This is a genomic window from Emticicia sp. C21, assembly GCF_003418935.1.
Classification (GTDB): Bacteria; Bacteroidota; Bacteroidia; order Cytophagales; family Spirosomataceae; genus Emticicia.
In genome coordinates this window covers 634,387-686,010 of sequence record NZ_QVMT01000002.1, presented here as the reverse complement: position 1 = coordinate 686,010, position 51,624 = coordinate 634,387, and the positions used below count along the sequence as shown (strand labels likewise).

The following is a 51,624-nucleotide window of genomic DNA, read 5'->3' as shown; positions in this document are numbered from 1 at the left end:
TATTCAGTATTATAACAAAGAAAGAATTAAACTTAATCTAAAAGGAATGAGCCCCATACAATACCGAGCGCATCATTCTAAAACTTAATAATAATTTTGTCCAAAATTTGGGGTGCAGTCCATATGGTGGGAATCTTTTTGAATGAGGACAAAAATAATTTCCAGGTACCAGCCACTAAAGTGGAGTCAGGAAAGGTTACCAATACGGTAGGAACCTTTTTGAATGAGGACAAGGATGGTTTCCGTGTACCAGCCACTAAAACGGATTCAGAAAAGGTTACCAATATGGTAGGAACCTTTTTGAACAGTGACGGCCGCAACAATATTATAAAAATGAATCCGGTTAACGCCATTCGTTTTAGATCATCTTTATTTATCAATCTGTAGATAATTTATTATATTTGAGTATTGACAAGCTATAACAAAAATGACCCCTAAGCTAAACTTCACCCTACTACTATTGCTTATTGCTTCTGTTTGTCTGGCGCAAAAAAATTTCACTAAAGCTAAAGTTATAACTATTGATAAAGATACCATCAGTGGATATGTTGATTATAAAGAATGGATAAAAAGCCCTAATCAGATTTCGTTTAAGAAAGACCTTAACCAATCTACAATCACCTATAACCCTGGTGAAATAGGGGGATTTATCATTGAATCCAATCAGGAAACCTACCATGCCCTGAACTTTGAGGTGGAGAATCTGCCCAGAAGCAGCAATAAGATTATTTATTTTAATATGAAAGAATATACCCATCGCAATAAGCGAATGGAATCTGTCAATGCTTTTGTAAGAATAGCATCTGCCGGAAAAGTTACTCTTTATCATTATGTAAATAAAGACTCTGAACCACACTTTCTTCTGAAAAAAGATAATGAACTTACCGTGCTTGTTTATCATATTGTTGAGACCAAACTGCATTCTGCCAAATTCAGAGAATATCGGAGCCAACTATCCAGCTTGTTGACCGAAGCGTGTAAGCCTCTTTCTATTTATAATACTGAATATTATGTAAGCAGTATGAGAAAACTCATAGACAATTATAATGAGTGTTTTGGCGGTGCAGTAAAAACAATATCACCACAGAAAGATAAGGGCAGATTTGAATACGGTATAATGGCCGGAGCAGGATACACAAAAATGACCCATGCGATGGCTAATCCATTCAAATATACAGAAGTAAAAGGTAATGCCAATGTTACTCCGGTTGGTGGACTGTTTCTGAATTATGTTTTTGCCAGAGGTAGAGGTAAATATGCACTTCTCAATGAATTTCACACTTATCAGACCAAAAGTTCGGCTTTTTATGATAATGAGTATTTTAATTATGATATGCGATATTTAGGTCTGCAACATTTGTTTCGCTATACTTTTTTCGTTGGGAAGCCCTCTATATATGCGTTGATAGGTTTCTCGTATGCCACTATTATTAAACAAAATAGTACCATTACCCGTAGAGATGGTTCAGTTGAAAAGCTCGTTTATTTACCTTGGGCTATCAGAAATGACGAACAAAGAGCCATTGTTGGCCTGGGTATAGGTCAGAAAAGGCTTATGTTAGAAGCCCGATATTATAGAGGGAACGGCTTTACAACAGGTGCCAATGCCACTCCGCCTAACAATAGATTAGACTTGATGCTGAAATATAATTTTGGCAGAACAGCCCCAAAATAGCCTTAGGTAAAGTATTATTTTATGCTTGATTCTATTGAAAAGTTGCTTGTATTTTTCCACTTTTCACGTTTATCAGAAATCGCTGGTCTCCCTGTAATGCATATAGTATAGTTATAAATACCTAACTCTATAAGAATCAGGCATTTAGTTGCTTAAATGTAAAATTTTACGTTTATTCGCTACTAAATAATTTTTATTCAGATTTTTAGTTATAAAAGCATTATTTCAATAATTTTGAATAAGAGAATGCTGGATTTATGAAGACTAAACTGACAATCACACTCTTGTTAATTTTTATTGTCAAATTTTGCTTTGCTCAAAGAAACTTCATCAAAGGGAAATTAATAACTGCCAATAAAGATACCCTGAGTGGCTACATTGATTATAAAGAATGGATTAAAAGCCCTCTTGAGATTTTTTTTAAGAGAGAAATGAGCCAACCCAGTTTTGTTTACAGCAGCACTGAGTTAAGTGGCTTTATTATAGATTTTAATCAGGAAACCTATACTTCATTAAGTTTTGACATCGAAAAACTATCCCGAAACGGAAGTAAGATCTTCTTCCCGAGTTTAGGCGCATACTTTAACCGGACAAAAAGACTTACTCAAAAGAATGCTTTTGTGCGGGTACTAGCCACAGGAAAAGCCACGCTCTATCATTTTGTAGACAAAGATTCTGAAGAACATTTTTTAATTAAGCAGGGCAATATGATTGAGCCTTTGGTTTATCATATTATTGAAACCGGAAACCAGACAGCTAAAATCAAACAGTATGAGGTGCAATTGTCAGAAATACTAGCCGACGCTTGTAAAAAGTTGCCGATTCAAGGTACTGCTTATTATACTAAAGACATGAAAAAGCTGGTAGACAACTATAATGATTGCTTCAAGATTATACTAAGACCTGAAATTGCCCAGAACAGCCGCGGCAAATGGGAATATGGTGTAGCAGTCGGAGTAGGATATTCCAGCATCAAACATATCATCTCTACTTCTGTTCCGCCCAATTATGTGTATGTGCAAGGGAATGGAAATATTACACCTGCCGGAGGGGTATTTTTAAATTATGTTTTTGCCAGAGGAAGAGGAAAGTTTGCTATCCAGAATGAGATACATACTTATGCACTCAAAAGTACGGCTACCGATGTCGAAAACCGTTTCCGCTACGATATTCGCTATTTAGGCATACAAAATCTATTCAGATATACCTTTTATATTGGCAAGCCCTCTATTTATTTGCTAGGGGGTATATCTAATGCCTTTATTGTAAATGATAGAAGTGTGGTTGAGAATATAGATGGAGGGCAATCTGAACTGGTATCAGCCTTTGACAGAAAAAGCGAACAGGGCTTAATTGCCGGGCTTGGTGTGAGAAACAAAAGATTAATGCTGGAGGGTAGGGCCTGCTTTGGCAATGGTTTCTCGGCAGATATTTTAAGTGTTGCTCCTACTAATCGTTATGAATTGCTCGCCAAATGGAACTTCGGACAGGTACCACAATAAGGCTTATTCTACACATAACTCATTAATCCGTCTTCTGGCAAAATCTGCACCAATCCATCTTACATCTCTCTCACTACTAAAAAAGAAATATTTCAAATCAGGCGCCAGATAAGCGCAATACTCATAGGTATTGGTATTAAACGGTTTGCCCATATTAACTCCCTTTAGCCATTTCTTATTCTTATCTAATTTAGTGCCGTATAAATCTGCCTCTCCATAACCATCGGGTGTGTTTTCTGATTTGAATATCATAAAATCTTCATCAGGCCAGATACAGGGGTCATGTTCTGAATAAGCAGAATTTATCGCCGGACCAAGATTTTCGGGCTTTGTATATTGTCCGTTTACATATCTGCTTATATAAATATCTTCCATGCCGAAGCCTCCGACCCTAGCGGAACCTAAATACATATTACCATTTTTGGCAAAGGACATATAGTATTCTACGCTATCAGAATTAACGATGGTAAGATTTTCGGGGGCAGACCATTGATCATCAGGCAGAGGAATAACATACCATATATCAAAGTCAGATAGCGTGTCTTTAGCTGTTTTAGGTCTGTTCGAGATAAAATAAAGTTTGCCATCAGGCGCAAAAGCAGGATCTGCTACCGAGTATTTATCCTTACTAAAAGGAGCAACTATGGGTTCTGACCACTTCTTCCCATCGTAGGTAATCATATAAATAGTCCAACGCCCATTTTCTGATCTTGTAAAATAATAAGATTTACCATCAGGTGAAAACGCCGAATTAAAATCAATTCCCTCTTTAGAGACAATTCCTGGCAGAAAAGTAAGTGCCGTAGAGTCAGGTAAAGGTTGGGGATAGGCAATCTGAATATTGTTCTACTGCTTAAAAGTGCATTGAATACTAATATAGCCAACAATGGCTATTATAAGAATAAAGTAAGTAGTTTTCATTAGTGAGTCTCTGATTATGCACGGAGACTCAAAACAAAATAAAAATATCAGGATTCCAATAGTTGTGTTACTTTTTTCTGACGACGCTTAGGCTAATAAACCATCTGTAAAGCTTTTCCATTGAATCTTGCTGGAACCTAAAATACCACCAAAGGCTACAAAGGTATTTCTGATTTTATCCATCAGGCTTACATCATCCAGATTAGGCTTTTCATTTCTGCCATGTACTTCAGCACTTATTTTATTACTTTCTCTTTTTACCACAAACGTATTAGTAGCAGAATCGTCATAAAAGTGTGCTATTTCATCTTTTGGTTTTTCAGGATTTGATGAAGGTCTTATCCGTATGGAAATAAATTCCTCATGTAGCTCCTCATCTTCAAAAATATCCTCAATTTTTACCCAATCATACCCATCGCCCGAATGATTCATTGGCCCGGGAATATCAATTCTGATAAAGTCTCCAATAGCAGGCATACGCTCTACCTTTTCACCTCTTCCATCAATTAAATCAAATGTGGCCTTTTCTTCGCCAGCCACTTCATGCCAGTGATTAATGGCAAGAAGCCTTTTTCTTACTACCTGAAAGTGAGATTTAGCAAGCTTTTCAGTAGAAAAAACTCTATCAGATGTAGTATCATAGGCAGTGCCTTCTCTTTGTGCCGGAACAATAGTTTTCATGATTTGTTTTAATTTGTGTATTCAAAAATTTACAGCATAAAATGGTATATTTAGCAAGTATATACGCATACTTAATCATATAAAAAATTATGCCAGACATTATGAAGCCTGTTTGGGTTTTTCAGAAAATCAGCTCATTTTCTGTTCAACAAATAGAAGAGGTTGTATTTGCTATTGATGAGGGCTCGTTTTCAGGCAATGATATGCCTTTTCTCTATGCTAATCAGACGAGTTGCCATATTAAAGAAGAAAATGGCAGATACGTTGTACATTTTCATGATGGGCACAAAGAATTTGTGACTACTGATACAAGCAGACACCAGTTAATTATGCAGGGCGAGTGGTGGTATAGAGGTGTATACACATTTACACAAGAAGAAGACTACACAAAAATTACTTATGAGATATTTAACATCGCCCAAACAGCCCGGTGGATCGCTTCTCTGATGATACTACCCGAAAAAACTACGCACGAAAAAAGATTCCATGATTTTGTCAGAAGAATTGAAGCAGTTATTAAATAAATCATTCATTGATAATATTGCTTCAGCATTCACAGAAAGTTGAAACTCCTCATTCTGTTAAAATATATTAAATCGACTCTCCTTTTTTTGATAATCAACTATTAAAAGAGATTTTTATGTCATCAATTACTCCAAAGAGCTTATTATGAATGATAGGCTATAATAAAAGGGTACCTATGACATATAAGAATGAGGATAAAACTACAAGCACTTTGGGTATATTACAAAAGTATTTGCCCGTTTACACTACTGGCAAGTTTTGGGCTTTTATACATTTATCATCAATTTAATGATGGTAAAGCCCTGTTCATTTTTTCTAAAACTATGACTCTGGTTTTAACGACTATTTTTCTGAAATTCTTTTATAGGATAGATGAATTTCCATTTTATGAGAATTTAGGCATCAAGCAAAACCACTTAATTCTGATAATAATCGGATTTGACTTATCACTCTTTGGTATACTCTTAAAACTAATCGACCTGTTATGACAAAAGATATATTAGAAGCTGATAGTGTTTATCTCGAATACAATGCCCGTACTATTCTTTCGGATGTATATGTAAGAGCTGAAACAGGTAAAGTAACAGGATTTCTAGGAAGAAATGGTTCTGGCAAAAGTAGCCTGATGCGTATCATTTTTGGTTCATTAAAAGGTAATTTTCAATCTGTGAGGCTCAATAAGCAGTATCATGAATCTTTATTAAAGGTCCCCGATGCCATTAGGTATTTACCACAAAAAAACTTTATACCAAAACAACTAAGCATTGAACAAATATGCTATTTGTTTCAGGTTCCATTCCATGTTATTACCAACGAGTTTCCGATTTTTGAAAAGTATAAACAGCAAAAATTAGGGGCATTATCAGGTGGAGAAATTCGTTTGTTTGAAGCAGTCGTTGTACTACTTTCAGATGTTAAATTTATTATATTAGATGAGCCATTCTCACATATTATGCCCTTGCATGTAGAGCAATTAAAAGAAATAATCAACAGAGAGAAATATAAAAAGGGCATTATCATTACCGACCATCTCTACAAGCACATCATGGAAATAAGTGAAGATTTGTATTTAATCAGAGAGGGTAAAACATTTAAAATACATACACATGATGATTTGGTAAGATATGGGTATCTATTAGAGTAGCAAAAATATAGTAGGCTTTTTGTGCAAATCAGGCTTTTGTTTCTTCCATTCCCTAACAGGCAATGTTCTAATTAATTCGTCTTCAGCTGTGATATTGGCAGCTATACATAGCAAAGTTTCAGGGTGTAGATTTTGTAGTGCATCCTCCAACAATTGATTGTTGCGGTAAGGAGTTTCCATAAAAATCTGTGTCTGCTGCTTGGTTTTGGCTGTTTGTTCCAGATTTTTAATGGCTTTGATTTTTGCAGGTTTATCAATAGGCAAATAGCCATGAAAAGTAAAACTCTGTCCATTAAAACCAGACCCCATTAAGGCTAATAAAATAGAACTGGGCCCAACTAAAGGTCGTACTCTATAACCCAACTGATGTGCAAACCCAATAGCTACTGCACCGGGGTCAGCAATACCCGGGCAACCTGCCTCACTGATAATCCCAGCATCACCTTTTAGTTTCTTCAATTGTGCCAAGGTTTGCTCCTGCGGTGTGTCTTTATTTAATTCAAAGAAAGTCAGTTCATCTATTACTTTACCCAATTTCAGGCTACTGATAAATCGTCTGGCAGTACGCAGGTCTTCTACAAAAAAGGTATTCAGGTGTGTTACTACTTCGATAATCTGAGGAGCTAATACACTGTTTTGTGTGTCAGGGGCTAGTATAGTGGGTATTAAGAAAATGTTCATATTGTATCACGATTTTTCAAATCGTGTGAAAGTAACTGATAAAAGAAACAATTTTATGTATCACGATTTTTCAAATCGTATAAAACAAACGATTTGAAAAATCGTGATACAAATTAAAAAGGGAAGTATTTATCGTTAACAAAAGTCCAGGGATATTCTTCCCAATTTTTTACTATTCCTGCCTTTACAGGATTCATCAGAATATAATGCATAATTCTTTTTAATTCTTCATCATTTCTTACTACACGGTCATAACTTTCACGTGCCCAGAATACGCCTTCTCGATCTAATAATTGATTAGCTTTATTAGCAATATACCTTTTTAACGAGTGCATAACTCCATACAAAGCTTTGTCTTGATTCAACCAAAATAATAAATGTACATGATTTGACATAATAGTGAAGCATATCATTTCATAACGTTTTTCATGAAAATATAAAAAGCTATCGTAGGCCAACTGAGCAATAGCAGAAGTTCTAAACCAGTGAGAGCCTGTATTCTGAGCATCAAGCAATTGATCAAATTTCCCGAAATATCTTCTGTTTTGCTCATCTGCTAGTAGTGCTTTCTTTTCATTTGGTAATTTCAGAGAATTTATACTTGCAATTGCTTTTTCATGCTCTTGATGAATTTCTTCAATTATTATTTTTGGGAGACTACCTGCTAATCGAGTTGTAACAAAATAAGCCAGTTCATTCGTTGGCTGAAAGTGAGGCAAATATCTTCGATATTCTTCCTTGATTTTGTACATCTTAGTTTTCTTTTTTACGATTTAAAAAATCGTGATACACTTTTAAATTCCACATAGAAAGCAAAATCAAAAGTATGTACACAACTGAGACAGCATAAGATAGATAGATGAAAAACTCATGATAATTGATAGTTTTCTGAAAGAAGTTTTTGTAAAAAAGTACCAGAATACTTCCCAGATAAGCATAATAATCGGCAAAGGTAATCATAAAACCAACAGTACCCGATTGTTTAAAGGCGGCAATCATCCGTTCAAAATAAAGACTGTTGCACATGGCATAAGCCATATATAATCCTAAACCCAAGAGCGTCAGCCAGCTAACCGGAGATAACACTTCTTGCTGATAAAGCAAAGTGCTAATACCAATTAAAGCCCCACCTAAAAGCATCAGACATTCGATAATCACAAAAGCCTTATAGTTATTTTGTACCCAACGCATGGCAGCCATAATCAACAAAACCGTGATGGCAATAGGTATCTCAGTCTTAGTAAAAATGGCTGAATTATTTCCATAGCCTAAGGTCTTCCATATTTCAGGAGCAAAATTATCTCTGAATTCGCGGAAAGTTGTCAGCAATATATAGGAAATAACAAAAATGGTAAGGCTCATTGTAAACTCTTTAATAAAGGCTCGTCTATCTTCTTTTTGCATAGGCTTTCTTTCTGAACGGCTAGCTTTATCTGCCGGGCTTGGTGGTGGTATCTGTGCCATTAGCCACACACAAAAGCCAAAAGGGACAAGCATAATGGCACAAGCTACAAAAGGCATCCAGAATTCACTGACTTCCAGCGTTGTCATTACCCATTTACCAATACTCTTGGCAAAGCCAGAGCCCATAATAAAAGACGCCGTTAATACAGCCACTAATAAATCGGTTACTCTCCTACCCTCCAGGAATCCAAGCATAATGCCATAGACCATACCTAATGGTAAACTTGCCAGAAATATGAAAAAGAGGTTATAAGGGGCAGGCACTAGTGCAAAAAACAGATAGCATAGCCATGATAAAAGAATAATCACAATCAGGTTTCTTGCCCGATTAGCAGGTTGCATTTCGGAGACATATTTGATTCCCAAACCCTTTGAAACTGCAAAACCTAAGACCTGTGCAGTGATAATGAGTATTTTATAATTAACCCCAAAGAAAAAGAGTTCGTCATAAGTAGCGGCGGTATAGGCACGTCTGAATGGGTAAAAAAGGAGGTAGGTAAAAAAAGCAGCAAGCGAGGTAAAAAGTATAAATGCCCATGAATGAGTGGCTAAATAGGCCTTTAGTTTTTGCATAGTGTATGAAGTGTAGGGTGATTCAAAGTTGCTCTGAGACAAAATCAGAGAAGATTAATGAAATTTTCATCGATGTATATTCCTGCAAATTTGAGAATTCCATCGGAATTACCTAATTTTACCCAAAAAATTAGCTTTTATTCTAAGCCAAAATACATGAGAGAGATACAATTTAGAGAAGCCCTGCGCGAAGCCCTTTCAGAAGAGATGAGACGTGACGAAAACGTTTTTCTGATGGGTGAAGAAGTAGCCGAATACAACGGTGCCTATAAAGTGAGCCAAGGAATGCTTGATGAGTTTGGCCCTAAACGTGTCATTGATACTCCTATCGCCGAGCTTGGTTTTGCAGGTATAGGTGTAGGTGCAGCAGCCAATGGCTTACGCCCGATTATCGAGTTCATGACTTTTAACTTCTCGTTAGTAGCCATCGACCAGATTATTAACTCTGCCGCAAAAATGATGGCCATGTCAGCCGGTCAATATACTTGTCCGATTGTATTCCGTGGGCCAACCGGTAATGCCGGACAATTAGGTGCGCAACACTCTCAAAACTTTGAAAACTGGTTTGCTAACACTCCAGGTTTGAAAGTAGTAGTGCCACATAGCCCTTATGATGCCAAAGGTTTATTGAAATCTTCAATCAGAGACAATGACCCGGTTATCTTCATGGAATCAGAGGTAATGTATGGTGATAAAGGTGGCGTTCCGGAAGAAGAATATTTAATTCCATTGGGTCAGGCCAATGTAATGAAAGAGGGTTCTGATGTAACCATCGTTTCATTCGGTAAAATGATTCCAAGAGTGGTATTACCTGCCATTGCAGAATTAGAGAAGGAGGGTATTAAAGCTGAATTGATTGACTTGCGAACCGTAAGACCTATTGACTACGCTACTGTCATTAACTCTGTAAAGAAAACCAACCGTTGTGTGGTAGTAGAAGAAGCATGGCCGTTGGCAGCGATTTCTTCTGAAATCACTTACCACTTACAACGCTACGCTTTCGATTATCTGGATGCTCCGGTTATTCGTGTCAATAATATGGATATACCTTTACACTATGCCCCAACATTGATTGAAGCGACTTTACCAAACGTAAAGCGTACCATTGATGCAGTAAAAAGCGTATTGTACAAAAAATAAGATAGAAAATCTTTACCAGAACTAAATAATCCCCGGAGCGATTCGGGGATTATTGTTATCGGCCTATTCTGATACCGAATGTCGTCAGATTCTGCGACCACCTATCTGATGCTTCGTAAGGAAGGAATCCGTTGCGGGAATCACGACGTTGGAAGAAATTGTTCACATCGCCCTCCAGAAACAAACTGAATGCCTTATAACCCACATTTAACAGTAGTCCATATCGATAAGGATTATCACTACTCCTGATTGGTATCTTAGTATCCCTTTGATTGATTGCTTTAATTTCTGAAAGAATCTGGCTCCCACCTATCAAACGACCTAGATAGGCACCGAACCCAAAATGAAATGTTTTCTGGTTATCTGACCCATAAAAATTAATGGTTGGATTAATCTTAAAATCGGCGTAGAATAATGATTGATTATAGGTATTTTCTGGGTTTCGCTTGATATTATCTGAACTCACATAATTTTCAACAGTATAATAATTGCCATTAGCTGCCGGCCGATAAATAGCTACTGTATCATATACGCTGGTATTGGTATTATTTACCCGTAGCAGATAAGAAGTTGTTTTGGTACTTACACTGCTCAGATAATACCAACTAATGTCAATTCCATAACGCAATATCACTTCTTTCCGGCCTGTGCGGATGAAACTTTCCTGCCGGGTAAGGCCAATAGTTAAATTAGGTGAAGCTATGGTTTTGTATCTGAAAAGTGCATCACTGTTTTTAAAAGCCGAACTCCCTCTCTGCAGATATTTAACCGAAGTAAAACCCAATGAAAAGTTAAGATAAGTATTACGTGTGAGCCTTTGCCACGGGGTAAGTCCCTCCAGTTCACGTTGGCGGGTGGCCTCTTTCGTATAATTATTCCCTTCGTAGTCCTGCCTGATGCTTCTTCTCACATTAGATGGCATTTCCTCCAGATCCTGATTCATTTGTCTGACGATTCTATTCAAATCGTATTTTTCTAAGGCTTTCAGGTCTTCTTTGCTTTCGCCCCACAAAACAATTCTTTTTCGTTTGCCAATGTTCACGACGATCGAATCCATGTCGGTTTTGTCGATATACATTGAAGCATAAGTATCGGCACTTATGGCAAAGAGCAGCAACAAAAGAATCTTTTTCATGTGGAAACCAGTCAGCATTCTTAAAAATACGTTCATAGGCATATAACTACGCAAACACAGATTAGTTTCGCAGATATATTTACAATCAATACACAAAGTTTTTACTTAATTGTAGAATCGGCAGGCATTGTTTCGTTTTTAAAACTTTGCTTCACAAATGCCCATATTTTATTAGGCTTATCAGGGTCTGTAGCCTCAGGGGTTTTCTCTACTTGCTTAGCTAAACGTTCATGGCGTTTTTTCTTCTTTTCTTTCGGAGCTATCACATAATCTTCATGATCTTCCGGAATCTCCAGAATAGCTACACGTTCACGTTTAACAGGAGCAGTAGCAGGTTTATCTGCCACTTTATTAGGCCTAAAAATAATAGGTGCATCAAAAATAACCGGACGTACAAAAGCAGGCTCATTTCTTGAAGTTACATTGTCATAACTAAATTCCTGCTCACCACCCTCTGTGGTCACCATATTATCAAACTCTTCATTAGGTACTTCGTTCTCAGCAATTTGTTGCGGCTCAACCTCATATACAGGTCGAATAACTCTTTTTTGAACCGGACGATTTGATGAGGTAGTGGTAATGTTTTCAGGTGTTTCAGCTAAAGGTGTAGCAGTAGTCGTTTCAGGTAAAACCGGTCGTGCAGACTTAGTAGCATCTTGATTTTTCACATTAGGGTTACTGGTAATAGTATTTCTATCTTCAAGTAAGAGATACCCACCAAATAAACTTACCAGAACAATGCTCGCAGCCACTGCTCCCCACCAGAAAGATAACTTTTTCTTTTCATCTTTCTGCTCAATACGTTGCCAAACCTCACTTTTATTCCAATCAGGAGTAAAGTCAGAATTGTCGAGATTTTCTCTGATTTTATTATAGAATTCCTCTGCTTGCATGACTTTTGTCGGTCATTAATATTTTCTTTTGTAATAATTTTCGGGCATGATTCAACTGCGACTTTGAGGTACCCTCACTGATATGCAGTTGTTCAGCAATTTCCTTATGCGTGTAGCCTTCTATGGCGTATAGGTTAAAAACTGTACGGTAACCATCAGGCAACTCGGCTATCAGCCGATAAATCTCCTCGGTCGAAATCTTATCTAAAACATTGTCATCAATCGGTATTTCGATTGCTTCACTCTCAGGCATCAGATGAAAACTGGCTTGTCTGCGCAACAGCATCAACGCTTCATTTACTACAATTTTCTTCATCCAGGCTTCAAAGGATCTTAAATTATCAAATCTGAAATTGACAATCCCCTCAAAAATCTTCAAAAAAGACTCCACCATCAAATCCTCGGCCAACATACGTTCTCGCACATACCGGTATGCTATACGATACAAAAAGCTACCATATTGCTCAAAAATTTCTTTCTGAGCAGCAGCGTCTTTGTGTCGCAGACGTTCGATTGTAGAGGTTAGAACCAAGTTTAAACGGGGCTTTTAGACTAAATGCAGAAAAGGTACAAAAAGTTGTATGGGTTAGTAAAAAAAATCGTAGCAGATGTATTTTTCTGCATAATAAAGATGCGAATTGTAATGTTCAGGCAATCAATCTATTATATCTTTTCTATACCCATAGTTTTCATTATTAATCGGATAGTATCGGTAATGAGAACCGCATGATACAATATAAGTAGTGTAACCAGATTAAAAAAGTAGCCGGCCAATGCTGTCAATGGCGTAATAAGTGCTTGTTTCGCCTTAAAAAATATCATAAGGATAAAGGGCATGATCAAGGCTAAATATCTTCCATGAAAGTAAGGAACTCTTGACGCAGCTAAAAGACATAAACATACGAATAGAATCAGAGGAATGTTTTTTCTATCCGATAAAATCTCAATGCAACACCTAAAAAAGAAAGTTACTCCTGCAAGAGCAGATAATACCATAGCAATGCTCCACGCATATTTGATAATGATCATAAACGAAAACCCGGAGAGTTGTACTGAGTAAGACCTAAGAAATGGAAAAGGTACGACTAAACCAAAAAGTAGATGAACAACAATAGCAATGAGTAATTGCATTCTTAGATTTTTAACAATAAACTCTTTTATATAAGCGAAAAAGAACATCAATGACAAGGCAAATAAGAAGACAAACACATAGATAAAATCTACATTTACAAGCTTAACATGGTGGTATGAAGAACTTTTAGGTACAAATCCACCCCAGATCCAATAGAAGTAAGCTGGCAAGGCACAGGAGCTTATCAATAATATGGCCTTTTTCCAGTAATTATCTTTAATGGTTGCAATATAATATACCGGAAAAATTAATAAGAAAATAAAGGTTTGTTTGCCTGCAATGGCAAGCGAACCACACAGACCCGTTATCAGATACCAGTACCACTCCCGATCTTCTTTTTCAAGCTTGTTTACTAAAATATAAAAGGCAAATCCAAAAAAGAAAGTCGGGTAATCTCCCATTACCCTGGCAGTCATTTGGAAAACATAGGGAGTTAATACAAGGTTATAGCCTAAGAATTTATCTGTATTTTGGGATTCTTCTTTAAGACTCTCGTTAAATAGCAAAGCCGTGAGGAATAGCCAGAAAAGATTAGCAATTCTCATTCTGACAATGTCTCCCTGGGTAATATCCATTATCAGCAGATTAAACCATGTAGTAATTATCCCTGCTGTACCCTGATAGTCACGGATGAATTCTATAGAAAATGGCGAGGACTTTGACTGTAAATTTGCATAATAAATCGACTCTGCATCTATTAACCTGTTGGGAGAGAAAATAACGAGAAACACCAGAGAAACCCAGGCTAGTATGGCGATACTTATAACTGAATTATTTTTTTGAATCATACCAGAAATACATCATAGACTTTAGGACACTCATCACACTTTTCCATTTTACACCACTTGCCTCGCCAAACTGGCGGGGATAATGCGTAATAGGCACTTCTGTGATTGTATAGTTAACCCGCATCGATTTAATAATCACCTCAGCATCATAAAATCCGTCATACGATTGCAATGGTAATACTTTATCAAAAATTTCTCTCCCGTAAATCTTTAATGCAGAATTGGTGTCCTTTAATTTTATATCAAAGAGCAACCTCAATAATTGATTATATACTTTAGATATAAACCATCGTTTGATACCATCTGCTCTTACTTGTCTTTTCCCTGATACAATGTCAAATTTTTTTTTGTAGTTATATAAACTTACTAAATCGTTCAGATTAAATTGTGCATCTCCGTCTGTATAGGCAATTGAATTATACTTCGCTAACTTTACGCCTTTCTGAAACGTATAGCCTACCCCTCTGTTTGTGCAGTTTCTATTGTAGACTAAATTTTTATATTCTCTTTCGAATGACTGCATAAGCAATGAAGTATGATCGGTACTGCAATCATCAACCACTATCAATTCAAAATTGTCGAAATTCGATTCTAGGATTGCATATGCATCAGGTACCAGATTGAGTAGTGAATTGGCATCGTTATAGGCTAATATAATTAATGAAATATCTTTCATGCTCATTGCTGTTTGAATGTATACACCCGATGAATACCACTGATGGATAATCTTGGGTGCCTACCACCTGACACTAAATGCAATTTATCACCTATCCAACCACTGATAATCCCGTGGCGAGCCTCGGGAATCCGTTCATGCTTCTCCCATGTATTTATAGCAGGGTCAAAAACCTCCATCACATCAAAGCAACTCCAGACATTCTCTCCTCCATAGGTATAAATTTTATTGTCATATACAGAAGAACCAAACCCACCTCTTGGTGTAGGTATATCAGCCATTCTTATCCATTTCCTGGTTGTAGGGTTATATTCTTCAACAAAAGCTAAATTGAATCTTAAATCATCCTTTCTTCCAGAAATCGCATATATTTTCCCATTCACACTCTCTGCTCTCAGATGATCTCGCGGATATTCCATTGAGGGCGCAGTAAACCATTGATTATATCTGATTGAATAACCAAATAAAGCACTAGAGATAGCTTTTTGTGGGTTGATACCTCCTACATACCAGATAGTATCGTTACTAATACATACCCCACCCGCACCCCTGGGTTCTGGCATAGACGCTAAGGTTTCCCAGGTATCAGAGGCTGGGTTATAGCGATATAGTGTATTCAACGGCTCCCAATTGGCAAACATAAAACCTCTTATTCTTAAAGACAGGGGTTTAAATCCACCAACCAGGTATACATATTTATCGTCTTGTACTACGCCTACATGATTGATTGGTTGTGGTGTATCTTTAATTTTTCTCCATTTCGTCGTTTCAGACGAATATTGGTATGCACTACTGTAGGTTTGTCCGAATTGATTGATACCACCAAAAATGTAGAAAGAGCCATTATGGGTGATTCCTCCGGCTTCTGTTCTCGGTTCTTGAAGCTCGGTTTCTAAGGTGAATACACCTCTTTTTGATTCAATCGGTGACGAAAGTGATACAGGACTCCAGGAAACAAACCACCATTTGGCCAGGAAATAAGCAACGAGTAATAACGATGAAAGAATGATATATTTCTTCATAAAATGAGTGTTAGATATATACAGCAATTCGAGCTTAATGAAAAGCTACGTAAAAGGGACTTAAAATTTTGTCACGAGAAGTGCCTGGTGTGTAATTAGGTTCTATGAGATAAATTAAAACCCGGATAGAAACAATTAACAAACAACAGCCATGAAAGAGGAGTATACTTCTTCATTAAAAATTTATGGTTATGTTTAGGTGTAATAATTGAGCTCTCAGGAAACTAAGATAAAATGCTTATCAATTTTATAGGACAATTGATAAAGTGGAATCAGATTCTGAGGTGTGAATGAACACTTAAACAGAAAAAGACAATAAACAACAGCGATGAAAGAGTGAAGTACTGCTTCATTAAAACATTTAGGGTTAGGTTATAGTATTCAGGCCTGCGAGACGGCCATAGTAAAACTAGCCGCAATTTACATTTTATATGAGATTGACCAAAATTAAAATTTCCTAAAGCAAATCTTTATCTACTTTTATTGCATATAAATGCCATGGCTTTTTGTATTTACTTAAAAGTGTTTCTAACTTGTAGGCTGATTCAACTCTATAAAAAACCTACACCTTTATGTTAAAACAAATCTCTTTGTTGTTTGCCATGGCTTGCCTGATTTTTTCTGAATCGTTGATGGCACAAGCAAAAATAGACAGCCTTTTGCCCATTCGTGGCTTTTGTATCGGTGCTCCACAACCTAAACAAGTAGATACCTTTGTAAAATTCATTAATGAAGAGTTAGCTACCCGAAAAGTTAATACGCTGATACTACGTGTTGACTGGAATTATCAGTTTCAAAGCCACCCCGAATTGAGGGATAGCATTGCGCTATCGAAACAGGATGTAAAGAAGATGGTAAAGGCTTGTCAGAAAAATAATATCCGCATTATTCCCCAAATCAATCTTTTAGGACATCAGTCATGGGCTAAAACTACACATAATCTGTTAAGGGTTTATCCGCAATTTGATGAAACACCCCATGTAAAAATGCCTGAAAAGTATGTATGGCCCAATGCAGATGGATTGTACTGTAAAAGTTATTGCCCACTACACCCGGAGGTACACAAAATAGTTTTTGATCTGGTAGATGAAATATGTGAAGTATTTGAAACAGACGCTTTTCACGCGGGTATGGACGAAGTATTTTATATAGGAGATGATAAATGCCCCAGATGCGGAGGCAGAGATAAAGCAGAATTGTTTGCCGGAGAAGTAAATAAAATCAGAAATCATCTGGCATTGAAAAATAGAAAACTCTGGATTTGGGGTGACCGCCTGATTGATGGCAAAACCACAGGTATTGGCATGTGGGAAGGGAGCTTCAATAATACGCACAGAGCCATTGATTTGATAGCCAAAGATGTTATGATATGTGACTGGCACTATGAAAGACCCGATCAAACGGCCTCGTACTTTGCAACCAAAGGGTTGAATGTGATAACCTGTCCTTGGCGTAACCCTAAAAACGCTGTACTGCAAACGCAGGATATGGTGAGATTCAGAAAGTCTGTTACACCTGTGATGAAAGAGCGTTATCAGGGCATGATGCAAACGGTTTGGTCTGGTGCCGGGCAGTTTCTGGATGAATTTTATGGAATAAAAGTGAATGCAGAAGCCGGAGACAATACTCAGTCTGCTTGTTTTAAGGCGATGTTTGAGGAAATTAAGAAAATAGAAGAAGGCAAATAAGAAAACTATGGAAACCTCTCTTAAACGTATTGCCTCTATTGATGTTTTTCGGGCATTGACTATGCTCCTGATGATATTTGTAAATGATTTCTGGACGTTGACTGGTATTCCTGAATGGTTACAACATTCAGAAGCGCATGTTGATTTTCTGGGTTTTTCAGATATTATTTTTCCTTGTTTCCTGTTCATTGTAGGTATGTCAATTCCGTTTGCTACTAAGGCCAGAATTGCCAAAGGCGAAAACAATTTCGAAATAATTAAGCATATTGTTTTGCGTTCTGTAGCTCTCTTAATCATGGGTCTTTTCACGGTTAATATCCCTGAAATGAACGCAGAGGCTACAGGTATGAGTCAGTCTGTTTTTCAGGTGAGTGCCGTAATAGGCTTCTTTCTTATCTGGAATGTTTATCCAAAAAGTGAAGATTATAAGAAATACCTTTTCATTGCGCTACAAGTGCTTGGGGTTGCTATTTTACTCTTCCTCGTTTATAAATTCAGAGGAGGTGAAGGTGGAGAGAAAGCAGAAATGATGAAACCTCACTGGTGGGGTATTCTGGGGCTTATTGGTTGGACTTATTTTACTTGCGCTATTCTTTATCTTTTCTTTTATAAAAATACGAGTTTATTAATTGCTGCCTGGGTATTTTTTAATATTATGTGTATTGCCGGGCATGCCGGATGGTTGAAATCTATATGGCCAAGCGGGCCTGGTGACTGGCTTTTAGGGAACGGAGCTTTTGCTGCCTTCGCATTTACGGGTATATTAGCAACCCTATTACTCGAACGTTTTTATACTACCGATAAGAAATCGAAACTAACGTTTATCTACGTCGGTATTGGAATAACGATGCTGATAATTGGTTTTGTACTGCGGAAGTTCTTTATAATCTCAAAGATTTATGCTACCCCGACTTGGGTATTTATTTGTTGCGGCATTGCTTTTATTACCTATGCACTTATTTACTGGCTGACAGATTTAGAACATAAGGCACATTGGTTTAAAATAATTAAACCTGCAGGCACAAGTACGCTGACTTGTTATCTGATACCATATATTATATATTCTTTCTATGTTGCTTTACCTGTAAGCCTGACCTTTGGTATTGTGGGTTTAATAAAATCTATGGTATTTGCCTTGTTGATTATTGGGATTACGGCTTTGCTTGGGAAGATTGGTGTTAAATTGAAGATATAGGAATAAATTCTTATATCTTCAATGAGTAGTCTTTATTCAATAACCAGCCAGGAATAACCCTCGGCAGGCAATTGAACGGTAATTTCTATTGAATAGGCTCTGTTAAGTTGATAAGGAGTAGCCTTGCCATTTTCTATTCTTACTTTGGCTTCTTTATTAAGACCTGTATAATATAAAGGCAATTTGATTTTTCGGGTAATGGCTTCCTTTAATGGATTATACAGCATCACCAGTCCCTTAGTAGTCAAAGCCGGATTGACGTGCATGATGCCATCCCAGTCTCTCCCATCAGGACGACGCAGGTGGATAATATCCGAGTTCAAAATATCTCTGTGTTTTTTATACCAATTGATGGTTTCTATCACTACCTTTTTAGTGGCATCTGTATCATATAATCTTGGGCCACGGTAGCAAGCTTGTATCCCTGCTCCATAGTATTGCATCATTAATTGTTTATAATCGTTCAGATGTTCGCTTAAGGGTTCCAAAACTGCTTCTGCTCCCCCACCCTGATATTTGGTCAATGGCACAAATCCCCAACCCATTGATGGAATTTTGTCCCATGTGCCATCAAAAATATTTTGGCGGTTTAGTAACTTTTGTTGCTCTCTCGATAAGGAGAAGTTTACTTCTCTATAGCCCAAAGCAATCTTATGTGTACCATCTAAGAAATACCAGTCCGGCGCATTGATATACACACCTTTAGCATTAAGCCATTGATAAAATTCTTTTTGCATTTGCATCTGTACCCATTGGGAATCCTCCAGTCCTTTATGGCCCGGGTGTTTGGTAGAGGCGCAAACATCTCCCGGATAAGGGCCATCATGTTCGAGCAAATCAAAACCTGTTTCGCTGATGAATTTCTTCAGACTATTTAGATAGTTGATACCCCATTTACTTGCCAGACAAGGGGCATTGCCGAAGAAAGCACCTTTATCGGGTAAACCTGTTACAGGGTCTATTACATCATTTTCATCATCAATTCTACGGCTACTAAATAATGAATAACCACCTAGCTTGATACCTTTACTATGGGCATAATCGGCCAGGTCTTTAAATTTTTTGATATTGACTTCTGAGGGATCTTCCATATTCAAACCACTACCAAAACTCAGAATTACCATCTCATAACCCGTTTCAGCACATTGGTCGATTGTAGCTTTAACTTTGATTGGGTCAGTGCTAATCAGGTGCATAAAAATGGGATTCTGGGTTGTCCAAGGCGCAATTGTGCGATACATCTTACGGCGAGCTAATCCATTACGTTCTCTGTCGTAACTGTCTAAAAGCAATTCATAGGAGCGGATAGATTTATAGTGAGCGTTTGATGCTAAGTCAACTCCTACGCCTAAAGTTGGGTATACCTCTACTACGCATGGCGTTTCGTAATTATAGTTTACCTGTGAGGTATAAGAACTATCTATCTTCCAATGTGTGGCCTGGTCTGAAAGCTCGTAGCGCATGGCATTGTTATAGGCATAGTTGTTTTCGATGTATAGCTTCTGTGGCTTTTTCATTTTTTCAGGCTTGCCTACTACGGCCGATTCTTCTTCTGGGGTAGCCAATATTTCGTTTATAACCTGAGTCAATTTTAAAGAATTATTTGACTTATTCTCAATACTCACCCATTTGCTTAGTAGTGGAATTCCATCAAAAATTTCATAATGCACAGCTACTTCAATGCCTTTTAATGCTGGCAATTCAGATTTGAAGAATAATACAAGACTTTTGCCTGTTGGCAAATTTTTATTGGCTGTCCATGTATTAGATTTCCAGTCAAAATGTGGCTTTACTTCACCCGTTTCGTAGCGAACAAATTGAAAATCATTCGATTGACCGGTGAATGTATCTATCCATTCTTCCAATAGATACCCATGTTCTTTTTGACCATATAATCCTCCGACATTGTATGAGACGCCATTAATCACTACCCGTGCTTCGGGTCTTACTGAACGGACGAATTGCTCATTAGTTGTCAGGTTCTTAAAACTGACAGTTGCAGCATTTGGGCTTACCCGTATTTGTCGGGTAATGAGGCCATTTGTAATTTCAAGTAGTTTATCATTCTGCAATACCTTTACTTCGCTTTTTTGAATAAAAGGTTGAATCAACCAGTCCTTCGCGGGCGTTTGAGCAAATGCAGTATTGGCCGTTAATAAGCTGATGATTAACAAGTGGCTTAGGGCTTTATAGATAGACATATTATTTCAGAGTATAGGTTAGCTTATAGGTAAAGGTGCAAAGAAAGGCGTGACACAGTTTAAAACCGTAGCACGCCTGAACACGGCACTAATTATTATAGGATATAAGTTTGCTTATTTAGGGAAATGGCTCTTGGCCATATAGACTTTACCGCCATCGTCGGCAAGGGTAACTGAATAACTAAAGCCATGTTGAATTGAATAGGCTCCATACTCGCCTTGCTTATTAATGGCAATAAAACCTACCTGAAAACCTTTGGCTTTTTCAGGATTGATTTTCACAATACGTTCTACAGCAATTTTACAAGCCTCCTCAGGAGTTTTGCCCAAACGCATCATTTCTACTACCAGGTGAGTTCCTGCTACTCTGATTACCTCTTCACCCTGACCCGATGAAGTAGCCGCACCGATTTCATTATCAACAAATAAACCTGCACCAATAATAGGTGAATCGCCCACACGGCCATGCAGTTTGAAAGCCATACCGCTGGTAGTACAAGCGCCAGACAGATTACTGGAAGCATCTAGGGCAATGGTACCCATCGTATCATGGTTTGGTGTACCATCATCAAAATAGCTTGGGGCGAAAGGCCCACCATCGGTTTTCTTAGCTTTTATTTGTTGCTTTTCAATATTGATAACAGGCTTATATTCAGATTTCTTCAACCATTCTTTATAGGTTTTCTCTGCATCGGCCGATAATTTATCAGGCTCTCTTTTGAAACCATTGGCCAGGGCAAATTGAAGCGCACCATCACCCACCAACATCACATGTGGGGTAGTTTCCATCAACTTGCGAGCTACCGAAATCGGGTGTTTGATATGCTGTAAAAAGGCTACTGAACCGCAATTGGCTTTTTCGTCCATAATACAGGCATCCAGTGTTACTTTTCCATCGCGGTCTGGGTTCCCACCTAAACCTACGCAACAATTAATGGTATCTTCAATCGAATTAGCGGCTACTTCTACAGCATCCAAGGCACGACCATTTTTCTTCAACACTTTCCATGCTTCGGCATTTACAGCCAGGCCGCTATCCCATGTAGAGACTACAATAGGTTTGTTGGCTATTGTTTTAGTATTAGAAAACGCTTTGGTTGCCGACATAAAAGGTAAGCTTAGTGCCGACCAGCGTATGAATTTTCTTCTTGATTGCATCAGTTTGTTGGTTCGTAGGTTATAAGAGTATATTAATATTTTACAAATTTCCGTTCAAATGTGCCATCGTCATAAAAATCGAGTATGGCATAAGCAGGTTCAAAATCTCTGAAAGCCCCTTTCCACCAGCCGCCTGAAACTGCACCATTATTGAGATAAGTCAAGTCCCAATAAGTCAGAGATTCCTGCATGTGCAGATGTCCGCTCAGACAGGTTTTGATATTCGGATAATTTCGAAATAGCTTCACCATATCAAACACATCGGTATGTATCAGGTTTCGAGGCATCACAATATCGCCATTTTCCTGATTTTTATTCAGAAATAAACCTGATGCCGCAGATAAAATCGGGATATGAGAAGCAATACAAATATATTGGTTTGATGGCGTGGTTGTCAGTTCAGCCTTTAGCCATTCCAATTGTTCGGGGTCAAAATAGGCAATATACCCACCTTTAGGATTCAGTTGAGTGGAATCCAGAATGATAAATTTCCAGCCTTTTTTCTCAAACGAATAATACCTTTTCGTCATCTGAAATTCGTCTACTACCCATTGCTTTCCATATAATCTATCACCTTTTACATCTTCGGATTTGCTAAACCATCCCCAGATATCGTGGTTACCAATGATATGTTTCACTTCCAGTTTATTGTTCTCTTTCAGCAACTTCTGAAAAAGCTTGAACTGAACCTGCGTTTCGTCTTTTGATTTTTCGAGTGCATCGAAAATAGCATCTCCCCCATTGATAATAAAATCCGGTTTGGGGTTAAGCGCATTGGCACTCTGATAGGCCTTTGCCATGCCTTCCTCGGCTATCTGGCTCGGGAATACGTGTACATCGCTCAGATATGCTACTCTTAATGCTTTTTTTCGGGTAGGCGCAGCGGTAGCTTCAAAACCAGCTAATGTACCTGCCATAGCACTGTTTCTCAGAAAACGACGACGATTCATATAGAAGGTGGTTTATTGTCTTACTATTTTCAATACCCATGCATAGCTGCTACCTGCTGCCTTTCTCGCTTTTTCCGGAATTTCTACTACTATTTTACCCTCTTTCGCTACCCATTTCAACTTTTCGCTGCTACCAAGAAGGCTAATTAAAGTATTTTTTGATAAAGCCAGATTGCTTATTTCAATATTTGTCGGAATGCTCTCGCCTTCATCTGCTCTATAAATGGCGTAAGTGGTATTGGCATTGTGCGTAAACACCAGTTTGTTTTGTTTGCCTATTTCGTTATCGCCTCTGGTATTGTAAATCGCCTCGCTGTTTACTTTCATCCATTTTCCGATTTCTTCTAAGCGCTGATAAGCTTCAGCATAGAAATCTCCCTGCGGACTTGGAGCGATATTCAATAGCAAGTTACCATTTTTTGATACTACGTCTGTCAGAATATGGATTAATTTTCGGGCAGGTTTGAAATTTTCCTTAGGGATATAGCTCCACGAATCACCCATAGTCATACAGGTTTCCCAAGGAATTGGCATGTAATGGTCAGGGATTTGTTGCTCTGGCGTTACATAGTTTTCAAATTCCCCACTTACTGTTCTATCTACTACCAATAAGCCCGGTTGATGCTCTCTTCCCATTTTAGCAATGCGTGCCATATCAATATCCTGATCGAAAGGAATCGTTTTTTGCCAGGATACAGAGGTATCAATGCTTGAGAATGGACGCACCCAACCCCCATCTAACCAAAGAATATCCATTTTACCATAATCACTCATCAATTCTTCAATCTGATTATAGGTAAATTGCTTGAAGCTCCTCCATTTCTCAGGATATTTGGCAGGATGGTAGGATGGATTACGGTCTTTCGGAGGGAAATATGACCACCAATAGTCATCTGTATGCCAGTCTGGTTTAGAAAAATAAGCGCCAATCATAAAATCATCTTTGCGGAATGCGCCGAAAATCTCTTTAGCTACATTACTTCTTGGATTAGAAGCAAAAGGGGTATTGGTGATTTTATAATCACTATGCTTGGTATCAAACATAGCAAAACCATCATGGTGCTTAGTGGTAAAAACCAGGTATTTCATCCCTGCATTCTTAGCTGCAGCCGACCATTTTTCAGGATTAAACTGAACAGGATTAAAGGTTTTTGGCAGATTTTCATAAGCTTTTTTGTACTCATACCAATTGTCTTTATAAGGTCCTCTGCGCTCACACCAGCCTTCATCTTCCGGGCAAAGGCTCCAGCTTTCTACGATACCCCATTGGCTATAAGTACCCCAGTGCATCATTAAACCAAATTTTACATTCTGCCATCGGTTGAGTTTTTCTTTCACCTTAGGGTCACTCGGAACCACGTATTTGTCATGATTCTGTTCAGAATGTTGTTGCGCAAAAAGGGTTTGCCCCAATAGCACCATAAGGCCTACTACTATTTTCTTCATTTGCTTAGGATTTGGAGGAAGGAAAGAACCCCATCCCTAACCCTTCCCCAACAATGGGGAAGGGGATTTTTACTCCCTCCCCATTGTTGGGGAGGGTTGGGGTGGGGTTTTCCACTCACTATATTATTCTAAATTATTTATTTGCGTATGTTTTAATACGAGATACAATCTCATGATACATTAAAGATTCTGTTTCAATAAATGTTGGCGCTCGCGTTCAATTTTTAATATCAATTCACCGAAGAGGGTATTTGCCCAGGCAAACCATTTGCGGGTAAATTTGCCGGCGTCGTCTTTATCGAACGATTCGTGCATAAAGCCTGTACCTGCATGGGTATTTTTCAGAAAGCGTAATTGTGCCAGAATCTCCTGGTCGTTGTTGGAGGTCATGGCTCGCGTAATGATACTCATCGGCCATATCTGGTTAACAAGTGTATGGGGGCTACCGATACCCTCAGCGGCTTTACCTTTGAAGAAATAAGGATTGCTATCGCTTAACACAAAACGCCGGGTATTCTGATAAATAGGGTCAGTTGCTTTTACTACTCCCAGATATGGCAAGCTTAGAAGATTTGGAACATTGGCATCATCCTGCAACAAGCGATTACCAAAACCATCGACTTCCATCGCATAGATTTGTCCATAAACCGGATGGCTGATAATGGCAAATTTCTTAATAGCTGCTTCCACCTGATTGGCAAAGGCTGTGCATTCTTTAGCAAATGCGGCATCCTTAATGACTTTTTCTGAAATCTCTGCTAACTGGCGGAAAGAAGCTACAGCAAATAAATTGGAAGGAATCAGGAATGGATATAACGTAGCATCATCAGACGGGCGGAATATGCTATGAATTAAACCATTTGGTTTAGTATTATTTCCATAACCATTACCCGGCACAGTATCTGTCGACCATGAGGTGGTACGACCAAAATGGTATGGTCCTCTATCTGTGAGACGTTGTTGTACACGGCAGGTAGCAATAATCAATTTGGTGGCTTGTACCCAGTTTGCATCAAAAACACTGGTATCACCTGATATTTTCCAATAATGGTAAGCCAGTCGAACCGTGTAACACAATGAATCTAACTCCCATTTGCGCTCATGGAGCTCGGGCTTCATATTGGTATGATCTGACATCCACTCTGATTTACCGGGGCCATCGTTAAATGCATTGGCATATGGGTCAATCAGAATACATTCTGTCTGACGGTTAATAACTCCGGCTATTAAATCTTTGAGCCTGGGGTCTTGTTTGATTAAAGGTAAATAAGGCCATACCTGTGCTGAACTATCGCGCAACCACATGGCATGAATATCACCTGTAATCACAAATGTATCTGGTCTGCCATTTTTGGCTTTAAAAATGACTGTCGTATCTAAAGTATTCGGAAAACAATTCTCAAACAACCAGCCCAGTTCAGCATCTTTAATCGACGATTTCATGCGTTGAATGGTAGCTTCAATCACGGGACTGGTGAAGTTTCTTTTGCCGGGCGCTACACGCACCGTTGGGAAATCAGCAGCAAATGTCGTATTACCCGCCATCATACCGATTCCGGCAAGAGCGGTGGTTTTAATGAAAGTTCTTCTATCAGGGTTTTGCATTTGTTCAGGTTAGGGTTAAATCTTAGAGTATATTTAAATTTTGTTATTCTGACCGAAAAGTTCAGATTTTTCTGCTAGACAAGGCGCATTTTGCAGATGTAGCCAGCAGCTACATCGAAAAAATGCAACGCAGTATTGCTGAAAAAGATGACCTTTGCAGGTCGAATCATAAAGTTTAAACATACTCTTATGGCTCTATTTCTTTTTTACTATCTCCGCGGCTTCTTTATCGTCATACGCTGCAATCAATCTTTCTAATTCCTGCTTTAGTGAATTTACTAAAGCCTTTGGCGAAGAAGCATAGATATTTTTCAGTTCTTTCGGGTCGGTTTTTAAATCATATAATTCCCAGAAATCACCATCATCATAAAATCTGATGAGTTTATAGCGATCAGTTCGCACGCCGAAATGTGGCATTGTATTATGCTCGTCGGGGTATTCGTAATAATGATAATACAACGATTTTCGCCACGAAGCTGGTTTCTGATTTTTCAGGAGCGGCATTAAAGACTTGCCCTGAATATCATTTGGGACATTTACTCCTGCTAATTCAAGAAAAGTAGGTGCAAAATCAATGTTCTGAGCGAAGCTATTGACTACCGTGCCTTTTTTTATCAATTTCGGATATTTCATCACTAAAGGCACGTGGAAGGATTCTTCGTACATAAAACGCTTATCGAACCAGCCATGTTCACCCAGATAAAATCCCTGGTCAGAAGCACAGACAATCAGCGTATTTTCGGTTAAACCGTTTTTTTCTAAATAATCTAATACCTTTCCAATGTTTCTGTCAAGAGATTTTACGCAAGCCATATAATCGTGCATATAGCGCTGGAACTTCCATTCATCTAATACCTTGCCTGTCAGGTTTTGCTTTTTGAATTGTTCATTCAATGGCTCATAATAGGCATTGTAGGCTTTTAGTTGCGCTTCATTCATGCGTTTTTTATGAGGCAGATGGTTATCATCTACTTTCAGATCATAGTCCATGCGCAGGTCTTTGGCTATGTGCATTTTTTGCCTTTCAGCCGCTACTCTATCCTCATAGGTATCGTAGAAAGTATCAGGCATTTTAAATTTTACTCCATCGAAAGCATGTAAATCGGCAGTATCCGGTAACCACGTACGGTGTGGTGCATTTTGTCCAATAATCAGGCAAAAAGGTTTAGCCATATCATGTTTATTCTGCAACCAATCTATCGCTCTGCCTGCAATAATATCAGAGGCATATCCCTCCTGCCGACGGGTTTGTCCGTCCATCTCAATAAAATCAGGATTATAATAAGATCCCTGACCTGGCAGAATTGACCAATAATTAAAGAATTTCGGTTGATTCACCAGGTGCCATTTACCAATCCAGCCGGTTTCATAGCCTGCTTCCTGTAAATGCTTCGGAAAAATATCCTGATTCGTATCAAACTTAGTTTTATTATTAATATGCCCGTTTTTATGACTGAACTTGCCAGTCAGCAAGGTAGCCCCGCTTGGCCCACAGATAGAGTTGGTACAGAACATATTCCTGAAAATAGCTCCATCTCTGGCAATTCTGTCAATATTCGGGGTTTTAATATGTGGACTGCCATAGGCACTAATGGCCTGCAAAGCATGGTCGTCAGAAAAAATAATCAGAATATTCGGCCGGATTGGGGCAGTTTTTTTCTGATTGAAAGAGGAAAATGAAAAAGCCAGCATAATAAAGACGAATGCCTTAAGTAGATATCTTTTCATTGACTGGTCATTAGGCTGTTTTCAACAAATTTTCTACTACGTAGGTATGTACACCGTATATTTTGGCGTTTTCGCCCAATTGCGAAATTTCGATTCTTAAATCTTCTTTGAAATCGGTCAGACAGTATTTGTTGATGGCATGCTCAATCGGGTTCACGATTAGTTTCTGTGCTTTTGACAATACCCCATCAATAATGATAATCTGAGGGTTAAATAAATGTACCGCTATTGAAAGACCTTTGCCCAATTCTAAACCAATATTATGAATAATATCAATGGCAAAGGCATCTCCCTGCTGGGCAGCTTCAATTACCATTTCGAGGTTGATATCTTCAATACGATCTTTATATTCTCCCAGTTTTGATACTTTGCCCTGGCGCAGGCCATCTTTGATATTCTTTAATAAGGAAGAAGCTGAAGTAATAGTATCCAGACAGCCCACCTTGCCACAAGTACAAAGTACGCCTTCAGGATTCACCTGAATATGCCCTAACTCACCTGCAAAACCTGACGCCCCATCGAAAATCTCTCCATTCACTACTACACCCAAACCAATACCCCAGTCGACGTTGATAGATACTACATGATGTTTGCCTTTGGCCAAGCCGAAACGATACTCACCAAAAGCATTTGCCTTAGAGTCGTTGATGACACTCGTCGGGAGTTTAAAATGTTCTTCCAATGACTTACCTAACGACTTATTCTCACTATTCAGGCTTTTATATGTATAGTTAATTCCCGTATTCTTGTTTATCAGACCCGGCATAGATACACCCAAAGCAATCAGTTTTTTGCCTTTCGTAATTTTCTGCTCTACTACACTATCAACTAAAGTAAAGAGGGTCTCCAGAAAAGAGGGGTTATTTTTTAATTGTAAATCGAATATTTGTGTAAATATCACCTGATTGCGCAGATTCAGGATAAAGACTTTAGTATCATGCGTATTAATATCTAATACCAATACAAACTTCTCTTTGGGATTAATACCATAAATAGCAGGACGACGCCCTTGCTTGGATACGCCAAAACCTGTTTCAACAATCCATTTTTCTTCCACTAATTCTTCAATAAGGGCAGTGATAGAAGGGATACTGATGTGTAAGGAGTGAGATAGTTCGGAGATGGTATTGGTTTCGTTGAAATACAGTTCAGATACGATTCCTTTTTTTTGTTTGTTTTTTTTGATATCAATGACCGATTCTTTACTGGTCACTTCAATCTCGTTATCGAGGGTAACTTCTGACATAGGTTTTTTATAGTTAAATAAGGTTAGGCTCATACTGTGCATACCCAAGCGAGCAATGTAAAAGGTAGGCAAGTAGATGTCTGGTTTAGCTTAGGGGTCTGAATTTTAAAAAATACTAAGCAATTTATTAAAAAAATGCTACGACTTCTTACCACAAAGCTATTTTTTGTAAATCAAGCCTAAATATCATACAAAATTTAATAAGATATCCTATATTCTTAAAAAAATTTAATAATTACTTTTTATTAAATAATTTTTATTTATGTTTGTAACCACATTTAATATTTTTTTAAAAATGTCTTAACTTAAAGCTAACCTGAACAACAGCTATTTCAGACAACAGCTTTAACCCACATTCTTAAATCCACTCAGTAACTATAACCTTTTACGCATGTTTACTCTGGTATTCTTATCAGGATTACAGAGACTTATATTTTAGTACTGTTAAGAATGTTTAACCCTAAATCGTCAAAATATCGCTAAAATTTACAAAAACCTCACCTCACTATGGAAGCAAAGTATATAGTAGGTAATATTCTCTAAACATTACTTCGTTGCTTCTTTATTAAATAAGTCCGGAAGCGGCATTTTATAAGCTTCCCTCGATTTGCCCAGATTTACAAAGCATTTGCGAGAGAATTAATCAAGAACTTTTAAAGCAATCATTTTTAACCCAAGTCAAATTATATGAGAAATTTTTTACCAAAGTTGGTGCTGATACTATTGATGGGCTTTAGCCTGCCGGTATTAGCACAGACCGTAACAGGTAAGGTAACTTCCGGAGGAGAACCCATACCTGGTGTTTCGGTAACCGTAAAAGGGACAAACAATGGAACTGTAACAGACCCTGAAGGAAAATACTCTTTAAGTATCCCTAATTCTAAAACTACATTAGTGGTTTCGTTCATTGGTTTTGCTACCCAGAATATTGAAGTAAACGGGCGCTCAATTGTCGATATCGAATTAGTAGAAGATAGCAAACAATTGAATGAGGTGGTAGTAACTGCCTTAGGTATTAAAAGAGAGTCGAAATCAATCGGTTATTCTGCGCAAAAGATCGCTTCTAAAGATTTAGTACAAGCTGCCCCACCAGATATTGCTTCTGGTTTGATGGGTAAATCGGCGGGTTTGAATATTTCTGTACCAAATGGTGTGCAAGGTGGTTCACAAAGAATCGTTATCAGAGGTAACAACAGTATCTTAGGGACAAACCAGCCTTTAATCGTAGTTGATGGTATTCAGGTACAAAACGACCCGATTGGTGATACAGGTAGCTCAACAAGAAAAAGCAGTGATGTAACCAGCCCTAAAGACTGGGGTTCGTTCCTGAACTTTATTAATACTGACGACGTAGAGGATATTACTGTTTTGAAAGGCGCTAACGCCGCCGCTCTTTACGGTGCACGCGGTGCAAATGGTGTGATTATGATTACGAGCAAAAAAGGTGGTAAAAGAGAAGGTTTTGGTTTAGACTATAGCTTCTCGTCTTTATCTACTACTGCTTACCGCTATATGGATATGCAAAATTCATATGGTTATGGTGCGGCCTCTGCACTTTGGTCAGCTACTCAACCTTTTCCTACTGCTAATGGGCAACCACGTTACCCAGGTAACTATCCCTGGGATGCACAGGATGTAAATAACAATTATCGTAGTGGTGGTCCTATTCCAGGTGGTTATTCATCATGGGATATTTTCAGTTGGTATGGTCCGTCTTCTTCATGGGGACATAAATTAGATGGTACTGAAATAACCTGGTGGGATGGTGTAAAACGTAAATGGGAAGCACAACCTGATAACAGAAAAGCCTATTTCCAGACAGGTAATACCAACAGACATAACCTTTCATTCAGTGGTGGTGGTGATTACGGAACCCTACGTGTGGGTTTAACGAGATTAGATAACAAAGCAATTGTTCCTAACAGCAACTATGACCAGACTAATGTTAACATTGGGTCATCTTTGAACATCTCGAAAAAAGTAAAAGCTGAAATTACAGGTAGCTATACCAATTATAACCGTTTGAATACGCCTGAGTCTGCTAACGATAATGGTTGGGCTAACTTCATGATTCATGGTATGTCGCGCGATTATATTCCATTAGAATTGGATACCTATAAAAACGCCGACGGGAGTAAGAACCTGTTCGACCAATCGTCACCATTCAAATATTATCCTTACAACAATAACGCGTTTAAGGATATGTTCTGGAAATTCTTCGAAAACAATCAAAGATTATCACGTAATCAATTGTTAGGTTCAATCCGTCTATCGGCTGATGTTACCCCTTGGTTGAATTTAGCAGGACGCGCTTCTATCAACAATGCAACTACTGGCATTGAAAGCAAAAATACTCCTGTAGATGTAGCAGGTATTCAGGGTTCATATGGTATGGAAACCATTGCTAATCAGGATTTGAATTTCGAGGCTTTCACTACACTACATAAAGATGGTTTATTTGGCTCTAAATTCAACGGTAGTTTATTAATTGGTAACTCTGCACTACGTAGCAGAAGTCATGGTATCAATACCTTGAACTCAGGTAATTTTGACGTTCCGTTTAAATACTATCTGAACAACAACCTTGATAAAACCAAAATCACTACCAGCGAATCTCGTTATGATCTGAATCTGAACTCATTGTTTGGTATTGCAGATTTATCATATAATAACTATTTGTTCCTACAATTGACGGGAAGAAATGACTGGTCTTCTACCTTGCCAATCGCAACCTCATCTTATTTCTTCCCATCAGGAAGCTTAAGCTTTGTATTCACAGAGGCAATTGATGCGTTCAAAAATCAAAATGTATTGAGCTATGGTAAATTGAAAGTATCCTTGGCGCAAAGTGCCAATGGTGCAAGCCCATATATGACACAATACACTTACAATACCTCTACCATTACCAATACTATTAATGGTACTGCTGCTACTTCATTTGGTGGCTTACCTGTGCGTAGCTTACAAACTACTTTGCCTCCGGCTGGTTTATTACAACCACAAAGAAACAAATCGTTTGAGATTGGTACAGAGTTAGGTTTCCTGAATGGTAAATTGAGTGCAGAATTGACTTATTACCAAACAAGAGCAACAAGCCAGATTTTAAGTTCTTCATTGGCAACATCCTCAGGCGCTACTGCGGTTACTTTCAATACAGGAGAATTATCTAACAAAGGTTTTGAGTTTATCATAAGAGCAACTCCAATCAACTCTGGTTCTTTCAGATGGGATTTAGGTTTGAACGGTGCGCATAACCAGAATAAAGTTATCTCATTAGCAGATGGTATCGAGCGTTATCCATTAGCTGACCTTTGGGGAACTAACGGTGCCTTGATGTACGTAAAAGCAGGTGAAAACTATGGTACTATCTATGGTTATGACTATACTTATATAAACGGACAAAAAGTTGTACAAAAAGTACTTGACAAAACAACAGGTGCCGTAGTTGGTACACAATATGTAACAACTGCAGACCCTGTGGCGATTGGTAATACTACTCCGAAATTAACCGGTGGTTTGAGCAATACATTCCGTTACAAAAATTTCAGCTTGTATATCTTAACTGATTTCAAATGGGGTGGAGATATTTACTCGGCTGATTACGGTGCTTCTATGGGCCATGGATTGTCGCCAAGCACATTGGCTGAAAGAGATGGTGGTGGACTTCCATATACTTATCCTGATGGTAGCACAGCTAACCACGGTGTAATCTTGGAAGGTGTATTTGGTGATGGTACTAAAAACACAGATGTAGTACATTATATGTATAAATATGCTGGTCAGTACATGGGTTGGTCGAACGTAAAAATGCCTAGAAGCAATCTGATTTTCGAAAATTCATGGGCTAAATTACGTGAGTTGAACCTTACTTACTCTGTTCCATCGGCAATCGTAAAACGTACCGGATTCTTACAAGGATTAGACGTATCGTTTGTTGGTCGTAACCTGTTCTATTTATTCACAACCTTGCCTGACAGAATGAACCCAGAGGCTATTAACGGTATTGGTAACGCACAAGGTTTCCAATGGTCGCAATACCCTGGTACACGTGATTTAGGTTTCTCATTAAAAGCAAGGCTATAATCTATTAAATACAGAATCATGAAACATTTATCAAAAATAGCTATCGTTGCCTTGCTTGTTACTTCGGTATCATGTAAGAAAGATTTTGAAGAAATCAACGCGCCCTGGGATAAACCTAGTAGCGCTTCTACTCCTGAGATGTTCAATGCGGTAGTGAGTTCATTACCACTAACAGCCGGAGAACAATCAGTAATGAATGCCTGGATTTACCCTATCACGCAACAAGCAGCTATTACTTCGGGTTCTTACCCTTATGATAACGCCAAAGGAGCAGTTTGGGAAAACTACTACTATACCCTGGCTAATGCACGTATTATTGAAGACCGAATAGAAAAAAGCGAAAACCCGGCTTCAATGAACAATATCTCGGCAATGTTGAAAACCATCATGGCTTATAAGAGCTTTAAAGCTACCAATTACTTTGGTGCTATGCCTTATAAAGAGGCAGGTTACGCAGCGTTAGCAGCTAGCAAAGGAACGGGAGTGTATAAAGCCAAATACAATACGCAACAGGAAATCTATACTGACATTTTAACTAATCTGAAATGGGCAGTTGATAACCTGAAAGCAGATGCTTCACAAGTTTCGTTAGGCAACTACGAAACACTTTTTAAAGGTGATGTAGCTATGTGGACTAAATTTGCAAACAGTCTTCGTTTGTATATTGCAGCCACTATCTATGATAAAGACAAAACGTTGGCAACTACGCATATCACAGAAGCTTTAACAAAACCATTGTTGGCTGATACAGATAACGTGGGTATCTGGCCTGCGCAATTAGGACTTTCTTTACAATGGCGTGAGTGGTCATTTTCGGCTAATTCTTATTTAAGAATGGGCTCTACAATGTGGAACCTGATGTCGGCTAATGATAATAAAGATGGTAGTGGCATCTTCGACCTGCGTGCCAGAATCTTCTATGAGCCAAACAATGCAGGCGAGTGGGCAGCTTATCCGCAAAATCCTATCTCAGGTGTAACACCAACGGAAGGTGGTTTACCTTATGATAAAAAACGTTATACAGCCTGGACTGATAAAGGCGCCAGCAATCTTTATTCACCGGTAAACCTCTATTTTGCGCAGGATTTAACTACGATTCCTGAGCCTATCCTGACGGCTGCACAAGTACGTTTTATCAAGGCTGAAGTATATAACAGAGGTATGGGCGTGGCTGCTAATGCTGCCATGGCTAAGGCCGAATACGAAGCAGGTATCAAAGCATCATTGAATATGTGGAAAGGTGTCGCTTTCAACTCACCAGTGTGGGTAGTAGCTAAACCAACATCTGCTACAGCTACTGAAGCTGAAGTGAATACGTTAATAAGTAATCCTAAAGTAGCTTATTCAGCTGACCCAGCTACAGCATTGAACCAGATTTATGCGCAATTGTGGATTGACCAGTTCAGACAACCATTCGATGCCTGGACTTTGAAAAGAAGAACCGGAAACAAAACGCCAATGTCGACTTCAAATACGCAGTACTACACAGGTAACTTCGGCACTTACAGTCGTTTTGTGTATCCTGACGATGAAATCACTTACAATGCTGACAACTTTAAAGCAGCATCAGGCGGAACGAATCTGAATTCAACAAAATTGTGGATAGCGCAATAATTTCCTGAAAGAAACCATTATATTTGAATTATATAATGAAAATTATTAAGTAGAATTGTTTCATCATAGTTTTTCCAGAAAAGGCCCTCTGTTGAGGGCTTTTTTCTTGTTGTCTGGTGACCCGTCCTAAAAATAGTCAATACAAAATCGACTTTTCAGTAAAAGACAAGTTCTAGCTATTTATGCTTTCTTCAAAAAAATTGCCCAATTTAAATAACCATATGCACCTGTTTCATAGTTATATAATAAGTAGTAGATTAAAGTAAGTTCAACCATAACTCTTTAATAAGATGAAAAAATCGAAAATTATATTATCCTTAGTAATAATTATATTTTCATCTTGCGCATCTAATGGGTATACTGCGCATCAACACGGTTTCTTTTATGGGGTTATTCATGGACTTGTCTTCCCGTTTGCACTAATCAGTAAATTATTTACTAATGAATACGGTTTGTATGCAGAAAATAATACAGGTTTCTTCTATTGGTTAGGTTTTATCATAGGAATTTTTGGGCTTGGTGGAGGTGGCCGAGCTGCATCAAGAAGGTAATAATACTAAGACTCCGTAGCTGTAAATTTTGCTTAATTGCTTAAAGTAGAGTTTCAAGCTACCCGAACACCCTCTCTATAAATAATCTTTTTACAGAACCTTTATAAAAAACTAAAAAAGCCATCAGAGTTCAACCTGATGGCTTTTAGCATATAAATAAACAAGCTATTAATTTAAAACCGGAAATTCTGCTTTTAGTTCATCATCCAGTTTATCTGCCCAGTATTCAAAGTCAGAAATAAAAGTAGTTAATTCGTTATAGTCAATTCCTTTAATGTCTCTTTCAAAACTAGCCCAAACTTTAGATGAATTAGGTGCCAACGTAAATTTAATCCCTAGTTTAATATCATTTAATTCTAAAAGTCGGCGATAGAAAGCCATTGGATTAGCCAAAGGTATCTCCATTATCGGACAAAAAATGCGTAAAAAGTCTCTGCGTGTTCCATTGGCAAAATTTAACTTCTGAATCCATACCTCAATATTGGCAGAGCCATTTTTCCATTGCCAGTTACTTTTTTCAGGATTATAAATCTGGTCACGTGTAAGGCCGACTGATTCCACATAGCAATGAACCATTTCTGTTACCTTGTTAAACTGAACGTCATGGGCATTGGCTGAAATATTTTGTGAGTTATCCATGTCTATATAAAAATTAGAGTATTATGATTAGCTTTATTTTATTAGATGATTCGTAAATTAACGAATTAGTTATGATAAATGTAAATTTTAGTAACAATTATCTGGTGATGTTTTCGGTACCCATTGATGAGCCGCCACCCATTGCCCAACGACCACGAGCTTTGCCACCAATAATCAGATACTCTACTGTTCCGAAGGCCTGGCCAAAACCATAACCGATAATCAGATAGTCGCCTGATAAGAATCCTACCCCATTATACGTAGCCCCTCCTACATTCCATTGCGCCTGATAAGTATCACCCGTTTTTTGTAACATGAGTTTTCCTTTATAAGGCGCTCCGTTAGGGTTTTTACCTACTACATCAAAGTTTCCATCACTATTTTTAGTGACTATTTCTGTTCCGGTAGTACCATTCAGTTTTCCGGTTGTCCATACACCTTCAAAATTCTTTTCTGCGGCATTTGCTTTGTATACCACAATGCCATAGTCGCCACCACCAACTCCGTATCCTACAAATAATTTTCCATCAGCCAAAAGACCGATGCCACCGTAGCTACCTGCTGAGGTAACCCAATCTACATCATAAGCCTTGCCTACTGCTTTGATATTCAGATTTCCGGTATAAGTTTTTCCGTTGGGCAATTTGCCTTCTTCAATTTTCCATGCACCTGTTTGTGCAAATGTTGTTTCTGTAAGCATAAGAGTGAATAGAATAAAGACTAAAGTTTTCATGGCGCTTAATAAATGTTTGTTTTAATGACACCACAAAGTTGTAGGGAAAATCAACGTCCTAAAAGGCGGAATTTGACGATGGAGGTTTCGGTTTTGTAAGCGGAGGAAATCAACCAATAATTGGTATCGGAAAAAGCTTGAAGCCAAATATTAACTCTGCTTTTTATTCGAATTGGCGTTGAGTTTTTTTAATTCGTCCCGAATCTCAACCAATAAATCATCTACTTGTGGTTTAGCTTCTGTGCTTTGCCCCAGGGCTTTCAAAAAGAAGTACAGGATTGTACCTACTATTACGAAATCGAAAGTAGCCTGTAAGGCTTCTCCCCAGCCAATCTTTACTGATAGTACCTCTGTATATCTGTTCTTTAAATCAATACCCCCTATCATTACACCGATAACAGGCATAAAGACTTTATCTATCAGGGCTGAAATAATTTTCTGGAAAGCGGTACCAATGACTACCCCTGTAGCAAGGTCAAGGATATTGCCCCGCATCAAAAAAGTTTTAATTCGCTTATAAGTACCCATGAAATTAGTTTTTCTGATCTGTTATTTGACGGATAAGGTTTCCCCCTGCCGGAATCCAGTCTGAAACCTTAGAAATAACTGTAGGGGCTACTTTGGTTACGGTAGGATAGGTGATAGAATCTTTGGTAAGATGTTTTGGCAGAAATATATCAATGGCACTCATTAACCAAAGAAAGGTACTGATGCCAAATACCCATGTGAATACCCCTACCATTGCTCCTGCAAAACCATCGATAGTGCCCAGAATAGTAAATCTTAAAGCTCTGCGGAGCATCCAGCCTAATTTGTTGATTAAGAAAATGGTCGGAAAAAAGATAAGAGAAAAACTCAGATAAGGTAGGAAACGATTTGCCAGGCTTTCGCCGATGGTCGGTGCCAAGAGATTCATCCCAAAGCCTAAAAACTTAAAGCCCACAACGATAGCTACAATAAAAGCTATGACGCCGATGATTTCAATAAACAGCCCTTTTACATAACCGCGATAAGCACCATATAAAAGGATAACGATAAAAATTAAGTCAAGCACGTTCATGTGGTAAAAACAGTATTTTCAGGATTAATACGTAAAACTCCCGGAAATATTTCTTTCCTAATCCTGATAATACAAAGATATAGCTTTTTGTAACAAAAAAGGGTAGTCTTTTTCAAAACCACCCCTTGCTTGATTCTTGCACTGATTATTGATATTTTCCGCCGCCGTATTTGGCAATATGTTCTTTTATCTTGCTGATACGATTTTCAGGGCTCGGGTGGGTACTCATAAATTCTTCCTGACGTGCACCACCACTGGCTTCTTCCAGAATCTTCATAACGTCAATCATGGCATTGGGATTGTAGCCTGATTCAATCATATATTTTACTCCAAATTCATCTGATTGTAATTCATCTTCCCGTCCAAATTTCATTTGCTGAATCTGGGCTACGTATTGGGCTATCTGTCCTGCGCCCATACCCGAATAAGGATCGGTAGTAGCGGTGGCTACGGCCCCAACTAAACCCTGATAAAAATCAGATTTAGCCATTTGTTGTGCCGAATGTCTATGAACTACATGACCCACTTCGTGACCCAATACACCTGCTAATTGCTCTTCGCTTTTCAGACGTTTTAATAAGCCAACGGTAATAAATATCTGTCCTCCTGGTAAAGCAAAGGCATTTACGGTCTGGTCGTCAGCCAATACATGGAAGTCAAACTGGTAGGGTATCTGCACGTTCTTTGCTTTCGCTTCATCTTCCAATTGCTTTACAATTTTATACCCCACGGTTTTTACTTGCTGCTGTACTTCATTATCATTATATACCCCCCCATATTCCTGTGCCATTTGAGGGGCACTTTGTATGCCTATAGCCACTTCCTGTTCGGGTGTTAAGGCAATGTGCTGCTCTTCGCCGGTAATAGGGTTTACCTGATTTTTGGTGTAATAACTAAACCAGGCGACAACAGCCATGATTATGCCAATGATAACTCTTAATTTAAATCCTGATGATCTCATAGGTCGTATTATTTATCCAGCGTTCTTTATCTACGTTCTAGTACTAAGAATTAGAACCAATTGTTTAAAAAAATTAATAAATTTTCAAAAAAACTATTCAAGTAATGCCCATATCGTAGGGATACTCCTATTATATATCATTGCTATCTTAGTATAGACAATGCCGCATCAAGATATGTATAGTTCTCTGGTTGAAAATGATGAATTGGTTTCACTACTTTGGTTTCGCCTAACCGTACTATAATGGCATTCTTTTCTTTAATGGCAAATACGTACTGTCCAAATAATCCATTCATTGATGGAATAGCCATTCCTTTATGATTCACAATCCAGAATTGATAGCCATAATAATCCACAGCTTTACCACCCTCTGTTGGGTCTTTCAGATAACGGGCGGGTGTCATGGCGGTTTTCATGTAGGCTTCCGGCACAATTTGTTTATCTTTCCATTTGCCATTTGTCAGCATCAATTCTCCAAAGCGGGCAAAATCACGGGCGATGCCATTAAAACAACAAAATGCCTTTTCGTGTTTTTTCTCACCGTCCAAGAGCCATAAAGCATCATGTTCTGCTCCCATTGGTTTCATGAAATATTCTGAAGCTAGAGTAGAGATATCTTTGCCGAAGGCTTTTTCAAGTACTAGACCTAAAACCTGTGTATCGCCACTTCTGTATTCCCAGTTAACACCCGGTGCTTCTTCTGCCTCCATCAGGTTTACTACATATTCTTCATCGTCGGCGTAGTACATTCTGGCAGATAACCCCAGATAACTCTGGTCTGATTCTTTGTAATTGCTTCCTGAACTCATAGTTAGCAAATCTTTGATGCGGACTTTGGCTAAATCCCCCTCCTTGAAGTGCGGGACGTAGTTGCCTACAGGTTCATCTAAAGATTTGATTTTACTCTCTTCTACTGCAATACCCACCAGCATAGATATAATACTCTTAGCAGCCGAAAATGAGCCACTGATGCTATCTTTGGAATAGCCGTCCCAATAAAGTTCGTATAATAATTTACCATTCTGAATCACTAGAAATGCATGGGTATTATTAGAATCAATTTGCGCCAATAATGCCTCAGGTATTGATAATTTGTTATAAGCAGAATCCAGAGGCCACGGTTGTGGTATATTAACATTTTCTACCAAACGGGTTGGGTGAGTTCTGAAATCGAAGATAGAATGTTTACCCCATGAGAGGAAATTTCGTATATGTTCGAATGGCGGTAAAAACAGAAGTCCGAACAATAGAAAAGTAATTACCGTGAGGGCAATAACGAGTTTTTTAAGCATCAAAATAGTGGTTTGCGGTTGAGAATCAGGTATAAAGTTGTGTTATGAATCTGTGTGAAATTTACGTTAATTCTAATGAATCAAACAAGGTTTTTATGTGTAAAATTTATTTGCCTATATTCGGGTTGATTATCAATAATTTAGGGGTTATTTAGAAAAAATCTAAAACTAATTATTGGAATCTGTGGTTAAAAGAAGTAAGTTTGATTACGAGTTCATGAGAACGAATGGATAAACCTAAAAATATTACTAAGTATGACTGACGAGCAATTATTGGCAGAAGAGCCTCTGCTTATAGAGGATAAAACACGATTTGTCCTTTTTCCTATTAAACATGACGACATCTGGCAATTTTATAAAAAACATGAAGCTTCTTTCTGGACTGCCGAGGAGATTGACCTTTCGCCGGACTTGAAAGACTGGGAAGGGCTAAGTGATGGTGAACGTCATTTTATCTCTCATGTATTGGCTTTCTTTGCTGCTTCTGATGGTATCGTTAATGAAAACTTAGCAGTCAATTTCATCTCTCGTGTACAATTTGCCGAAGCTAAATGCTTCTATGGTTTCCAGATTATGATGGAAAACATTCACTCAGAAACCTACTCGCTTCTGATTGATACTTATATTAAGGACCCTGTTGAGCGTGATAAAATGCTTAACGCGATTGACCATATTCCTTGTGTAAAGAAAAAAGCTGACTGGGCTTTGCGTTGGATTGATAATGGAAATTTCATTGACCGTTTATTGGCTTTTGCAGTAGTAGAAGGTATCTTTTTCTCTGGCTCATTCTGCTCAATATTCTGGTTGAAAAAACGTGGTTTAATGCCGGGTCTTACCTTCTCTAACGAGTTGATTTCACGTGATGAAGGCTTACACCGCGACTTTGCCTGTTTATTATATACGCAATATATCAAAAATAAATACGATGCTCAAAAAGTATATGATCTGGTTAAAGATGCGGTAGCGATTGAAAAAGAATTCGTAACTGATGCGTTGCCAGTTTCACTAATCGGTATGAATTCCGAGTTGATGTGCCAGTACATTGAATTTGTAGCCGACCACTTGTTGGAGTCTTTAGGATTAGAAAAAGTGTATAACGCTACCAATCCTTTCGATTTTATGGACATGATTTCACTACAAGGTAAAACGAATTTCTTCGAAAAACGTGTGGGTGAATACCAGAAAGCAGGCGTAATGTCTGGCAAAGAACAAATGTCTTTCTCGCTTGATGAAGAATTTTAAATATTTTGTTACTTAGTTTGGTAAGGATAGGGGCAAAAGATATTTTGTCCCTATTTTGTTTACATAACCTAAACCAATAGACATATGCCAGACTTACAGCACTTTCTTTTATTTGCCTTAGCTGCGCTGATGCTTAATATTACACCCGGCAACGATATGCTTTTTGTGATTACCCGAAGCCTGTGCTATGGCACTAAAGCAGGAATCTTTGCAGCATTAGGCATTGGTGTGGGTTGCTTTGTACACATCTTTGCTTCAATTGTGGGTCTGTCACTCATTATCCGTCAATCAGAGTTCCTATTCAATCTGATTCGTTATGCCGGAGCGGCTTATCTGATTTATATAGGTGTGAAAAGCTTTTTAGAAAAACCATCCACTATGCTTGTTAATCAGGCACAAGCAAACAAAGATTCTTCACTTAAAACATTACGACAAGGGGCTATTACCAATGTATTGAACCCAAAGGTTTCTCTTTTCTTTTTAGCGTTTTTGCCGCAGTTTGTTGATAATCAGGCTCAGAATGTTACGGAACAGATATTAGTCTTAGGGCTTTGGTTCAATGTTTCGGGCACCATTGTAAACGTACTGATTGCACTTCTATTCAGCAAAATAATATCCCGATTGAGTAAGTTTCAGCAATTCTGGAGATGGCAGAATAAAGTTTCAGGTGCAGTTTTAGTAGGTTTAGGCCTACATATTGCGTTGAAGAAGTAAGCTATAGTTTTTCATAGAGTTTTACCAACTGCTCGGCAATTGGTTTGGCAGCAAATTGCTTCACGTGTTCTGTTCCTTTATTGATTAATCTGTTTTGCAGAGCTTCACTTGTGAGCACATGATGCATTTTTTCGGCTAAATCATTTACATCTAAAGGGTTGGCATATAAAGCACCTTCTCCCCCTGCTTCTTCTAAACATGAGCCTGTGGCGGCTACAACAGGCACACCACTATGCAAGGCCTCTATAATAGGAATCCCGAAACCCTCAAATATTGAAGGATAGGCAAATAAAGATGAGCCTTGATATAAAGGAGGTAAATCTGAAGCAGGTACACCTGTGAGAAAATGTACTCTTTCTTGTACACCTGATTGTTGTACGTATTGTTTTAGGTCATCCAGATATTTCGATTGCCCGCCTATCAGAACCAAATCATAGTCCTTTGAAGGCAATTGTTGAAAAGCCTTGATTAACCGCAATTGGTTTTTTCTTTCTGTAAATGAGGCTACACATAGAATATAGCGCTTTTCGATACCATACTTTTGCAATGCCTGACTAATAATCGTTTTATCCGCTATTCTCTGACAAAAAGTAGGTTGACAGCCCTGATAAATTACCTCAATCTTATCGGCAGGTATCTGATAAAAATCAATAATATCGCGCTTGGTTTGCTCGCTTACAGCTACTATGGCATCCGCATTTTCGCAGGCATATCTAAACTTTCGTTGATACACAAATCGGTCAATGGCGGGATATTGCTCAGGATAACGCAGGAATATCAAATCATGAATGCTTACTACTGATTTTACACCTGCTTTTTTGAGGCCGTATGGGATTTCATTACTTAGACCATGAAAGATGTCTATTTCATCTTTCTGTAAATCGTTGGCAATAAACCAAATTCGCCACAAAGCAGAGGGCAGGCTGGCATAAGCTACAGGTAGTTTCACCTGCAACTTGCCTGAAAAATCAGCCAATGAATTATGCCAATTGCCTTTGATTTTAGGCGTATAGGCAAAGTATTGATGCTCAGGGGCATGTTCCAGCAGCGCTTCAATAATGAATCTGCTATAATTACCCAATCCTGTATAATTATTAAAAGCCCGCTTCGCATCAAAACCTATTCGCATTGAACTATCTTTTCATTAATTTTGTAAATAATCATTGGGGGTATGTTTAAATTCCCCATTACACTCAATATTTTTTTCCCTTCAGGGGCTCTATGGAATATCAAATTTATACATTACCCAATGGTATTCGCATTGCACACCGTCAGGTACCTTATACACAAATAGTACACTGCGGACTAATGCTCGACATGGGTAGCCGTGATGAAAAACCCAATCAGGTAGGTTTAGCCCACTTCTGGGAACACATGGCATTCAAAGGTACAAAAAAGCGTAAATCTTATCATATAATTAATCGATTAGAATCTGTAGGTGGTGAATTAAATGCTTATACTACCAAAGAAAAAATCTGTTTTTACGCCTCTGTTTTAGATAATCATTTCGAAAAATCGGTAGAATTACTGGCTGATATTACTTTTCATTCTATTTTTCCTGAAAATCAGATAGAGAAAGAAAGAGGGGTGATACTGGAAGAAATGTCGATGTATCAGGATTCTCCTGAAGATGCTATACAAGATGATTTTGATGGTATTGTGTTCGCCAATCATCAGTTAGGAGCTAATATATTAGGCACTCAGGATAGCGTGAAGTCTTTTACACGTAAAAGTCTGCAACACTTTATCAATGAGAATATGGATACCGACAAGATTGTATTTGCCATTGTCGGTAATATACCATTCAAAAAAGCAGTTCATATTGCTGAGAAATATCTGAAAGATATACCATCACGCAAAACCCATCTGAAACGTACGCCACCACAAAGTTATCTGGCACAGAGGGTTACTATTACCAAAACTATTACGCAGGCTCATTGTGCTATTGGTCGCCCGTCTTATTCTTTAACAGACGAGCATCGTTTGCCATTCTTTATGTTGGTGAATCTATTTGGTGGGCCGGGAATGAACTCACGCTTGAATATGACGCTTCGTGAGAAATACGGTTTGGTATATGGCATTGATGCCAATTATTCGCCATTTATCGATACTGGTTTTATAGGAATTTACTTTGCTACTGATAAAGCTAATCTTGAAAAAGCCAATGCCTTGATTCTGAAAGAAATGCAACTACTGAAAGACAAGCCTCTGGGTAAGCTACAGTTGCATACTGCCAAAGAGCAATTGATGGGGCAACTGGCTATGGCTGAGGAAAGTAACCAGAGTTATATGTTGATGATGGCGAAAAGTATACTGGATCTCGGACGAGTAGAATCATTGGAGAATATCTTCTCTGAAATACGGAAAATTGAGGCAGAAGAACTGCAGACAATCACGAAGGAAATGTTTGACGAAGACCAGTTAAGTTACCTGACTTTCTTGCCTGAATAAAAACAAATCAAGAAAGAATTATACTTTTTAAAGCATTTGCAACAGGCTGAATCAGCCTTTCGCTGACTTTTTTTACATTTGGTTTTATTGAAACTATTGGCGCATGAAGAATATCTATTTTACTGCCGGTCCAGCCGAATTACATCCTAAATTTGAAGAATTTCTTAAACAAGCTGTTGATGAGCAAATAGGCTCAATATCGCATAGAAGTGGACAATTCAGAAAAATCTATCAGCATTGTGTTGAGAATCTCCGGGTTTTAATGAATATTCCTGCAACCTCAGGTATTTTCTTTACAGGTTCGGCATCGGAAGTATGGGAGCGTATTCTGTTGAATATGGTAGAACACGAAAGTTTCCATTTGGTAAATGGCTCTTTCTCTGACAAATTCTATAAATATGCTGCAAGTCTTAACAAATTTGCCCATAAACAAGAGAAACCTATCGGCGAGGGCTTTAGCTATGCCGAAGTAGAGGTACCTGAATATGCCGAGTTGATTTGTACTACTCAAAACGAAACCAGTTCGGGTGTACAAATGCGTGAGGCTGATATTCATAAACTAAAGCGCAGCAATCAGAAAAGATTTGTGGCAGTTGACATGGTATCTTCTGCACCTATCCCTGAATTAGATTTAGATTTGATTGATACGGCTTTCTTCTCGGTGCAAAAGGCCTTTGGTTTACCTGCAGGTTTAGGTGTTTGGATTGCCAACGAAAAATGCCTAGATAAATCTAAGAAATTAGCCAAACAAGATGGTTTGCATATAGGCGCCCATCATACTCTGCCTGCCCTCTGGAAAAACTATGAAACTTTTGAAACTCCTGCTACCCCCAATGTTCTGGGTATCTATCTCTTAGGCAAAGTAGCAGAAGATATGAATAAAATAGGGATTGATACCATCAGAAAAGAAACAGACGAGAAAGCGAAGAAAATCTATAAATACCTCGAAACCAGTAGCCTTTGTAGCATTGCTGTGGCGAACCCTGAGCATCGCTCCAGAACGGTGATAGTGGCAAATACCAATAAACCGTCGAAAGTGATTATTGATGCATTGAAAGAAAAAAATATGATTCTAGGAAGTGGCTATGGGCCAAATAAAGATTCACAAATCCGTATCTCAAACTTCCCATCGAATACACCTGAACAAGTTGATAATTTGTTGAAGGAATTGAAGAAGTTGGAATAAGACCGATTATTTAAGTGCAAAAACCACTTTGACTTTATAGCTTTTACTGATAGTTTGCGGTATCTCTGTAATATTAATATCCGACCCAACAGCAGCTACGGTACTAAAGTTCATAGTATCGGTATATGAAAAAGTATAATCTGACTCTTCTGTGTCAGAGACTTTTACAATTTTCTTGATTTCTCTGTTTGAAGCTTTCGCCATCGCCTCTGCTTTTTTACGAGCAATTTCTATCGCTTTCTGAATAAGAACGTCCTCAAAATCATTCGCTTTTGATGAAGTAAAGGATGCATGTACATCAGTAAAACCCGCTGAAATTAATTTCATCATAAACTCTGCATACTTTTTAACATCTTCAATAGTAACAGAAACACTTTGGTGTGTGCCAAACTCTACCTGTTCTTTATTCGTTTCACGATCATAGCTAATTTCCCTACCAACCGAAATAAGCGTATAGGTAATGTTTTTATTAGGCACATTGGCATCTTTTAAAAAGTTCACAAGTGAACTTTCCGCGTTTTTATGCTTGGCATACGCTACTTTAATATCAGTTGAATCTGTAAACTTTAATTGAATACTGAAGACAACTTTATCGGCAGGAATATCAACAGAGGCTTCACCTAATACAATAATTCTGTTATCAGGATAAATTGTTTGGCTAAACGCCAGAAATGGCAATAATAGAAGCAGAATAACTTTTTTAGTCGAGTTCATTTTGTAATGATATTTGCAAAATCTAAGGTATTAATTGTTTTGAATTGTACATACTTTGACGGCTAAATATTTTTCTATTATTTAGCGGAGCTAATTATAAAATAAATTGATTTCGCTATGACTATCCTTGAAAAAATTAAATACCATCACGATAATAGAAAATACTGCCAGATTAAAAGAATAGTAGGAAAAGACAGCTATGAACAAAGTAGTGGCTATATCGTTGATTACTCTGAAAATTTTGTTCTAATGCACGAGGTTGATGATTTTTTGCCGGAAGGGTATCTGATTTTTACTATTCAGTCGGTTAAAGAAATAAAACATACTACCGGAAATAAATATTACGATAAAATAATACATTTAGAGGGGATAATTGACAAAATAGAAAATAAACATAAGCCAAATCTTTTTACCTGGACGACTATATTTCAATCCATAAAAAAAGCAGGATTTAATGTAATAATAGAAAACGAAGACCCCGAAGATGAGTCCTTCGATATTGGTCCTATTACAAAAGTAACAGCTAATGCTGTTTATGTAAGATATTTTGACGGAGAAGGTTTCTTAAGCGCACAATCGACTAAAATTACTTGGAATTTTATCACAATCGCAAAGTTTGATGATAGATATATTAATATTTATAGTAAGTACCTTAGAGAGAAAAAGAAGTAATGAAGATTAGGCTATTTTTTAGACTTTTTCCCTTTTAATCCACCTGGATACATAATAGTCAGCAATACCACAATCAATAAAAAATTAAATTCTATTCCATTTCTGCCATTTCCTACTACAAACCATCCATCTTTTATATGTATCATGACAATACCTGCAATCAGGATAATGATTGTTATGATGCATGCCCATTTCACATACTTTTCAAATATTAGACAGAAGGCGGCTACTACGTGAGAGATTTTAATAGCCCAGGCTAAAGGCAATCCGATTGGAGCAAAGCCTACCTTATTCAAATAAAGATTTCCAAAATCATTTACACCATTATTCAACATTACCGGAATACTGTGCATAAGAAGGATAATAGCTACCGCTATTCGCAATAAGAAAGTATTATTGAGTTTCATTGGTAAGATGGTTTAGGTCAGGAATACGCTTGCTAAACCAAATATAATGAAATTTTCAAAATCTACCTTTCCCCACTACTCTTCAAATCATCATTACCTGCTGATTTGCGGTTGATTTGTTTACCTTGTCCACCGAATTTCCAGACCAATGTTAATTTCACAGCGCGGTTATAATAACGGGTAAGGTTATCAGATGTAAAGCCCGACGCAATAATCACACGACTGCGGGTCATAGAATTATTGAATGGATTGACAGTTGAGAGCCCGGCTGTTATCTTGCTTTTAGTCCATTCTTTTTTCAGTGCAAAGCTATAATAAAACCAGTCTGTCTCGTGACCTTGCAAGGTGACTGCTTGTGAGTCGTAATCGCCAAAGGCTTGCAGGGTATAATTCCCTCTTAGTTTAAAAGTAGTGTTGATGTTCAGACCTCCGCCCCAGCCTTGTCGTTGCACGTCCAAAGCTACACTCCTGAAATCCATATACCCTAATCTTGCATTGCTTTCAAGCGTAATGCCCTTAGACAGGCTGAATGATGTAGACAGGTTGACACCATATTGCTCATTGGAAGCCACATTTTGTTTAGTAGATAAAGAAGCACCATCATTTCTTATAACAATAATATCTTCTATCGAATTATTGGTTTGCTTGCCATAGAGCGAGGTATTAAAGAAAAATCCAGCCTCTGTCGATAATGTATGAGACAACTCAACCTGGTGAGAAGCCTCCGGTCTTAAATCAGGATTACCCGATTCAAGATTTTTTGAGTCACGAGCATCTATATTTGGGTTTAAGTCAATGATTGATGGGCGAGAGATACGTTGGGTATAACTCAGATTAAAGCTATTGGCTTCGTTGAGTATTTTAGTAATAGTAGCACTTGGTACAAAGTTCTGAAAATTATTTTTAAAGGGCTGATATTGCGTTGCGAAGCGTCCGTGTATTAATGTTTGTTCCATACGAATACCTGCCTGCAAAAACCATTTATTAGGAAGATTAAACTTGGTTTGTACATATCCGGCTATAATATCCTGTCCATACTCAAAAACATTGGTTCTGTTGGCCACTGGCATTAAATCTCTCGGCAGATTTTCTGTACTTGCAAAAGTGCGGTAATCGCTCGTTACGTCTCTCAGAATAGCCTTTGCTCCTACTTCAAACTGGTTTTTACCATCTTTCGATAAGGGATGGGTATAATCCAGTTGTAGGGTTGATTCACGCGTACGCATATGATTACTATTTTCCTCCATATATATAGGCGCTCCTTCGGTATTGGTATGTGTGGTAAAGTAGTCGAAATCATCTTTAAGATTATCTTCATATAGAGCAATCAGGAAGAGTTCCTGGCCTACCCTTTTAAACTTCTTAGAATAGCCCAGACTTAAAAAATAGCCCAGATTGGTCGCGTCATTGGTTGTAGTCTTTTGCTGAAATTGTTGAATAATATTACCTGCCTGAGAAGTAGTATTATTCTGCGTTCTGTCTGATGGCCAGTTACCCAACCAAGCCGTAGCAGATAAACTAATCAATGTCGTGGAATCAGCCTGATAATCGACTGAAACCTCTGACATGCCATGTGGCATGACATTATTGATACTCGACTGTTGTTGTAACTGGTAAGGTTCTCCATTATCAGCAAAAGATAACCTCATCATATTAGTCTCTCTCTTTTGTTGCAAACGGTGGGCATGGGTGAAGAAATTGACATTCAATTTGCCTTTCGAAAAGGCCAGACGTGGGTTAAATGCCTGCTCCCAGTTAGAAGCTACGAGTTCGAGTGCACCATTCAGCGAATCTGTTCCTTTTTTGGTAATAATATTAATAACTCCTGCTGCCCCCTCGGCATCATAACGCGATGACGGACTGGTAATTACTTCAACCGACTTAATCATATCAGCAGGAATCATATTCAAGGCATCGGCTGGGCTTCGTGCCATCTGGCCTGAGTACTTGCCATTAATAAGTATTTTCAGATTGCTACTGCCTCTCATACTTACATTCCCATCAGCATCTACCTTTAGTACAGGTGTTTTGCGTAAGACATCTGCGGCTGTTCCTCCCAGATTCGTTACGTCTCTTTCAGCATGATATACCAGCATGCCGGATTTCTGTTCTACTAATTGTCTGGTGCCTACTACCACCACATCAGCCAATTGTTGCACATTAGAAGTAAGCGGAATAAAAGGAATAGTAACGATAGGATTTTCATCTGTAATTGTCAGCGAAACTGCTTTAGGGTGGTATCCCACCAGTATCAACTCTAGCTTATACTCTCCTTTTTTGTTGATGCCCAGTTCAAAAAGCCCTTTATCATTGGTATAGGTTGCGCCGACACTTTTGTTAGTGGCTGCATCAAGCAGATTAATGGTTACAAACTCAATAGGTTTCTGGTCTATTGAATCAGCAATCATACCTTTTACATGATACTTAGCCACAGGCTGATTTTGTGCCTGAATGGTTTGGTGAACAACAAAAAAGAGCCATAAAACCGTATATCTGAAAATAATAGTCAATTTCATAAAAGTTGGTTGCTAGGTTATGTGTTTGTTGTACTTATGTAAGAGTGAGCCACAAAGGTAAGAGAGAAAATTTGGAAAGGCGAGCTTATTTAGAATTATTTTAAATAAGAAAAATTGGTTATACAGAAACTATACATAACAAGAATCGTATGAATCGCCTACCTTGCTCTGCAATAGAAGTTTTAGATAAGCGATTCCAGCAAATAAAAATTTAGAATATATTTGGGTTAAAATATTAACATGAATAAAAATGGAAATTAACGAGAGCAAGTATAGTGTGTCTGAACTCATTCAATATCTCTTTACTAACCCGAAAGAAGCATTCCGAGATATAATTTTATGGGATAGAAAAGAGATTGTGCATATTTCGTTCTTTCTTGTAAGTGTGGAAAAAGCTTTTGAAAGAGCTGAATTAAATCATTATGGCGATAGTCAATCTCTTGATAATATTATACTTTCGGCAATTATAATCGGTGGAATTTCTGGATATTTATTTATGTACTTGTATTCCTTTGGTATTGATTTTACTGGTCAACGAATTGGGGGGAAATCAAAGAAAAAAGAAATAAGAAACATTGTTGCCTGGGCAAGTATTCCGAGTATTTTTCTGCTAATTATCTTTCTGCTTAGAATAATTACATTTGGTGAAAACGTCTTTAGAAGTGAATCTATGCTTGAAAGCAATGAGCTTTCTGAATATTTAGGATATTTCTTCGCCTTGATTCAAGTTTTACTGAGCTTTATCACATTAAGAATATTAGTTATAGGTATTGCTACAGCGCAACAATTTTCATTTAATAAAGCTATACTCAATATAATTTTAGCTGTTTTGCTTATACTTATACCTGTTATTCTGCTTTTTATGGGATTCTATTTACTTACCGGCAATGAAAGAACACCTTAGCTATTATGATAGTAAATGCCCAAATAAAATGGTTCTCAACAGGATACTATGGAAACTGATTTATATGTGTCTTTACAAACTCATATAGACTGTTAATCAATAGTCTTTTATTATTAAAGTACCCTTCTTTAGCTTGTTTGAACGCAGCATCTTCTATAAGCTTCTCATAGGCAATACTATAACCATTTTTTTTATTTTTATACTTTTCATAAAAGTATGTACTCCTTTCATTACTTACTCTTATATGATCAGCTATTTCAGGCAAATGGAGAGCTATTTCAATTTGCTCTGTTACTTCTTGCGTATGAAATCCAATGGCAGAATAAAAATCCTCACAATCTTCAAATGAAAGCCATTCGGCGATAGCCGCAAAACTAAATAGATAAGAATCTAAAGTCTTTAACAATTCAAAATTAAACCAACCATACATCCATAATTCCTGGTCTTTCTGAATTGTCGCTTCTATTTTCCTTTCTATTACTTTGAGTATTGACTCTATAGCATATTCTTTTTCTCTAAGACAACGCTTAAGAATTAACTCAGTACTGCTATATACCTGTTTTTCAATTTCGATTAGAGAAGCACCAATATCAAATTTATTTTTGACTAAAGCCTTCTGCGCTATGTCTGCATCTACGTCGGTTTTCTCTATTAAAATACTGAGGAATTCTTTTTTGATTAAATTCTCCGCTTCTTCTACATTCCCATAAGTTGTT

General features: G+C 38.0%; 47 protein-coding genes (1 of these 47 only partly in view). 18 read left to right on the top strand and 29 right to left on the bottom strand.

Going from position 1 to position 51,624, the window contains the following annotated elements:
• The first annotated feature begins 1 nt into the window (after position 1).
• The 4 genes from D0T08_RS28210 (at position 2) to D0T08_RS07665 (ending at position 3,177) form a co-directional block, all read left to right on the top strand.
• Positions 2-88, top strand: a complete 87-nt coding sequence (locus tag D0T08_RS28210) for an IS3 family transposase (RefSeq protein WP_409012909.1) — start codon at positions 2-4, stop codon at positions 86-88.
• 8 nt (positions 89-96) lie between these two features.
• Positions 97-387, top strand: a complete 291-nt coding sequence (locus tag D0T08_RS07675; protein ID WP_147322729.1) for a hypothetical protein — start codon at positions 97-99, stop codon at positions 385-387.
• 40 nt (positions 388-427) lie between these two features.
• Positions 428-1,675 (top strand): hypothetical protein, encoded by a 1,248-nt coding sequence (locus tag D0T08_RS07670; protein WP_116982005.1) that lies wholly within the window; start codon positions 428-430, stop codon positions 1,673-1,675.
• 257 nt (positions 1,676-1,932) lie between these two features.
• Entirely contained in the window at positions 1,933-3,177 is a 1,245-nt protein-coding gene (locus D0T08_RS07665) for an outer membrane beta-barrel protein (RefSeq protein ID WP_116982004.1), read from the top strand.
• A gap of 3 nt (positions 3,178-3,180) precedes the next feature.
• Here D0T08_RS07665 and D0T08_RS07660 read toward each other — a convergent pair whose 3' ends face one another.
• Positions 3,181-3,858, bottom strand: a complete 678-nt coding sequence (locus D0T08_RS07660; protein WP_116982039.1) for a PD40 domain-containing protein — start codon at positions 3,856-3,858, stop codon at positions 3,181-3,183.
• Positions 3,859-4,185: 327 nt separating this feature from the next.
• Positions 4,186-4,779 carry a hypothetical protein gene (locus D0T08_RS07655; protein ID WP_116982003.1) on the bottom strand — a complete coding sequence of 198 codons (594 nt, stop codon included), beginning with the start codon at positions 4,777-4,779 and terminating at the stop codon, positions 4,186-4,188.
• Positions 4,780-4,868: 89 nt separating this feature from the next.
• Here D0T08_RS07655 and D0T08_RS07650 point away from each other — a divergent pair, with 89 nt between their 5' ends.
• Both D0T08_RS07650 and D0T08_RS07640 read left to right on the top strand, forming a co-directional pair.
• Positions 4,869-5,303 (top strand): hypothetical protein, encoded by a 435-nt coding sequence (locus D0T08_RS07650; RefSeq protein WP_116982002.1) that lies wholly within the window; start codon positions 4,869-4,871, stop codon positions 5,301-5,303.
• A gap of 485 nt (positions 5,304-5,788) precedes the next feature.
• On the top strand, positions 5,789-6,448 hold the full coding sequence (locus D0T08_RS07640) for an ATP-binding cassette domain-containing protein (protein WP_116982000.1): 660 nt from the start codon (positions 5,789-5,791) through the stop codon (positions 6,446-6,448).
• Here D0T08_RS07640 and D0T08_RS07635 read toward each other — a convergent pair.
• From D0T08_RS07635 to D0T08_RS07625, 3 genes are all read right to left on the bottom strand, one after another.
• Positions 6,440-7,129, bottom strand: a complete 690-nt coding sequence (locus D0T08_RS07635; protein WP_116981999.1) for an SAM-dependent methyltransferase — start codon at positions 7,127-7,129, stop codon at positions 6,440-6,442. The two genes, D0T08_RS07640 and D0T08_RS07635, sit on opposite strands and share 9 nt — an antisense overlap.
• Positions 7,130-7,242: 113 nt before the next feature.
• Positions 7,243-7,881, bottom strand: a complete 639-nt coding sequence (locus D0T08_RS07630; RefSeq protein WP_116981998.1) for a transposase — start codon at positions 7,879-7,881, stop codon at positions 7,243-7,245.
• 1 nt (position 7,882) lies between these two features.
• Positions 7,883-9,166: a DUF5690 family protein gene (locus D0T08_RS07625; RefSeq protein ID WP_116981997.1), complete on the bottom strand. Its 1,284-nt coding sequence runs from the start codon at positions 9,164-9,166 to the stop codon at positions 7,883-7,885.
• 156 nt (positions 9,167-9,322) lie between these two features.
• On the opposite strand from D0T08_RS07625, the gene D0T08_RS07620 reads away from it, so the two are divergent.
• Entirely contained in the window at positions 9,323-10,306 is a 984-nt protein-coding gene (locus tag D0T08_RS07620; RefSeq protein WP_116982038.1) for a pyruvate dehydrogenase complex E1 component subunit beta, read from the top strand.
• 55 nt (positions 10,307-10,361) lie between these two features.
• Here the strand turns inward: D0T08_RS07620 and D0T08_RS07615 are convergent, their stop codons facing one another.
• From D0T08_RS07615 to D0T08_RS07590, 6 genes are all read right to left on the bottom strand, one after another.
• Positions 10,362-11,441 (bottom strand): hypothetical protein, encoded by a 1,080-nt coding sequence (locus tag D0T08_RS07615; RefSeq protein WP_147322728.1) that lies wholly within the window; start codon positions 11,439-11,441, stop codon positions 10,362-10,364.
• A 101-nt stretch (positions 11,442-11,542) separates the two neighbouring features.
• Entirely contained in the window at positions 11,543-12,334 is a 792-nt protein-coding gene (locus D0T08_RS07610; protein ID WP_116981995.1) for a hypothetical protein, read from the bottom strand.
• Positions 12,312-12,866 carry an RNA polymerase sigma factor gene (locus tag D0T08_RS07605; protein WP_116981994.1) on the bottom strand — a complete coding sequence of 185 codons (555 nt, stop codon included), beginning with the start codon at positions 12,864-12,866 and terminating at the stop codon, positions 12,312-12,314. The genes D0T08_RS07610 and D0T08_RS07605 overlap by 23 nt, the downstream gene beginning before the upstream one ends.
• 131 nt (positions 12,867-12,997) lie before the next feature.
• A complete protein-coding gene (locus D0T08_RS07600) occupies positions 12,998-14,254 on the bottom strand; it encodes a hypothetical protein (protein WP_116981993.1) in 1,257 nt (418 codons plus the stop codon).
• Positions 14,238-14,930, bottom strand: a complete 693-nt coding sequence (locus D0T08_RS07595; protein WP_158561216.1) for a glycosyltransferase family 2 protein — start codon at positions 14,928-14,930, stop codon at positions 14,238-14,240. The genes D0T08_RS07600 and D0T08_RS07595 overlap by 17 nt, the downstream gene beginning before the upstream one ends.
• Before the next feature lie 2 nt (positions 14,931-14,932).
• Positions 14,933-15,952, bottom strand: coding sequence for a kelch repeat-containing protein (locus tag D0T08_RS07590; RefSeq protein WP_116981991.1), 1,020 nt, complete (start codon positions 15,950-15,952; stop codon positions 14,933-14,935).
• Between the two features lie 572 nt (positions 15,953-16,524).
• Here D0T08_RS07590 and D0T08_RS07585 point away from each other — a divergent pair.
• Together D0T08_RS07585 and D0T08_RS07580 are read left to right on the top strand one after the other, a co-directional pair.
• The gene (locus D0T08_RS07585; protein ID WP_116981990.1) at positions 16,525-17,640 is read left to right on the top strand and encodes a family 20 glycosylhydrolase; all 1,116 of its coding nucleotides are present in this window, start codon (positions 16,525-16,527) and stop codon (positions 17,638-17,640) included.
• A 7-nt stretch (positions 17,641-17,647) separates the two neighbouring features.
• Positions 17,648-18,835 (top strand): DUF5009 domain-containing protein, encoded by a 1,188-nt coding sequence (locus D0T08_RS07580; RefSeq protein WP_116981989.1) that lies wholly within the window; start codon positions 17,648-17,650, stop codon positions 18,833-18,835.
• 32 nt (positions 18,836-18,867) lie between these two features.
• Here the strand turns inward: D0T08_RS07580 and D0T08_RS07575 are convergent, their stop codons facing one another.
• From D0T08_RS07575 to D0T08_RS07545, 7 genes are all read right to left on the bottom strand, one after another.
• Positions 18,868-21,036, bottom strand: coding sequence for an alpha-galactosidase (locus D0T08_RS07575; RefSeq protein WP_229238918.1), 2,169 nt, complete (start codon positions 21,034-21,036; stop codon positions 18,868-18,870).
• Between the two features lie 114 nt (positions 21,037-21,150).
• Positions 21,151-22,194 (bottom strand): isoaspartyl peptidase/L-asparaginase family protein, encoded by a 1,044-nt coding sequence (locus tag D0T08_RS07570; RefSeq protein WP_199538132.1) that lies wholly within the window; start codon positions 22,192-22,194, stop codon positions 21,151-21,153.
• A 32-nt stretch (positions 22,195-22,226) separates the two neighbouring features.
• Positions 22,227-23,144, bottom strand: coding sequence for a metallophosphoesterase (locus D0T08_RS07565; RefSeq protein ID WP_116981987.1), 918 nt, complete (start codon positions 23,142-23,144; stop codon positions 22,227-22,229).
• A gap of 12 nt (positions 23,145-23,156) precedes the next feature.
• A complete protein-coding gene (locus D0T08_RS07560; RefSeq protein ID WP_116981986.1) occupies positions 23,157-24,590 on the bottom strand; it encodes an alpha-L-fucosidase in 1,434 nt (477 codons plus the stop codon).
• A 180-nt stretch (positions 24,591-24,770) separates the two neighbouring features.
• The gene (locus tag D0T08_RS07555) at positions 24,771-26,195 is read right to left on the bottom strand and encodes a glycoside hydrolase family 125 protein (RefSeq protein ID WP_116981985.1); all 1,425 of its coding nucleotides are present in this window, start codon (positions 26,193-26,195) and stop codon (positions 24,771-24,773) included.
• Between the two features lie 195 nt (positions 26,196-26,390).
• The gene (locus tag D0T08_RS07550) at positions 26,391-27,923 is read right to left on the bottom strand and encodes a sulfatase (protein WP_116981984.1); all 1,533 of its coding nucleotides are present in this window, start codon (positions 27,921-27,923) and stop codon (positions 26,391-26,393) included.
• A 10-nt stretch (positions 27,924-27,933) separates the two neighbouring features.
• Positions 27,934-29,169 (bottom strand): ROK family protein, encoded by a 1,236-nt coding sequence (locus D0T08_RS07545; protein ID WP_229238917.1) that lies wholly within the window; start codon positions 29,167-29,169, stop codon positions 27,934-27,936.
• A 687-nt stretch (positions 29,170-29,856) separates the two neighbouring features.
• Between D0T08_RS07545 and D0T08_RS07540 the strand changes: the two genes are divergently transcribed.
• The 3 genes from D0T08_RS07540 (at position 29,857) to D0T08_RS07530 (ending at position 35,417) form a co-directional block, all read left to right on the top strand.
• On the top strand, positions 29,857-33,252 hold the full coding sequence (locus tag D0T08_RS07540) for a SusC/RagA family TonB-linked outer membrane protein (RefSeq protein ID WP_199538131.1): 3,396 nt from the start codon (positions 29,857-29,859) through the stop codon (positions 33,250-33,252).
• Between the two features lie 18 nt (positions 33,253-33,270).
• Positions 33,271-34,866, top strand: coding sequence for a SusD/RagB family nutrient-binding outer membrane lipoprotein (locus D0T08_RS07535; protein WP_116981981.1), 1,596 nt, complete (start codon positions 33,271-33,273; stop codon positions 34,864-34,866).
• Between the two features lie 290 nt (positions 34,867-35,156).
• Positions 35,157-35,417 carry a hypothetical protein gene (locus D0T08_RS07530; RefSeq protein WP_116981980.1) on the top strand — a complete coding sequence of 87 codons (261 nt, stop codon included), beginning with the start codon at positions 35,157-35,159 and terminating at the stop codon, positions 35,415-35,417.
• A 168-nt stretch (positions 35,418-35,585) separates the two neighbouring features.
• Here D0T08_RS07530 and D0T08_RS07525 read toward each other — a convergent pair whose 3' ends face one another.
• The 6 genes from D0T08_RS07525 to D0T08_RS07500 form a co-directional block, all read right to left on the bottom strand.
• Positions 35,586-36,056 (bottom strand): YbjN domain-containing protein, encoded by a 471-nt coding sequence (locus D0T08_RS07525; RefSeq protein ID WP_116981979.1) that lies wholly within the window; start codon positions 36,054-36,056, stop codon positions 35,586-35,588.
• A gap of 97 nt (positions 36,057-36,153) precedes the next feature.
• Complete coding sequence (locus D0T08_RS07520) at positions 36,154-36,789, bottom strand: hypothetical protein (RefSeq protein ID WP_116981978.1); 636 nt, start codon at positions 36,787-36,789, stop codon at positions 36,154-36,156.
• A gap of 150 nt (positions 36,790-36,939) precedes the next feature.
• Positions 36,940-37,317 (bottom strand): large conductance mechanosensitive channel protein MscL, encoded by a 378-nt coding sequence (gene mscL / locus D0T08_RS07515; RefSeq protein WP_116981977.1) that lies wholly within the window; start codon positions 37,315-37,317, stop codon positions 36,940-36,942.
• 4 nt (positions 37,318-37,321) lie between these two features.
• On the bottom strand, positions 37,322-37,849 hold the full coding sequence (locus D0T08_RS07510; protein WP_116981976.1) for a CvpA family protein: 528 nt from the start codon (positions 37,847-37,849) through the stop codon (positions 37,322-37,324).
• Between the two features lie 145 nt (positions 37,850-37,994).
• Complete coding sequence (locus D0T08_RS07505; protein WP_116981975.1) at positions 37,995-38,810, bottom strand: M48 family metalloprotease; 816 nt, start codon at positions 38,808-38,810, stop codon at positions 37,995-37,997.
• 143 nt (positions 38,811-38,953) lie between these two features.
• Positions 38,954-40,102 (bottom strand): serine hydrolase, encoded by a 1,149-nt coding sequence (locus D0T08_RS07500; protein ID WP_116981974.1) that lies wholly within the window; start codon positions 40,100-40,102, stop codon positions 38,954-38,956.
• 255 nt (positions 40,103-40,357) lie between these two features.
• Here D0T08_RS07500 and D0T08_RS07495 point away from each other — a divergent pair, with 255 nt between their 5' ends.
• Together D0T08_RS07495 and D0T08_RS07490 are read left to right on the top strand one after the other, a co-directional pair.
• Positions 40,358-41,344: a ribonucleotide-diphosphate reductase subunit beta gene (locus D0T08_RS07495; RefSeq protein WP_116981973.1), complete on the top strand. Its 987-nt coding sequence runs from the start codon at positions 40,358-40,360 to the stop codon at positions 41,342-41,344.
• An 84-nt stretch (positions 41,345-41,428) separates the two neighbouring features.
• Positions 41,429-42,058, top strand: a complete 630-nt coding sequence (locus D0T08_RS07490; RefSeq protein WP_116981972.1) for a LysE family translocator — start codon at positions 41,429-41,431, stop codon at positions 42,056-42,058.
• 1 nt (position 42,059) lies between these two features.
• Here the strand turns inward: D0T08_RS07490 and D0T08_RS07485 are convergent, their stop codons facing one another.
• Complete coding sequence (locus tag D0T08_RS07485; protein WP_116981971.1) at positions 42,060-43,187, bottom strand: glycosyltransferase family 1 protein; 1,128 nt, start codon at positions 43,185-43,187, stop codon at positions 42,060-42,062.
• Between the two features lie 92 nt (positions 43,188-43,279).
• Between D0T08_RS07485 and D0T08_RS07480 the strand changes: the two genes are divergently transcribed.
• Positions 43,280-44,509, top strand: coding sequence for a pitrilysin family protein (locus D0T08_RS07480; protein ID WP_116981970.1), 1,230 nt, complete (start codon positions 43,280-43,282; stop codon positions 44,507-44,509).
• A 103-nt stretch (positions 44,510-44,612) separates the two neighbouring features.
• Positions 44,613-45,695, top strand: coding sequence for an aminotransferase class V-fold PLP-dependent enzyme (locus tag D0T08_RS07475; RefSeq protein WP_116981969.1), 1,083 nt, complete (start codon positions 44,613-44,615; stop codon positions 45,693-45,695).
• 6 nt (positions 45,696-45,701) lie between these two features.
• Here D0T08_RS07475 and D0T08_RS07470 read toward each other — a convergent pair whose 3' ends face one another.
• Positions 45,702-46,409 (bottom strand): SIMPL domain-containing protein, encoded by a 708-nt coding sequence (locus D0T08_RS07470; protein WP_116981968.1) that lies wholly within the window; start codon positions 46,407-46,409, stop codon positions 45,702-45,704.
• Between the two features lie 117 nt (positions 46,410-46,526).
• Between D0T08_RS07470 and D0T08_RS07465 the strand changes: the two genes are divergently transcribed.
• Positions 46,527-47,081 (top strand): hypothetical protein, encoded by a 555-nt coding sequence (locus D0T08_RS07465; RefSeq protein ID WP_116981967.1) that lies wholly within the window; start codon positions 46,527-46,529, stop codon positions 47,079-47,081.
• Positions 47,082-47,092: 11 nt separating this feature from the next.
• Here the strand turns inward: D0T08_RS07465 and D0T08_RS07460 are convergent, their stop codons facing one another.
• Positions 47,093-47,488 (bottom strand): DoxX family protein, encoded by a 396-nt coding sequence (locus D0T08_RS07460; RefSeq protein ID WP_116981966.1) that lies wholly within the window; start codon positions 47,486-47,488, stop codon positions 47,093-47,095.
• 62 nt (positions 47,489-47,550) lie between these two features.
• A complete protein-coding gene (locus D0T08_RS07455; RefSeq protein WP_116981965.1) occupies positions 47,551-50,004 on the bottom strand; it encodes an outer membrane beta-barrel family protein in 2,454 nt (817 codons plus the stop codon).
• 250 nt (positions 50,005-50,254) lie between these two features.
• Between D0T08_RS07455 and D0T08_RS07450 the strand changes: the two genes are divergently transcribed.
• Positions 50,255-50,908, top strand: a complete 654-nt coding sequence (locus D0T08_RS07450; RefSeq protein ID WP_116981964.1) for a YIP1 family protein — start codon at positions 50,255-50,257, stop codon at positions 50,906-50,908.
• A 46-nt stretch (positions 50,909-50,954) separates the two neighbouring features.
• Here the strand turns inward: D0T08_RS07450 and D0T08_RS07445 are convergent, their stop codons facing one another.
• A protein-coding gene (locus D0T08_RS07445; RefSeq protein ID WP_116981963.1) for a hypothetical protein crosses the window boundary here: on the bottom strand, positions 50,955-51,624 show its 3' portion. The gene runs 86 nt beyond the window's last position; 670 of the gene's 756 nt are visible here — the last part of the coding sequence; its start codon lies beyond the right edge, outside the window; the stop codon is at positions 50,955-50,957.

Bases quoted from the DNA above. Each gene is read 5' to 3' on its own strand.
- D0T08_RS07670 (WP_116982005.1), top strand. From the start codon at position 428: ATGACCCCTAAGCTAAACTTCACCCTACTACTATTGCTTATTGCTTCT.
- D0T08_RS07665 (WP_116982004.1), top strand. From the start codon at position 1,933: ATGAAGACTAAACTGACAATCACACTCTTGTTAATTTTTATTGTCAAA.
- D0T08_RS07660 (WP_116982039.1), bottom strand. From the start codon at position 3,858: ATGATTACCTACGATGGGAAGAAGTGGTCAGAACCCATAGTTGCTCCT.
- D0T08_RS07655 (WP_116982003.1), bottom strand. From the start codon at position 4,779: ATGAAAACTATTGTTCCGGCACAAAGAGAAGGCACTGCCTATGATACT.
- D0T08_RS07650 (WP_116982002.1), top strand. From the start codon at position 4,869: ATGCCAGACATTATGAAGCCTGTTTGGGTTTTTCAGAAAATCAGCTCA.
- D0T08_RS07640 (WP_116982000.1), top strand. From the start codon at position 5,789: ATGACAAAAGATATATTAGAAGCTGATAGTGTTTATCTCGAATACAAT.
- D0T08_RS07635 (WP_116981999.1), bottom strand. From the start codon at position 7,129: ATGAACATTTTCTTAATACCCACTATACTAGCCCCTGACACACAAAAC.
- D0T08_RS07630 (WP_116981998.1), bottom strand. From the start codon at position 7,881: ATGTACAAAATCAAGGAAGAATATCGAAGATATTTGCCTCACTTTCAG.
- D0T08_RS07625 (WP_116981997.1), bottom strand. From the start codon at position 9,166: ATGCAAAAACTAAAGGCCTATTTAGCCACTCATTCATGGGCATTTATA.
- D0T08_RS07620 (WP_116982038.1), top strand. From the start codon at position 9,323: ATGAGAGAGATACAATTTAGAGAAGCCCTGCGCGAAGCCCTTTCAGAA.
- D0T08_RS07615 (WP_147322728.1), bottom strand. From the start codon at position 11,441: ATGAAAAAGATTCTTTTGTTGCTGCTCTTTGCCATAAGTGCCGATACT.
- D0T08_RS07610 (WP_116981995.1), bottom strand. From the start codon at position 12,334: ATGCAAGCAGAGGAATTCTATAATAAAATCAGAGAAAATCTCGACAAT.
- D0T08_RS07600 (WP_116981993.1), bottom strand. From the start codon at position 14,254: ATGATTCAAAAAAATAATTCAGTTATAAGTATCGCCATACTAGCCTGG.
- D0T08_RS07595 (WP_158561216.1), bottom strand. From the start codon at position 14,930: ATGAAAGATATTTCATTAATTATATTAGCCTATAACGATGCCAATTCA.
- D0T08_RS07590 (WP_116981991.1), bottom strand. From the start codon at position 15,952: ATGAAGAAATATATCATTCTTTCATCGTTATTACTCGTTGCTTATTTC.
- D0T08_RS07585 (WP_116981990.1), top strand. From the start codon at position 16,525: ATGTTAAAACAAATCTCTTTGTTGTTTGCCATGGCTTGCCTGATTTTT.
- D0T08_RS07580 (WP_116981989.1), top strand. From the start codon at position 17,648: ATGGAAACCTCTCTTAAACGTATTGCCTCTATTGATGTTTTTCGGGCA.
- D0T08_RS07575 (WP_229238918.1), bottom strand. From the start codon at position 21,036: ATGTCTATCTATAAAGCCCTAAGCCACTTGTTAATCATCAGCTTATTA.
- D0T08_RS07570 (WP_199538132.1), bottom strand. From the start codon at position 22,194: ATGCAATCAAGAAGAAAATTCATACGCTGGTCGGCACTAAGCTTACCT.
- D0T08_RS07565 (WP_116981987.1), bottom strand. From the start codon at position 23,144: ATGAATCGTCGTCGTTTTCTGAGAAACAGTGCTATGGCAGGTACATTA.
- D0T08_RS07560 (WP_116981986.1), bottom strand. From the start codon at position 24,590: ATGAAGAAAATAGTAGTAGGCCTTATGGTGCTATTGGGGCAAACCCTT.
- D0T08_RS07555 (WP_116981985.1), bottom strand. From the start codon at position 26,195: ATGCAAAACCCTGATAGAAGAACTTTCATTAAAACCACCGCTCTTGCC.
- D0T08_RS07550 (WP_116981984.1), bottom strand. From the start codon at position 27,923: ATGAAAAGATATCTACTTAAGGCATTCGTCTTTATTATGCTGGCTTTT.
- D0T08_RS07545 (WP_229238917.1), bottom strand. From the start codon at position 29,169: ATGTCAGAAGTTACCCTCGATAACGAGATTGAAGTGACCAGTAAAGAA.
- D0T08_RS07540 (WP_199538131.1), top strand. From the start codon at position 29,857: ATGAGAAATTTTTTACCAAAGTTGGTGCTGATACTATTGATGGGCTTT.
- D0T08_RS07535 (WP_116981981.1), top strand. From the start codon at position 33,271: ATGAAACATTTATCAAAAATAGCTATCGTTGCCTTGCTTGTTACTTCG.
- D0T08_RS07530 (WP_116981980.1), top strand. From the start codon at position 35,157: ATGAAAAAATCGAAAATTATATTATCCTTAGTAATAATTATATTTTCA.
- D0T08_RS07525 (WP_116981979.1), bottom strand. From the start codon at position 36,056: ATGGATAACTCACAAAATATTTCAGCCAATGCCCATGACGTTCAGTTT.
- D0T08_RS07520 (WP_116981978.1), bottom strand. From the start codon at position 36,789: ATGAAAACTTTAGTCTTTATTCTATTCACTCTTATGCTTACAGAAACA.
- mscL (WP_116981977.1), bottom strand. From the start codon at position 37,317: ATGGGTACTTATAAGCGAATTAAAACTTTTTTGATGCGGGGCAATATC.
- D0T08_RS07510 (WP_116981976.1), bottom strand. From the start codon at position 37,849: ATGAACGTGCTTGACTTAATTTTTATCGTTATCCTTTTATATGGTGCT.
- D0T08_RS07505 (WP_116981975.1), bottom strand. From the start codon at position 38,810: ATGAGATCATCAGGATTTAAATTAAGAGTTATCATTGGCATAATCATG.
- D0T08_RS07500 (WP_116981974.1), bottom strand. From the start codon at position 40,102: ATGCTTAAAAAACTCGTTATTGCCCTCACGGTAATTACTTTTCTATTG.
- D0T08_RS07495 (WP_116981973.1), top strand. From the start codon at position 40,358: ATGACTGACGAGCAATTATTGGCAGAAGAGCCTCTGCTTATAGAGGAT.
- D0T08_RS07490 (WP_116981972.1), top strand. From the start codon at position 41,429: ATGCCAGACTTACAGCACTTTCTTTTATTTGCCTTAGCTGCGCTGATG.
- D0T08_RS07485 (WP_116981971.1), bottom strand. From the start codon at position 43,187: ATGCGAATAGGTTTTGATGCGAAGCGGGCTTTTAATAATTATACAGGA.
- D0T08_RS07480 (WP_116981970.1), top strand. From the start codon at position 43,280: ATGGAATATCAAATTTATACATTACCCAATGGTATTCGCATTGCACAC.
- D0T08_RS07475 (WP_116981969.1), top strand. From the start codon at position 44,613: ATGAAGAATATCTATTTTACTGCCGGTCCAGCCGAATTACATCCTAAA.
- D0T08_RS07470 (WP_116981968.1), bottom strand. From the start codon at position 46,409: ATGAACTCGACTAAAAAAGTTATTCTGCTTCTATTATTGCCATTTCTG.
- D0T08_RS07465 (WP_116981967.1), top strand. From the start codon at position 46,527: ATGACTATCCTTGAAAAAATTAAATACCATCACGATAATAGAAAATAC.
- D0T08_RS07460 (WP_116981966.1), bottom strand. From the start codon at position 47,488: ATGAAACTCAATAATACTTTCTTATTGCGAATAGCGGTAGCTATTATC.
- D0T08_RS07455 (WP_116981965.1), bottom strand. From the start codon at position 50,004: ATGAAATTGACTATTATTTTCAGATATACGGTTTTATGGCTCTTTTTT.
- D0T08_RS07450 (WP_116981964.1), top strand. From the start codon at position 50,255: ATGGAAATTAACGAGAGCAAGTATAGTGTGTCTGAACTCATTCAATAT.